The 43,938-nt window shown below is 55.4% G+C and carries 34 protein-coding genes and 1 tRNA gene; 8 read left to right on the top strand and 27 right to left on the bottom strand.

The features are described 5' to 3' along the window. Nucleotides 1-138: 138 nt before the first annotated feature. Nucleotides 139-1,233 (top strand): PaaI family thioesterase, encoded by a 1,095-nt coding sequence (locus tag B4U49_RS12700; RefSeq protein WP_078084974.1) that lies wholly within the window; start codon nt 139-141, stop codon nt 1,231-1,233. Here B4U49_RS12700 and B4U49_RS12695 read toward each other — a convergent pair. The 11 genes from B4U49_RS12695 to B4U49_RS19165 all read right to left on the bottom strand — a co-directional run bounded on the left by B4U49_RS12695 (nt 1,230) and on the right by B4U49_RS19165 (nt 10,030). Continuing rightward, nucleotides 1,230-1,835, bottom strand: a complete 606-nt coding sequence (locus B4U49_RS12695; protein ID WP_275078285.1) for an IMPACT family protein — start codon at nt 1,833-1,835, stop codon at nt 1,230-1,232. The genes B4U49_RS12700 and B4U49_RS12695 overlap by 4 nt on opposite strands. Continuing rightward, nucleotides 1,798-2,379: a DsbE family thiol:disulfide interchange protein gene (locus B4U49_RS12690; RefSeq protein WP_078084973.1), complete on the bottom strand. Its 582-nt coding sequence runs from the start codon at nt 2,377-2,379 to the stop codon at nt 1,798-1,800. The genes B4U49_RS12695 and B4U49_RS12690 overlap by 38 nt, the downstream gene beginning before the upstream one ends. 52 nt (nt 2,380-2,431) lie before the next feature. After that, complete coding sequence (locus tag B4U49_RS12685) at nt 2,432-4,435, bottom strand: heme lyase CcmF/NrfE family subunit (RefSeq protein WP_078084972.1); 2,004 nt, start codon at nt 4,433-4,435, stop codon at nt 2,432-2,434. Then, nucleotides 4,432-4,881: a cytochrome c maturation protein CcmE gene (gene ccmE / locus B4U49_RS12680; protein WP_078084971.1), complete on the bottom strand. Its 450-nt coding sequence runs from the start codon at nt 4,879-4,881 to the stop codon at nt 4,432-4,434. The genes B4U49_RS12685 and ccmE overlap by 4 nt, the downstream gene beginning before the upstream one ends. A gap of 52 nt (nt 4,882-4,933) precedes the next feature. Beyond that, the gene (ccmD, locus tag B4U49_RS12675; RefSeq protein ID WP_078084970.1) at nt 4,934-5,167 is read right to left on the bottom strand and encodes a heme exporter protein CcmD; all 234 of its coding nucleotides are present in this window, start codon (nt 5,165-5,167) and stop codon (nt 4,934-4,936) included. A gap of 10 nt (nt 5,168-5,177) precedes the next feature. Next, nucleotides 5,178-5,927 carry a heme ABC transporter permease gene (locus B4U49_RS12670; RefSeq protein WP_078084969.1) on the bottom strand — a complete coding sequence of 250 codons (750 nt, stop codon included), beginning with the start codon at nt 5,925-5,927 and terminating at the stop codon, nt 5,178-5,180. A 68-nt stretch (nt 5,928-5,995) separates the two neighbouring features. Then, nucleotides 5,996-6,745 carry a heme exporter protein CcmB gene (ccmB, locus tag B4U49_RS12665; RefSeq protein ID WP_239692613.1) on the bottom strand — a complete coding sequence of 250 codons (750 nt, stop codon included), beginning with the start codon at nt 6,743-6,745 and terminating at the stop codon, nt 5,996-5,998. Next, entirely contained in the window at nt 6,735-7,424 is a 690-nt protein-coding gene (gene ccmA / locus B4U49_RS12660; protein ID WP_078084968.1) for a cytochrome c biogenesis heme-transporting ATPase CcmA, read from the bottom strand. Before ccmA ends, ccmB begins: the two co-directional genes overlap by 11 nt. Nucleotides 7,425-7,457: 33 nt before the next feature. Continuing rightward, complete coding sequence (locus B4U49_RS12655; protein ID WP_078084967.1) at nt 7,458-9,239, bottom strand: ATP-binding SpoIIE family protein phosphatase; 1,782 nt, start codon at nt 9,237-9,239, stop codon at nt 7,458-7,460. A gap of 14 nt (nt 9,240-9,253) precedes the next feature. Further along, entirely contained in the window at nt 9,254-9,598 is a 345-nt protein-coding gene (locus B4U49_RS12650; protein WP_078084966.1) for an STAS domain-containing protein, read from the bottom strand. 258 nt (nt 9,599-9,856) lie between these two features. After that, the gene (locus B4U49_RS19165; protein WP_193432845.1) at nt 9,857-10,030 is read right to left on the bottom strand and encodes a PA3496 family putative envelope integrity protein; all 174 of its coding nucleotides are present in this window, start codon (nt 10,028-10,030) and stop codon (nt 9,857-9,859) included. 554 nt (nt 10,031-10,584) lie between these two features. Here B4U49_RS19165 and B4U49_RS12640 point away from each other — a divergent pair. The 4 genes from B4U49_RS12640 to B4U49_RS12620 all read left to right on the top strand — a co-directional run bounded on the left by B4U49_RS12640 (nt 10,585) and on the right by B4U49_RS12620 (nt 20,354). Beyond that, nucleotides 10,585-10,660 (top strand) — tRNA-Arg (locus B4U49_RS12640). Between the two features lie 253 nt (nt 10,661-10,913). Further along, nucleotides 10,914-12,161, top strand: a complete 1,248-nt coding sequence (locus tag B4U49_RS12635) for a tyrosine-type recombinase/integrase (protein ID WP_078084964.1) — start codon at nt 10,914-10,916, stop codon at nt 12,159-12,161. Nucleotides 12,162-12,845: 684 nt separating this feature from the next. Continuing rightward, on the top strand, nt 12,846-15,311 hold the full coding sequence (locus tag B4U49_RS12630) for a DUF3987 domain-containing protein (RefSeq protein WP_143735652.1): 2,466 nt from the start codon (nt 12,846-12,848) through the stop codon (nt 15,309-15,311). Between the two features lie 735 nt (nt 15,312-16,046). Continuing rightward, nucleotides 16,047-20,354 carry an NACHT domain-containing protein gene (locus tag B4U49_RS12620; protein ID WP_078084961.1) on the top strand — a complete coding sequence of 1,436 codons (4,308 nt, stop codon included), beginning with the start codon at nt 16,047-16,049 and terminating at the stop codon, nt 20,352-20,354. A 171-nt stretch (nt 20,355-20,525) separates the two neighbouring features. Here the strand turns inward: B4U49_RS12620 and B4U49_RS12615 are convergent, their stop codons facing one another. Further along, nucleotides 20,526-21,557 (bottom strand): isoaspartyl peptidase/L-asparaginase family protein, encoded by a 1,032-nt coding sequence (locus tag B4U49_RS12615; RefSeq protein ID WP_078084960.1) that lies wholly within the window; start codon nt 21,555-21,557, stop codon nt 20,526-20,528. A gap of 75 nt (nt 21,558-21,632) precedes the next feature. Then, nucleotides 21,633-22,529: a LysR family transcriptional regulator gene (locus B4U49_RS12610; protein WP_143735651.1), complete on the bottom strand. Its 897-nt coding sequence runs from the start codon at nt 22,527-22,529 to the stop codon at nt 21,633-21,635. 206 nt (nt 22,530-22,735) lie between these two features. On the opposite strand from B4U49_RS12610, the gene B4U49_RS12605 reads away from it, so the two are divergent. Then, the gene (locus B4U49_RS12605; protein ID WP_078084958.1) at nt 22,736-23,959 is read left to right on the top strand and encodes an acyl-CoA dehydrogenase family protein; all 1,224 of its coding nucleotides are present in this window, start codon (nt 22,736-22,738) and stop codon (nt 23,957-23,959) included. Between the two features lie 13 nt (nt 23,960-23,972). After that, complete coding sequence (locus B4U49_RS12600) at nt 23,973-25,022, top strand: phosphotransferase (protein WP_078084957.1); 1,050 nt, start codon at nt 23,973-23,975, stop codon at nt 25,020-25,022. A 98-nt stretch (nt 25,023-25,120) separates the two neighbouring features. Here the strand turns inward: B4U49_RS12600 and B4U49_RS12595 are convergent, their stop codons facing one another. From B4U49_RS12595 to B4U49_RS12565, 7 genes are read right to left on the bottom strand one after another with little or no spacing between them, the layout of a single operon-like run. Beyond that, a complete protein-coding gene (locus B4U49_RS12595; protein ID WP_193432844.1) occupies nt 25,121-25,900 on the bottom strand; it encodes an SDR family NAD(P)-dependent oxidoreductase in 780 nt (259 codons plus the stop codon). 44 nt (nt 25,901-25,944) lie between these two features. After that, nucleotides 25,945-26,736, bottom strand: coding sequence for an enoyl-CoA hydratase/isomerase family protein (locus tag B4U49_RS12590; protein WP_078084956.1), 792 nt, complete (start codon nt 26,734-26,736; stop codon nt 25,945-25,947). Between the two features lie 12 nt (nt 26,737-26,748). Further along, the gene (locus B4U49_RS12585) at nt 26,749-27,930 is read right to left on the bottom strand and encodes a CaiB/BaiF CoA transferase family protein (protein ID WP_078084955.1); all 1,182 of its coding nucleotides are present in this window, start codon (nt 27,928-27,930) and stop codon (nt 26,749-26,751) included. Nucleotides 27,931-27,942: 12 nt separating this feature from the next. Further along, complete coding sequence (locus tag B4U49_RS12580) at nt 27,943-28,713, bottom strand: SDR family NAD(P)-dependent oxidoreductase (RefSeq protein ID WP_078084954.1); 771 nt, start codon at nt 28,711-28,713, stop codon at nt 27,943-27,945. A 12-nt stretch (nt 28,714-28,725) separates the two neighbouring features. After that, nucleotides 28,726-29,898: an acyl-CoA dehydrogenase family protein gene (locus tag B4U49_RS12575; RefSeq protein ID WP_078084953.1), complete on the bottom strand. Its 1,173-nt coding sequence runs from the start codon at nt 29,896-29,898 to the stop codon at nt 28,726-28,728. A 10-nt stretch (nt 29,899-29,908) separates the two neighbouring features. Further along, the gene (locus B4U49_RS12570) at nt 29,909-32,062 is read right to left on the bottom strand and encodes a 3-hydroxyacyl-CoA dehydrogenase NAD-binding domain-containing protein (protein ID WP_078084952.1); all 2,154 of its coding nucleotides are present in this window, start codon (nt 32,060-32,062) and stop codon (nt 29,909-29,911) included. A gap of 58 nt (nt 32,063-32,120) precedes the next feature. Next, nucleotides 32,121-33,329: an acetyl-CoA C-acetyltransferase gene (locus tag B4U49_RS12565; RefSeq protein ID WP_078084951.1), complete on the bottom strand. Its 1,209-nt coding sequence runs from the start codon at nt 33,327-33,329 to the stop codon at nt 32,121-32,123. A 243-nt stretch (nt 33,330-33,572) separates the two neighbouring features. Here B4U49_RS12565 and B4U49_RS12560 point away from each other — a divergent pair, with 243 nt between their 5' ends. Beyond that, a complete protein-coding gene (locus B4U49_RS12560; RefSeq protein ID WP_158078619.1) occupies nt 33,573-34,577 on the top strand; it encodes an AraC family transcriptional regulator in 1,005 nt (334 codons plus the stop codon). Between the two features lie 68 nt (nt 34,578-34,645). On the opposite strand, the gene roxA is transcribed toward B4U49_RS12560, so the two are convergent. From roxA to B4U49_RS12525, 7 genes are all read right to left on the bottom strand, one after another. Beyond that, nucleotides 34,646-36,685, bottom strand: a complete 2,040-nt coding sequence (gene roxA, locus B4U49_RS12555) for a rubber dioxygenase RoxA (RefSeq protein WP_078084949.1) — start codon at nt 36,683-36,685, stop codon at nt 34,646-34,648. A 267-nt stretch (nt 36,686-36,952) separates the two neighbouring features. Next, on the bottom strand, nt 36,953-37,423 hold the full coding sequence (locus B4U49_RS12550; protein WP_078084948.1) for a DUF4334 domain-containing protein: 471 nt from the start codon (nt 37,421-37,423) through the stop codon (nt 36,953-36,955). A gap of 9 nt (nt 37,424-37,432) precedes the next feature. Next, the gene (locus B4U49_RS12545) at nt 37,433-38,536 is read right to left on the bottom strand and encodes an NAD(P)-dependent alcohol dehydrogenase (RefSeq protein ID WP_078084947.1); all 1,104 of its coding nucleotides are present in this window, start codon (nt 38,534-38,536) and stop codon (nt 37,433-37,435) included. A gap of 48 nt (nt 38,537-38,584) precedes the next feature. Continuing rightward, nucleotides 38,585-40,279 (bottom strand): AMP-binding protein, encoded by a 1,695-nt coding sequence (locus tag B4U49_RS12540; RefSeq protein ID WP_078084946.1) that lies wholly within the window; start codon nt 40,277-40,279, stop codon nt 38,585-38,587. A 123-nt stretch (nt 40,280-40,402) separates the two neighbouring features. Further along, on the bottom strand, nt 40,403-41,545 hold the full coding sequence (locus tag B4U49_RS12535; RefSeq protein ID WP_078084945.1) for an acyl-CoA dehydrogenase family protein: 1,143 nt from the start codon (nt 41,543-41,545) through the stop codon (nt 40,403-40,405). A gap of 67 nt (nt 41,546-41,612) precedes the next feature. Continuing rightward, on the bottom strand, nt 41,613-42,836 hold the full coding sequence (locus B4U49_RS12530) for a phosphotransferase (protein WP_143735650.1): 1,224 nt from the start codon (nt 42,834-42,836) through the stop codon (nt 41,613-41,615). A 112-nt stretch (nt 42,837-42,948) separates the two neighbouring features. Further along, nucleotides 42,949-43,938 (bottom strand): TonB-dependent receptor (locus tag B4U49_RS12525; RefSeq protein WP_143735649.1); only part of this gene is annotated, 990 nt, incomplete at its 5' end.

The following is a 43,938-nucleotide window of genomic DNA, read 5'->3' as shown; positions in this document are numbered from 1 at the left end:
TTCGAGTCCCGTCCGGTCCGCCATATACAGAAAAGGCTCACACGAAAGTGTGGGCCTTTTTTGTTTCCGCCACTAACACCTTTCCCCAAGCGACCTTAGTATTTCTCCGGTATCTCTCCGATACACAGGGAGAAGTCGATGCCCAACATAACCGATGAACCCCACCGCGGCGCCATTGCCGATTTGAGAGCCCTGCAGCAGGAGGGACTGCTGACCTTCAAGCGCTATATTCGCGGCGATCTCCCGCTGCCACCCATCTGGCGACTGACGGGTTTGCGCCCCACAGAAGCCGGACTGGGTAAAGCGACCTTCTCCATGCCCATCTCACCCTGGCTAGCGGATGGCACCGGCATTTACTGGGGTGGCATCTATGCCCTGTTCGCGGACTCACCGTTGGCCTCCGCAATCTGGACCACACTGCCCGCATCCAAAATACTGACCACCTCTGAACTCAACATGTCGTTTCTGCGCCCGATCACGGAGCAGACCAGGAATATCATCGGTCACGCCACCACCGTGCACTCGGGAAGCCAGGTGGGACTATCTACCGTGCAGATCTCCGATCAGGACGGGCGCACACTGGCTTTTGGCAGCTCGCGCTGCCTCATCATGGACTTTCCCGTGGACCCCGGCACGGACTTTCCCGAACCGGATCTTGGCCCCACAACCCCGGAAGATCCCTATCTGCGCCCAGCGCCCTCTTCCAACTTCTGCAACCTGAATGAACTGGCCGGCTTGACGCCTATCGATCTACAGCGTGCCACCATTGAGGAGGGCCGCACCCATCCGGTGTGGCTGTTTACCGGGTACCGCGCGACCGCGATTGAAGATGGTTGCTGCAAAGCGACGCTGCCATCGTCGGCCTGGTTTTCCAACGGTAGCTTTTCCATTAACGGAGGACTGCTCGCATGGGCGGCGGACTTCACTATGGGAGGGGCGGTTTATTCGACACTTCCCGCCGGCGACCTGTTCGCCACCCTCGATATGCATATACGGTTTACCCACGCAGCGAATATAGACTCGGGACCGCTCACGCTGATCGCGCGAGTCCACCACCGCGGACGACAGCTGCGAGTGTCTTCATGTGTTGTCACCAATGCGGAGGGGAAACGCGTTGCCATGGCGACGGGTTCTGCACTGGTGATACCGGGAGGAGCGAGAATGCTCAGTGAAGGCATGAAGCCAGAGGAAATTATCGCCTGCGCGACAGCCAACCCCGGACAGATGCACTAGGTCGACTCAAGCTCCTCAAAGCGGATACCCTCCGCCTGTAACTGCGCCCTGAGCGTGGACCACTGATCCTGAGGCAACTGAACCGGTACGCTTACCTGGTGAGTGTACCCGGCATCGTCACAAACACCGCGACACTGGGCAACCAGAAAACGTACGCGGGATTCGTCCGCAAAATCGCACACAATCCGCACGGCTAACAACGGAATAAAGGTGGTTAACTCGGCGGACTGCAGTGCCGCACCTACCGCCCCGCGGTAGGCACGCATCAGCCCACCCACGCCGAGCTTGGTGCCACCGAAATAGCGCGTGACGATCGCCCCGACATTGCCCACGCCCTGCTTCAACAACAACTCAAGCATCGGACGCCCGGCACTGCCGCCGGGCTCACCGTCATCGTCGGACTGCATTGTCTGCGGGTTGGAGGGATTGCCGATCACCAGTGCCGTACAGTGGTGCGAGGCATCGGGATAGCGAGAACGGATTATTTCGAGTTCACGCAAAAAAGCCGCCTTATCGGTAACTGGCCCCAGCCAGCAGATAAAACGGCTCTTTTTCTCTTCCGTCTCAGTGACAACGGGCGAGCAGGGAATCTGATAACTCACCAGAAAATTCGTCCCATTCCTGATCCTGTAAACGCTCGTACAAGGGTTGCAGCTTGGTCTGCCACACCTTGTCGTCGACGACACCAACGTGCTTGCAGCGGATGGTTCCACCCGCGTCCACCAGGAATGTCTCCGGTGCACCGAACACGCCGAGATCCAGCGCCAGGCGCCCCTCTACATCCGATACGGAAAACAGATAGGGGTTGTGGAATTTCTCCAGCCACTTTTGCGCCGCCTCGTTATCGTCCTTCAGGTTGATACCGACAATGGGCACACCGCCCGCAGCCAGATCATTGAGATACGGATGCTCGACCCGGCAGGAAATGCACCAGGTGGCCCACACGTTCAACAGCAGCGGCTTGTTGGGCAGATCCTTCTTTTTGAGCTCGCGGTTGGATTCCACATCGAGCAGCGTGAACTCGGGCACCGGCTTGTTCACCAGCGCCGAAGGCATATCCTGCGGGTTCAAAGAGAGCCCACGCCAGAACAACAGCGCCAGCGCGGCAAAAATTATCAGCGGAAGAAACAGTTTTAACCTGGCCATTGGGCGTCGCTATCCTTTAATTCAGTCTGGCTTTTGGTGAAGCGGGCCGGAATCAGGTCACGGCCAGGGAGCCATCTGCAGAACCGTCAGCGGCCACCTTGGCTGTCCGCGCCGCTTTGATCTTGCGATAGCGCTTGTCCGCGACCGCAATGGCACCACCCAGCGCCATCAGCGCCGCGCCGAGCCAAATCCAGATCACAAACGCCTTGTACTGAAGGCGCACTGCCCAATCACCGCCCAGGTTATTTTTATCCATGGGGTCGCCCAGCGCCACGTACAGGTCGCGGAAAATGCCGCTATCAATGGCCGCTTCGGTCATGATGTTGCCCCCGGAGAGGTAGCTGCGCTTCTGGGGCAGCAACTCCGCAACCAGGCGGCCATTCTTGCGCACCATCAACACACCTTCAGAAGCTCGGTAATTCGGCCCCTGAACCTGACGCACCCCCTCAAAGGTAAATTCGTAACCGGAGAGCGCTGCACTCTGCCCCGGCGACATACGCAGGTCTTTCTCAACACTGTAAACGGTGGTCAGCGCCACACCGAGTATGGAAATGGCGAGACCAATATGCCCCAGATGCATGCCGTAGTAGCTGGCACGCTGACGCTTGAGGCCGGCCCAGAGAGTCTCTGCATTGCGCGACTTCACCCGCATATCCGCCACACTGGAGGCGATCACCCAGAGACCCGCAAAAACACCGAGCATCGCACCCCAGTGGAAGTCACCCGCCAGCAGGGTCACCAGCGGTGCCGCAAGCGCTGCCATCAACGCGGGCACACCCCAGGTCTTCGCCAGCTTGCCCATCTGGCTATCTTTCCAGTTGGCGTGGATACCGAGCCCCAGCAGCAGGCTCAGCACCAGCATCAGGGGCACAAAGAACATATTGAAGAAGGGCGGTCCCACACTGATCTTGCCCCAGCCCAACGCATCGGCGAGCAGCGGGTACAAGGTACCGGTAATCACTACCGCCATGATCAGAACCAGCACGATGTTGTTGCCAAGCAAGAAGGTTTCCCGGGAGCGCACTGAAAACACGCTGCCGGCACTCACTGCCGGTGCGCGCACTGCAAACAGCAACAGGGACGCACCCACCACTACCGCCAGGAACGCCAGGATAAACCCGCCGCGCAGGGGGTCGGTGGCGAAAGCATGCACAGAGGTCAATACGCCGGAACGCACCAGGAAAGTACCCAGCAGGCTGAGACCAAAGGCAAAAATAGAGAGCAGGATAGTCCAGCTGCGGAAAAGTCCGCGCTTCTCAGTCACCGCCAGGGAATGAAGCAGGGCCGTCCCCACCAGCCAGGGCATAAAGGAGGCGTTTTCTACCGGATCCCAGAACCACCAGCCACCCCAACCCAGCTCGTAGTAGGCCCACCAGCTTCCAAGGGCAATACCCAGGGTGAGAAAGGACCAGGCTATCGCCGTCCACGGCCGTGCCCAGCGCGCCCAGGCGCTGTCGAGGCGCCCTTCCAACAGTGCCGCAATGGCAAATGCAAAGGCCACCGAGAATCCCACATACCCCATATAAAGCAGCGGTGGGTGAATAATCATGCCCGGATCCTGCAATAGCGGGTTCAGGTCACTGCCGTCATTGGGCGGAAATGGCAGGATCCGATCAAAGGGGTTCGAGGTAAGCAGGATAAACAGGAAGAAGCCGATCAACAGCATGCCGAGCACCGACAACACCCGGGCTACCAGCACATCTGGCAGTTGCCGGCTGAACAGGGCAACCGCTGAAGTCCAACCCGCCAGCATCAACAACCACAGCAGGATTGAGCCCTCGTGACCACCCCACACTGCGGTGATCTTATAAATCATCGGCAGGATGCTGTTGGAGTTTTGCGCCACATAAGCCACCGTGAAATCGCTGTTAACGAACGCCACGGTCAGGCAGACAAAGGAAAGTGCGGTGAATGCCAGCACCCCCAGCGAAAGCGGGCGCGCGGTGTCCATCCACAGTACGCGACCGGTGTAGGTACCCAGCAGCGGTACAACCGACAGCACCACCGAGAGCAGCAGACCGACAATCAGGGCAAAGTGACCCAGCTCAGGACTCATATCTTGGTATCTCCATGGCATTTCGCCTTACCGCGCATGGACTCCGCAACTTCCGGCGGTGTGTAGGATTCATCGTGCTTGGCCAGCACCTGGTCTGCGCGCACGTAACCATCCTGCTGCAGCTTGCCAGTCACCACCGCAGCCTCACCCTCTGCAAACAGGTCCGGCAGAATCTTGTCGAACACTACCTCCAGCTCTGCTTCGCCATCGGTAAGCGCAAAGCGCACGTCGAGGGAATCGTTGTCGCGTACGATACTGCCCGGCACCACACAGCCACCGGCACGTATACGCTTTTCAAAAGGCACTTCACCGGCAGCAAAGGCGCTGGGCGCATAAAAGTAGTCCATATTGGAGCGCATCGCGTAGGCGACAAAACCCACGGCGGCACTGGAAAGTGCCACCAGAAGAACCACCAGAATCAGTCGTTGTTTACGGGCTGGGTGCATGATTGACCTGTTATAAATCGATTTTTAAAAACGGCTGCGGAGCCATTCAGGCTCAGGACGCGGTTGTAGGCTCTGGCTGTGGCTGGCGTTCTTCCGCCGTACGACGACGCGCCTCTTCCTGGCGCATCTGTCGACCGAAGTCCCGGCGCAGTTGACGTTGGCGCAGCAGCGGCTGTACCACTAGCGCCACCAACACAAGCAGCGCCACGACATAAGAAACCCAGACGTAAGGGCCGTGGCCATTCATGGCAATAAAACTGGCGAAACTGTCAAATTGGAATTGCATGGCAGCTCCCTCAAGCTCGGGCCGCGGGTGCGAACAGCTCGCGCACCCATTGGGTACGCCACTCGCGCTGCAGGATCAGGCTACGGGTGTGAAGCGTCAGCACCCAGGCATAAAAAAGGTAAAAACCGGCAATCATGGTGATCAGCGGGTAAAACATGCTGGGATCAATGGTGCTGGCTTCGGTGAGTTTCAGGGTCGCGGGCTGGTGCAATGTGAACCACCAGTCGACGGACTTGTAGATGATCGGAATATTGACCGTCCCCACCAACGCCAGTAATGCACTGGCCTTGTCGCCGGACTGCTCACGGCTAAAAGCACCAGACAGCGCCATAACACCCAGATACAGGAAGAACAGGATCAGCATGGATGTGATGCGGGCGTCCCACACCCAGTAGGTGCCCCAGGTTGGCTTTCCCCATATCGCGCCGGTAAACAGAGAAATGAAGGTAAGCGCCGCACCGATCGGCGCTGCTGCGCGCATCACCACGAACGAAAGTTTCATCTTCCAGATCAGGCCGATGGCACCACAGAAGGCCATGATGTAGTACCCGGCGAGCGCAAGGAATGCGGCGGGGACGTGAATATAGATAATGCGGTAACTGTTGCCCTGTTTGGCATCCTGCGGCGCAAACCCGAGCCCCCAGACGATGCCAACAGAAAGCAACAAAACACTGGCTGCACCCAGCCACGGCAGCCAGGCGCTGGTTTTCTGATAAAACCAGCGCGGCGATCCCAATCTGTGAAACCATTGCCAGGACAAAATAAGTACTCCTATGCCCTTCTGTTCCCCATTTCCCGTACCGCTATCGTGAAATGTACGTAGAAGGGTTAGTTTTCGAGACTGATGCGAATGGCGCCCGCAGCCGCCAGTGGCGCCAGCGCCGCGGCCGCCGCCAGAATTGCACCAAGAATTGCCATTTGCGGGCCGTAACTGTATCCGTCCAAGGCCGCCTGCACCGTTCCAGTGCCGAAGATTAACACGGGCACATAAAGCGGCATAATAATCAGCGCCAGCAACAGGCCCGGACGCCGCAGTGCCACGGTCAGGGCGGCACCCACTGCCCCGATCAAACTCAAGCTCGCGGTCCCTAGCGCCAGGGAGACGAACAGGGGCCAGTAGCCGGCTTCCCCCAGGTTTAACATCATCCCCAGCAGGGGCGACAGCAACGCCAGTGGCAAGCCGGTCACCAACCAGTGCACCAGCACCTTGGCCAGCACCGGGAAGTACAGAGGCTGGGGCTGCAGCGCCAGCTGCTCCAGGGAGCCATCTTCATAGTCACCGCGAAACAGGGACTCCTGGGAGAGGAGCGTTGCCAGCAATGCCATCACCCAGATCAAGCCGGCCGCCATGCGTGCAAGCATTTCAGGTTCCGGACCTATGCCAAGTGGCATCATGGCCAGCACGGTCACAAAAAACAGCAGCGGATTGACGATATCAGAGCGACGACGCACAGCGAGGGTCAGCTCGGTGCGAAACAGGGTGTAAAAGCCTGCGACACGCAGGGGGGCGGCTGCGCCTTCGGCCCCCAGATTACTCTCCCCGGCCCCGCTATATTGCTTCACCGATTCAGCCCGCATACATCCACTCCGCTGATACGTCCCGACAGGGCTGGAAGTCTGCCAGGTTGATCTTTGCAAGCGGCGCAATAGCTACCGGCTGGTGGGAAGTCAGCAAGACACAACCACCGCACTGCATATGCAGATTCATCTGGGCTTCCAGGCTGGCAACGCCGGCGACATCCAGGGCCGCGAGCGGCTCATCCAGAATCCACAACGGGGGCGCATCCGGCAAATACAGTCGCGCCAGCGCTACCCGGCGATTCTGACCGGCGGAAAGCTGCTGGCAGAGCACATCTTCAAACCCATACAGCCCAACCGCATCCAGTGCTGCAATCGCCGCAGAACCGGAAGCCCCGTACCAGGCCAGGTTTTCCAGGGGGGTAAGTCCACGCCGCACACCGGCGTTGTGACCAATATATAGAAGAGATGCGCGCAGGGAGGGAAGTGCCGCGGGGAACCGATTTCCACGCCAGAGGATATCGCCGGTAAAATCGGATGCCGTTCCGATAAGCGTGCGAATCAGTGTGCTCTTACCGGCGCCATTGGCCCCTTCTATCTGCAGCGCGGAGCCTCGTGCCAGCTCAAACCCCAGCCCCTCGAACAAAACGCGGCCGTCCCGCTCACAGGCGAGCTCCCGCGCACTCAGAGCGAGGTCAACAGATCCACTGTTTGCTGTTTGCGCAGGTCCAGATGCCATTGTGCACCGCGTTTGATGAAAAAGTAGCCGGCATTATACCGGTAGTGGCGTGTTTTGTATGGCATTGCGATGCGCTTCCGCTGTATCGTGATCTTTTTCCGCAACATCCCAGCGAATCACCGCCTCTACCCGGCTACTCCCCGGCAAGTAATTCACCTCGTCGCACACTGTATGTAATAGGTTGAGTCCCCGGCCCGCGTATACCCCCGTGGGTTCACGGACTTCCGGAAACCCGCTACCGCTATCTTCCACCACCAGTATCAATGTGCCCCCCTGCTTACCCTCACTACAGCTGAGCGAGATACTTACCCACCCCTCCTGCAGCCCACTGCGGCGCTCTGCCAACAGGTCGTAATAACGCACGAAGCCGTCATCGGTATTTTTGATGGAAGAATCCAGCCCCAGCACGCCGTGCTCCAGGGCATTGCGAAACAGCTCGCCGAGAGCAATCGCGAGATCTTCCTGAAAACGCGCAGCACCGGGCATCTGGGCCAGAACCCCGAGCAGGTGCGGCAGCGGATCTGCCTCGCGCAACTCCTCCTGGGTCACCTGCAGACGCATCGACCAGTTGCCGACCCGCCCGCCCCGACGATCTCCTGCCTGATCCGCCGCTGGACACCCGCTCCGGTTAAGAGAGTCGTCGGTCAGGTCCAGTTCCACCAGAGACAGGTCATCGTGCTGCTCTGCGGCATGGGCATTTACGGCCATCAGGATCTGGTCAAACGCCTGGGCGCTGTTGCCATCCGCACGCAACAATTCCATTAACCGGCATTCGCCAAAGTGCTCTCCCTTGCTATTGCGCGCCTCATGAATGCCGTCACTCCACAGGTACAAACGGTCCCCGGGAAGCACCCGTAAATTGACGATCGACGTATCCACCTGATCGGTGGGTAGCACGCCGAATGGCAGATGCCGGGATTCGAGCAGGAGCAGCTCACCACTGGTGCGTTTTAGGCAGGGGCTGGGCATCCCGGCGTTTAGGATGCGCAGATGATTGCGCCGAGGATCCAGTTCGAGCATGACCAGACAACAGAACATCTGCCGCGGCAGAATACCGTGCAGTTTGCGGTTCATTTCCCGCAGCACCCGACTCATGGAGAAGCCACGGGGCATCATGGAATAAAAGATGGATGTCAGGGGCACCGCACCAACGGCTGCTGCCAGGCCGTGGCCGGCAAAATCGCCCAGCATCAGCACCAGCTTGCCGTCCGGTGTGTAGGTGGCCGCGAGCAGGTCCCCATTCAGCACCGCCCGCGGTGAAAGGTGATAGCGAATTGCCGGGGTACCGTCCAGACAGCTTTCGTTGCCGAGATTGCCAAAGATTTCCCGTGCATTGGCCTGCTCCTGTAGGAAATCCGCATGGTGCCGCCGCAAGCGGTCACGCTGCGCCATCAATGAACGACTGAATTCGCAGAAACGCCGGATGGAGGCCAGCTTTAGCTGTACCAGGGGCGGGCTGTAAGGCTTGGTGAGGATATCGTCACAATCGGTGGGCGGTTCGACGGGCACCTGCGGAGCGGTCAAGTCGTGAACAAACAGGATGGGAACAGGCTCGATGCCACCACTTTGTCGCAACTGGCGGATATCGCCACTGGCAACCCGCGCCGCAGCAAGGGGACCAAAAATCACCAGATTGGGAAGAAACTCTTCATAGGTCTCCAGTGCAACGGCAATATCCGGCGCAACTTCGACGCCTACGTCGGTGGGCAATTTATTTCCGCCAGCAGCGGTATGCCGCCAGCCCTGGATCAGGTGCCTGAGCTCTGCCGCCTCGCTGGCATCGCTCTCGACAATCAGGACGCGAAAGGCAGCCATCAGCAACGTGCCCCTCAGCGTATGCTGAAAATCCGGTCAAAATTGGAGACGGATAGAATGTGGGACACGTGAGAATTGGCATTCATTAGTTCCACCTGCGGATGGACGCCCTCGCTCGCTACTTCCACACAGTAATCCCGCAGCAACAGCAACATTCCCAGCGCAGCGCTATCCAGATGATCGGTTTCGGAGAGATCTACGAGGAAGGTTCTGGGAGGCGGCGACACATTGCGATAGGCCCGCTGGAATTCCCGGTGCATATTGAAATCGAAATTGCCGGCCACGCGGATGATCAGTGCATCACCGCTTTCCGAGACTTCCGAGGTCACCCTGCTGTCATACCTGTCGGAAACTACCATCTGAAGGTCCCTTTTCCTTCCATTCCTGACGCCTGCACCCAATATACACCCCACCGGGTGGCGTGAAAACGGGTGCCGGACCATGTCGCCTGCCCGTTACGCCCACAAACGAAAAAAGGGTGCACAAGGCACCCTTTTCCCTTTGGGAGAGGACTACCCCGTTGCTAGAGACGCGATGCTCAGAACGGTCGGGCAGCTCACTGTATAAAACCGGACATACACCGGTATGCGCAAATTGGTCTGAAAATTCCTGCCAGCTTAAAAATCGTACTGGAAATCCATCAGCTCCCGTCTGAGACGCATCTCCTCCAGCTTGTCTTCGACCATCCGGCGGGCGTCCCTGGGATTGTGAGGGGTATACAGTAGATCCTCTTCCGACGAGGAATCGTTTTCATCAAAATCCATGTCATTTTCGATAACGTTGCCGCTCATAGAAAACTCCACAATCTCGATCTGCCAAGGCAGAAACACTTTGTCTGTTTTTGTTGTGCAATCGCAGATTAGCCAGCTCTGACTTTTCCGGTCAAGCATCTTTTTCACTGTGGAAACAAGTTTTTTCGCAAGGTTACACACGCCACAGCAACACGCCCCACCGGCGGGAAAAGTCTCTCCGCGACGGGTGGCGTCAGACGCAAAAATAGCGGCTATTTGTTACCAAATTGCGGCAGTTTTTCTCAAAATACCCCCGGGGAAAGACGGCCCTCAGCACCGCTCATTAATTACGCACAGAGGTAACCCGTCACAATCTGACGTTACCCTCGGTGACATTCATGATCAATAATGAGAAGTGGCTAGCAATTCTACCGACGCAAGCGACAAACGGAGAGGCCAGAGGGGAAGAAAATGAGACGAGTCATCAGGGGAAAAGATACTGGAAACCTGCCAGACAACATCGTCGTGGGCCCCAGCCTGCTCAGGAAAGGACACCCGCCGGTCCTCCCCCATGACAGGCGCGGCGACAGTCGCTAGAATGTGCGCCCTCACCGGCCCCCGTCGGTTAACAGGATAAACCACGGACCTCCTAAGTCCGGACTGGTGGTTCGAGTCCACCCGGGGGCGCCATATTCCCATCCGAGCATGCCCACAATCACCCACCAAGCCCCTGTTTTAAAAGAATTTTCTCCACTTTTGCTCACCAATTAGCCCAGACAAATCCAGCCTAATCCAGCACTTGGTGTTGGGGTTTTTATTGGGGTTATAATTCGGAGCCAGTATTTTTTGGGGCTTGCATAGGCCAAACCCCAACAGAATAGACACAGCGCCACCAACCATGGGTAAAGCAGCCTATTGCCACCCGCCCCTCCAGGAGTGCCCGATGCCCCTAACTGACACCAGGATCAAGGCCCTAAAGCCGAAGGCCAAGAAATACAAAATGGCCGACGAGAGGGGCTTATGGATCGCGGTATTCCCCAACGGCTCTAAGCGGTGGCTGTTCGTCTTCCGCCTGCACGGCAAACAGCGTGAAGCAGGCCTAGGTACATACCCTGCCATCAGCCTGAAACAAGCCCGGAGCTTCCGCGACGAAATGCGCAGCCAAGTAGCGGAAGGGGTAGACCCCGTTGCAGCAAGGAAAGCGAGCAAGGTCGCCCAAAAGGCAGCACTGGAAAATACCTTCGAAGCGATATTCCGCGAATGGTACAAGCGCGACATCGAAGGAAAGATGGCACCCAAAACCTGCCAAAAAATAAGCAACATTATGGGCAGCTACGTACTGCCCAGCCTCGGGAAAACCCCTATTGCAGAGATAGGCGTTGCTGAAGTCCATTACTGCTTGCGCGCCATTCAAGACAGGGGGCTTAAAGAAACTCCTTCTAAGGCGAAAAGCTACATAAGCAAAGTGTTTCGCTACGCTGCGCCAATGGGTTTAGTCGATAGCGACCCCACCGCCCTGCTCCGAGACGTCATCAAACGCGAAAAAGGTACTCATGCGGCTGCCATTACAGACCCCAAAAACGTTGGCCGCCTCATGCTGGCAATAGATGAGTATCAGGGTAAATCTCCGACAGTACCGGTTGCATTAAAACTGTCAGCTTTGTGGCTTATGAGGCCAGGAGAGATCCGAAAACTTGAGTGGTCGAGCGTTAACTGGGAGAAGAAGCGGCTGGAATTCACGGTCACCAAAACAGGAAAGAGCAAATCGCAGGCACAGAATGAAATGCTAGTGCCCCTCGCGAGGCAGGCGCTGACACTCTTGAAAGAGATACACTGCTTCACTGGCCATGGCCGCTACGTGTTCCCCAGTGCCCGCGGCATGGGCCGGCCGATGTCCGAAAACGCAGTCAGAGTAGCCCTTCGCACTTTGGGGTTTAGTAGTAATGAAATGAGCGCCCAAGGCTTCCGAGCTATGGGGCGGACTTTGCTCGATGAAGAGCTTCGCGAGCCCGTAGAGCTAATTGAAGCCGCCCTATCGCACACAGTAAAGGACCCGTTGGGACGGGCCTACAATCGAACCACCCATATCGAAGCACGGAGCAGCATGATGCAGCGGTGGGCGGACTATCTAGACCTACTCCGCGAAGATGCCTCTGGCGGAAATTTCATCGAAGCAAAATTTGGAACTTAGCCGGGGCCTACCGCCCCCCCGGAAGCCTCGCCAAGCGAAAACGTCCTCCTGCATGTACCCCTAACCATCCTTACCCCAAAGTGAATCGGATTAAGTCGGTCGCAACCCTCAAAACGGAAATCATTGCCTAAAATTTTTCACTCTTTATCGCCAAAAAATCCGTGCTTTTATCTTTTTTTACTGGCTAATCCAGTGGGGCTTTTATCGGCCTGCGCATTCCGTACCACTCTGTATAACTCTATCTACTTCTGTCGCTTTACAGCGCACTAGATCCAAAATCCCCTCCTTCGAATCGCCTTTTGGCATCACTTAACTGTTGCATATATTTTTCCCCTCAGTCCTAGCAACTCCAGAGAGGCACATAACAATGCCCAAAAGACCAGCCGAATATTTCCCTCACGATCCAGATGCATTTGTAAGAGCTTCAGACTGCGCCCGTTTTCTCAGTATTGGCTTAAGTACCTGGTGGGGGTGGGTGCAGCAAGGAAAGGTAGAGCGCCCTAAAAAGCTGGGGCCAAAAACTTCCGTCTGGAAGGCCGGCTACGTCCGCAGCCTCCAAGATAGCTTGCTCACAGATGCCTGCTAGCACTGCTCTTGAAAGGCACGCTATTCGACTTTGAGCGCCTCTTCGTAAACCACCAGCCCCGCCCCAGCCGGTATATGTAATACACAGAGTTAAAGATTGTGAACCCAGAACAGCCGACCCCCAAAAAAATGTCTAGCCTCGTGAGCAGTGCACTTGAGTACGCAGCACAGGGGTTCCCCGTTTTACCCCTCCACTCCATTAGCGAGGAAGGACACTGCACATGCACTGAAAATCCATGCCGCAACAAACCTGGCAAACACCCGCGCACAAAAAACGGGCTTCACAACGCAACAATCGACCCCGAGAAAATTAAGCGGTGGTGGAGCATGTGGCCCAACGCCAATATCGGACTGCTGCCCAATGCACTTGTCGTGGACGTAGATAACCAGGAAGCGTTCTCCAAGTTGCTAGAAAAACATGGCACAACTATGCCCCACTGCCCCACGGTAAGAACAGGCAAGGGCTTTCACCTATATTTCGCCAACCCCGAGGCAGGCAAAGTCAAAAGCACTGGCGGGATAGCTGGCTGCTTCGATGTGCGAGGCAATACAAGTTACGCAGTTGCACCCCCAAGCATGCATATCTCGGGCAAAGTGTACGAATGGTTAATACCGCTTACCGGCACACTCCCTCAGGCTCCACAGTGGCTGCTACGAGAAATTGCTGATCACAAGGCAAAAGGAGGAAAATTGCCTAACAACAATGCGCCCACCGTATCCAGCAACGGAATAGCACCAACGAGAACCTCCCGATATGGCCACGCCGCACTCGATAGTGCCTACCAACGAGTACGTGTAACTAAAGAAGGGAGCCGCAACAACAGCCTCAACGAAGAAGCCTACTGCATTGGTCAGTTAATCGGTGGTGGCGAGATTGATGAGTCAGAGGCTATGAACGTATTACGCGCTGCTGCAATATCCACCGGTTTAGATGACGACGAGGTTAACAGGACTCTAAAAAGCGCCTTTGCGGCTGGAATACAGAAACCTAGAACTGCAGAGGGTGATGCAAGCAGCTTCATACAAAGCGCTGCCCCGGAAATAGCAAAAGTAGCGACAATAGCGGTAGCAAAACCAGAGTGGCCGGACCCACAACCCATCGTGGGCATCCATAAAATCGAGCCGTATCCTGAGGATGCATTACCGCCAACGATACAGGCCGCCGTCAAGGAGGTGGCCAGCTTTACCCAGGCCCCGCTTCCTCTAGTAGCCTCAACAGCTCTCGGAGCAGTTTCTATCGCTACTCAACACTTATCTGACGTTAAGCGCGATGAAAAGCTAAAGGGGCCCACGAGCTTATTCCTACTGACTATTGCCGACTCAGGAGAGCGGAAGTCCACGTGCGAAGGGTACTTCACGAGGCCCATTGCTGAGTACGAAAAAGAGCAGGCAGAAGTAATGGCCTCCGAAATCAAGCGCCACAAATCTGAGCATGCGGCATGGGAGGCCAAACGGTCTGGACTGCTAGCAGCGATCAAGAAAGGAGCAGAGCAGGAACCTGAGTCAGTAATAAGAAAAAAAGAGGCCGAGCTGACAGAGCTGGAACTACGCGAACCGCATTCTCCAAAGGTACCTAAGCTGTTATTGGGTGATCACACTCCTGAAAGCCTTGGTAGAACACTGGCAAAGAAGTACCCATCTGGAGGAATTTCCAGTAGCGAAGGCGGGATCATTTTTGGCTCTCATGGTATGGGCAGCGAGAGCGTCATGCGTAATCTCGCTACGCTTAACGTCCTCTGGGATGGAGGCATGCTGGACGTAGGGCGCGTAGGCTCCGGCGATCTCACTATTGACGGAGTTCGGCTTACCGTATCACTACAGGTACAAAAAGAGACCCTGGAAACGTTCATTGAACGCGTAGGTGCATTGGCGCGCGGAAGTGGCTATTGGGCACGCTTTCTTTTCGCTTGGCCACAATCCACTCAGGGCACCAGACTTTACAAAGAACCGCCCAAGAATACACCTGCCCTAGAGGTATTCAGCCGGCGGGTTAGGGAGATTCTTGACAGCCCCGCACCACTTACAAGGAAAGGCACACTTGAACCGCCAGCACTATCTTTTACTCCTGAAGCAAAAGCCTTATGGGTGGAATTTTACAATGGCATAGAAAAGGAGCTTGGAGAAGGTGGCGGGCTGGAGAGTGTCAGAGATGCAGCTAGCAAGGCCGCAGACAACGCCGCTAGACTATCAGCACTTTTCCATATATTCGAGAATGGCGGCACCGGTGCGATCGGCATAGATTCGGTTAATGGGGCGTGCCGACTGGCTGCCTGGCACCTGAACGAAACCCTGAGGTTCTTTAACGAAGTGGATTTGCCACAGGTTCTCAAAGACGCAGCTACGCTGGAAAAGTGGGTAGTAGACAAGTGCAAAAAATACGGCGATCGGAAAATACCCAAAAATGAGGTTGCACAGAAAGGCCCCTATTCCATACGGAAGAAGGCAAAGCTAGACCCAGCTATCAGGGCGCTGGAGCTATTGGGCCGTTTCAAGCTAGAAAATGACGGTCGGAGAGACGTGCTCTGCATAAATCCGGCACTAATGAGCGCAACCGATGCTAGCTGAACTAATAGACGGAGAAGGCCATCCTTGGGATATTGCTACTGCTATTCCCGCAATTCACGCCATTACTGGACCGCGTATCCAGTGTAGAAATAGCAAGAATCGCGGCAATAGCTATAGCGACCCTCAGAATGGGAGGACTCCCCCATTCTCGAACTTAGAGCTAATCGAATACTGCGACGCCCTCGGTGCGCAGTTACTGCGAGATGATTGCCACTTCTTACTAAGTCACCTGCCCAGCTTTGTGCACACACGCCTCAAAGTCATGGATGACTACCTTGCAAGATGGAGGGTGGCGGCAAGTCGGGAGCTCGTGCAGCACAAGAAACAAAACGTCGGACGCTATGCCGCAAATAGATGGCTAAGAGAGCAAAGCCTTAAAACCCGCCCCCGGTGGGTAGGGGGAGGTTAATTCCTAGGTTTTTCCACCTATACCGCGCGGGAAGTCGAACCCACACGTCCGCAAGTTTGGAGCGGGGGGGTATAATTGGAATTACCACCCTGCCCTTACTCCTTCTTATATCCGGCGAACACCAGCGGTACTGGCATGAATCCAACGGCGCTGCTGCAGCTTCAAGCGGAGATTAATCTTATCTACGGGCGCCCCTATCAAATGGAAGCCTGTAAAATTCGCCTGTTAAAGCACAGAAGCGACACTTGATAGTTGCATGCCTTTGCAGCCAAACTGTCGGTCCTGCCCTAAAGGCACCCACAGCAGACTATCGACGGAACACGACAGTGAGAAGAGTCTTTCGCGACATACAGGAAGGCGAGCTTGAGCAGCAAGACCACTCCATATACCTGGAGTACTTTGGCCTCGAACGGGGCGATGATTGGTCCGAGCTACTGAAGTCAGATCGCATTTTAATCATTTCCGAGGCTGGGGCAGGTAAAACTCACGAATGTAAATCACAGCGGGATGCCTTGTGGGAGGCTGGCGAGCCAGCATTCATGCTGGAGCTTGCTAGCTTGGCCACGTCTAGTCCCCTCGGCCTTTTTAAGCCAAGAGAACGCCAGCGATTTGAAGCCTGGTGCAACTCAGGATCAGATATAGCGACCTTTTTTCTCGACTCCGTTGATGAGCTAAAGCTTACACAAGGTTCGTTCGCTACCGCACTTGGTAACTTTTCCTCACTGATTGAGGGAAATTTAGGTAGGTCTAAAATCGTTATTACATCACGGCCCACCCCAGTTGATCAACAATTGTTCAAAGAGTATCTCCCCGTCCCTGAGCCCACTGAAGACCTCGCAACTGACGAAGACTTTGCCAGAGTTGTCATGAAGGAAAGGACTCATGAAAGCGATACCGAAGCTCCACCAGCTTTTCGAGCTGTCCGAATGTTGCCTCTTAGTGACAAGCAAATTCGACAGATGGCTGAAATTCAGGGTGTGACTAACCCTGACGAAATGATCGAAGATATTGAAAGGCGAAACGCGGAGGAGTTTGCCCGGCGCCCCCAAGATCTAATAGAGCTTTGCGCCGACTGGAGGGAGCACCGCCGGATTCGAACCCACTATGAACAGGTGGAAAATAACGTTGCGACCAAGCTAAGGGCCAATACTGAACGAAGGGAAAGGGCCCCACTTTCTGCCGACCAAGCTAGGAACGGAGCCGAGCAGTTGGCACTCGCGGCCTTACTGACTCGCAAGCTGACTTTGCGACATAGTACGAAGGCGGATCAGGTAGTGGGACTTGAAGCAGCACTTGACCCAGTTCGCGTACTTACAAGCTGGAACGACGAAGAACGACAAACCCTGCTTGAGAGGTCGTTATTTGGATTCTCGTCCTACGGTCGTGTTCGCTTTCACCATAGATCGGTTATTGAATTTCTCGCAGCAGAAAGGATATCTGCCCTCCTCGATCGAGGCCTTCCCATAAAGAGTGCTAAACGGCTACTTTTTGCCACTACAGCTCAAGGCGACGACATAGTAAAACCTTCACTGCGAGAAGTAACCGCTTGGCTGGCACTAAAAAATGACATATTTTTTAACGAGCTGATTCGTCGTCAACCAAGCGTATTGTTGGAATATGGAGATCCTGAGTCGCTATCGCCTAAAAAGCGAGCTGCAGTACTAACAGCATACGTGCAGCGCTATGGCGTAGGCGGGTGGCGCGGGTTGCAAATTCCATCAATTCAGGTCCATCGCTTCGCGCTATCTGACGCTACAGACCTACCCGAAACCATTAACTCTCTCTGGGACCAAGGTATAGAAAACCCAGAAGTGAGAGAGCTTCTGCTCCAATTGATAGGTGTAGGAAAGCTTACCGCCTGCGCGGACATCGCGTATAACGCGGTAAATGATGGCAATGCCCTAATGAAGGAACGCATAATAGCCTTACGAGCATTAGTCGAAATTGACGACCCGCGCTTACCATCAATCGTTGTCGACCTATTGCAAAATAGCAATCCTTGGCCTAACCAGCTGGCTTCATGGGCGATAATTTTACTTTTCCCAAAATATTTAGGCGCGAAAGCACTCTGCCAAATACTTGATCGAATTAATCAGAAAAAGAACGCGATCGGTGGATTACGATGGGAGCTCCCCAAGCTAATAAATTCGCCCTTATTAACAATCAGCGATCTCGACGAGCTTAGGCTTAGATTTACCACACTAATTTGCGCGGGACTATGTTCAAAACACGACGGAACAAATATCACAACAAAGCGTGAGTTTTTAGTGCCGGCGCTATCTGCTACCTGCTTGCGCCTAATCAGTGAAGGCATTTCAAACTCTGCAGTCATCAAATCAGCTGTTATTTCGAGTCGACTCTTGTGCACGGCCTATTCCGATGATGAGCTACCCACAAACCTTAAACAGGCGCTTTGCAGTTTGAATTCTGCCGGCCGAAGGTCTGTTTTTGATGAGCACCTCTCCTTTATACAGCAGCTGCACGAATTAGAAGACCCGATACGTCGGTTTCGTACGGCATCCTTTTACGGGCCGCTGGAACTTAGCCCCGAGGAAGATACCGAGTGGGTGTTTAAGGCGCTCGCGGACAAACAGGGCTTATCTGACTACCGAGAAGTGATGCTCGAAGCCGCTTTATATCTGTGGGATTGCTCAGAAGAGCAGAAAGATCAAATTAGAGGACTCGTCAGTGACAACCCTGTACTCGCAGACACGCTAGAACGGAGGACAAAGCCAGCTCATCGAGATCCGCGTATTGTTAAATATGAAAAACAGGCGGAGAAAGCAGCCGAGCAGCGCCAAAAGAAAAAAGCAAAAACAAAAGGCAGCTGGATGTTGTTCTGGCGTGAGTTAGTTAATAATCCAGAGGCTGCTTTTTCCGACTCCCGAATGGAAAGCACTATCTGGAGTCTATGGAAAGCGATGGCGCGCTCGGGAGAAGAAAGTCGCGCGTCAGGCTGGAATAGGAGCTTTATCGAGTCTAATTTTGGCCGGGACACCGCAGACCTACTCCGGACAGCCTTAATGCGGGTCTGGCGCGGTGACCTTCCATCGATACGAAGCGAGCGAGAAGAATCCGAGAAAGAAACTACCTTAGTTAGTTGGGAACTTGGTGTAGCTGCGATAGCTGCGGAGGCAGAAGACCCACAGTGGGCAAAAAATTTAAGCCACGGCGAAGCTTGTCTTGCTGCACGTTATGCGCCGATTGCTCAAAACGGTCTCCCAGCCTGGCTTGGCGCACTTGCTGAACACCACCCTAAGGCTATAGATCAAATACTTGGAAATGGTCTCTCATGTGAGCTTAGCGAAGATATTAATGCAAACGCCCACCCTATGACCCTCCAGAATATTTCCTACTATCCGCCGTCGCTCGCTAAACTATTCGTTCCTAGGATTGAGGCATGGCTAAATGGGCCGCTTGAAGTTATTCGAAAGTTTAAAGATCAGCCGCCAGCGGCTTACCGGTTGTCCAAGGCTGTCAATATTGTACTGCGACATGGCAGTAAGAGTTCCCTGAAAAATCTTCGAGACATCGCACTTAGAGAGCTTAAATCAGCGGAGGAAGACTCTATTAGGGCCATATTCCTCTCCACGCTATTTACACTGGACCCCAAGGCAGGAGTGGACGAATTAGAGAATACCCTTTCGAGGCTCCCCATTGAAAAATGCGGAAAGGCAGTGTTTCTTTTTGCAACTTTGTTTGGGGATAGACATGACAATCTTGAAGTTCGACTAACCGACCTTGACATCGATCCTGAGCAGCTACTTCGCTTATTACGCCTTGGATATACGCACGTCCGCCGATCAGATGACGAAGTACACGAATCATCATATACACCAGGAACACGTGATTATGCTGAACGGGGACGAGATTTAATCCTGAAAGCCCTATTCGACTCTGGCAGCAATGCAGGGTGGAAAGCAAAACAAGCCATGATTGAAGACCCTTTGTTTGAACACTTTAAGGATCGTGTCGCGGCCATAGCTATCGAACGTTCTGCCCATGACTGCGATGCGAGAATTTTTATTGAAGAAGAAGTTCTGAAGCTGGAGCGAAACGGTGACATTCCACCCGCGACATCGGCCGACATGTATGCACTGATGATCGACAGATTGAGTGATCTTGACGACATTTTGCTTGAAGACTCTTCACCCCGAGCGGGATGGGCTTGTGTCGATGATGAAAACACTATGCGGCAACTTATCGCACATCAGTTAATCTCCAGTTCCCGCGCGGCTTACACCGTCGATCAAGAGGGCGTTACCGCTGATAGTAAAGAAACAGATATTCGGCTACGTTCCACTTCTGGCCCGCAGGCAGTTATTGAACTCAAGATAGGTGAGAAGAAGCGATCTATTACCGACCTCAAATTAGCCATAAAGGACCAACTTGTAACAAAGTACATGGCGCCAAGGCAAGCGCGTGCCGGCTGCCTGATGATAACTCTGGCAAATGACAAGGTTTGGCGACACCCGGAAACCAATAAACTAATCGATTTCCCTGCAGTTATTGAATTACTAAATAACGAAGCGGAACTGATTGAGGAGCAATGGGGAGGTGAAATTCGACTAACGGTCAAAGGACTAGACCTGCGGCCCCGCCTGCCGCCAGAAAGAAGTACGCCAACCCTATGAAAGCGAGCAAGGAACACAACCGAAAAACTCGACAATATTACGATGTCAAATTAACCGGGTGCTGGGCTTTTTGTTGGGTTTATTCCCATCAAACACTTCAAACATACCAAAATACGTAGCCTACAAGGCATTATTTGGCGCCACCCGGGGGCGCCATCCAGACCTACCGGATCAATCCTTGCCGAAGATCGCGACTTGCGCGGGCTGTCCTGCCACCCGGCTGGCGCGGTACATTCCCTTGGTATTGAAGGTCAGCGCGATATTGCCCTTGGCATCCAGCACGATCACACCGCCAGTACCGCCTACCGGCAACAATACGTCGTTGATGACTTCGTCCGCTGCCTTCGCCACAGACTTGGACTGGTAAGCAACGCGGGTACAGATATCGGCGGCCACGTTGTAACGGATAAAGTATTCCCCGTGTCCCGTGGCAGATACCGCACAGGAGCGGTTATCCGCAAAGGTACCGGCACCGATTACCGGGGAATCCCCGATACGGCCATAGCGTTTCGCGGTCATGCCACCGGTAGAGGTGCCCGCCGCCAGGTTGCCCTGTTTGTCCAGAGCCACGGCTCCTACCGTACCCATACGGAATGGTACCGGCAGGCTATCTACCGCCGCGCGATAGTCCTTGTCCTGCTTGTTCTCCTTATCCAGTTTTTCTTTCGCCCGCTCCAGTTGCTGGCGACGCTGCTCGGTATCAAACTGCTTGTTGTCCACCATGGGAACACCGCGACTACGCGCAAAAGCCTCTGCACCATCTCCAGCCAGCATCACGAAAGGGGAATCCTCCATCACCATACGCGCTAGGTTGATGGGGTTGGCAACCCGTTTTACCCCGGCAACCGCCCCCGCCTGCCGGTCGCGGCCATCCATGATCGAGGCATCCAGCTCGTGCGCACCCTCGTAGGTATAAACCGCCCCCTTGCCCGCGTTAAACAGGGGCGAGTCTTCGAGGATATTGATCGCTGCGACAACCGCATCCAGGCTCAGACCGCCTTTCTCCAGTACCGCATAGCCTGCGTCGATGGCCTCTTCCAGCTTGGCCCGGTAGGCGCGCTCCTTTTCCGGAGTCATCTTCGACTTTTCAATGGTGCCGGCACCACCGTGAATGGCGATGGCAAACTCGGCCGGTTCCGATGCCTGGGCACCCAACGAAAGCCACAGTAGGCAGGAGGTGATACAGAGAATGGTTCTTTTCATCGAGTCTTCCGCTATTCGTTGATGCGTTATGCCACCCAAAGTAACCCAGCCGGTCCTCGGCTGCCAGTCACCGGATCAGAGCACTGCGCGGGATACCGTTTCGATCATCTCCCGCATCCACTGACAGGCGGGATCGTCTGCGGCGTTGCGATGCCAGAACAGGTGCCAGCTGAGGGACTCCACCTCCAGGGGCAGCTCGGCGATCTCCAGAGGCAGGGTCTCCGCCAGTACCCGCGGCACCGTCCACAAAAGGTCTGTGCCCTCGGTAATCCGGGAAGCGACAAGGTAATTCTGTACCCGCATGGCGATATTGCGCCGCAGACCGGCATTGTGCAGGGCCATTTCCACCTGCCCCCTGCCCTTGCGGCGACTGGACACATGCAGGTGCTCGGCAGACAGGTAATCTTCCATCGACAGGTCGCCGCCACTCAGCGGGTGGCCAGGGCGCATGGCCACCACATAGGGCAGATCCGCAAGGTGCTTGTGACCCAACTCGCGCGCATTGAGCGCCGGCGCATCCAGTAACAGATCGATCATTCCCGCCTTCAACTCGGCCGTGGCCGCTTCGCGTTCGACGTAATAGCTGGTGATGCCGATCGCCGGGGCTACTTCGCGCACCGCCTCATGCAGGCGCGGCAGTAACAGCGACTCCGCAAGATCGTTCATCCCCAGACGAAATACCTTCTGGGAGCGGGCCGGATCGAACTGGGCATTGACGCCAACGCTGCGCCCCAGCAGGGACAGCGCCTCACGCACGTCGCGTACCACACTGTCCGCCACAGTGGTCGGGCTCATGCCCTCGCGGGTTTTAACGAACAGCTGATCGTCAAAGGTCTGGCGAAGGCGCGCGAGCGCGTTACTCACCGCGGGCTGGGTCAGGCTGAGCTGCTGTGCAACCCTGGTGACACTGCGTTCGCGGTAGAGCGCATCAAATACCACAAACAGGTTCAGATCGACCTTTTCCAGTCTCACAGTCAGGTCCTCGGGGTGGGGAATGATTACCAGCAAATTTCATGGCCGCACACCAACAGTAAACCGGTGTACGCAACCAACTTGCATCATTTAAATCAATTCCAATGCATAACATTAATAAATTGGGATGATTTAACTCATTTTTTTATAGTGCTGGAAACACCCTGTCAATGACAGAATTGAAACCCAATCGGCCGGAGAGGCGCATGTTCCGATTCAGCGATTTGTCCATGACCCTGCAGCACAAGTTGCACGCGTTTTTCGAAGCACATATCTATCCCAACGAAGATCCCTATAGCGAGCAGCTGGCCGCGGCGGAGAACCGCTTCGCACCACTTCCGCTGATGGACGAACTCAAACAGCGGGCGAAAGATGCGGGACTTTGGAACCTGTTCGTACCCAAATCCCACGCCGAATACAGCGAGTTCGGTGGGCTATCGAACCTGGACTATGCGCCGCTTGCCGAACAGATGGGGCGAGTTATCTGGTCACCGGAAGTCTTCAACTGCAACGCGCCAGACACGGGCAATATGGAAGTTTTCATGCGTTACGCCACGCCCGAACAACAGGCGCAGTGGCTTACGCCACTGCTCAATGGAGAAATTCGCTCGTCCTACGCCATGACCGAACCGCAAGTTGCGTCATCCGATGCCACCAACATCGAACTGCGCATTCAGCGCGAGGGCGACGAATGGGTGTTGAACGGTCGCAAGTGGTTTATTACCGGCGCACTTTACGAGCGCACCAAGATCCTGATCGTGATGGGCAAATCGGACCCTGAAAACCCGAACCGCCACAAGCAGCAGACCCAGGTACTGGTGCCCAAAGATACCCCGGGGATCACTCTGGTTCGCCCGCTCACCACGCTCGGTTATGACGACGCTCCCATTGGCCATGCGGAAATCCGTTTCGATAACGTGCGAGTTCCGCTGCAAAATGTACTGCTTGGGGAAGGACGCGGTTTTGAAATCGCCCAGGGGCGTCTCGGCCCGGGCAGAATCCACCACTGCATGCGCCTGATCGGCGCTGCCCAGCGCGCACTGGAAGAAACCTGCCAGCGCGTGGAGCAACGCAGCACCTTTGGTCGCAAACTGAGCCAGCACCAATCAGTGCGGGAAGACATAGCGCGAAGCTTCTCGGAGATCCAGATGGCGCGCCTGCTGGTGCTGGAAACCTGCCAGAAAATGGATGAAGTTGGCGCACGCGATGCGCGGGACATGATTGCCGCCAGCAAAATCAGTGTACCGAAAACCGTCCAGGAGATTCTCGATCGCTGCATGCAGATGCACGGCGCAGGGGGGCTCACCGAAGACTACTTTATGGCAGAAGCCTTCAACTATGCCCGTTGGTGCCGCCAGGCTGATGGCCCTGACCAGGTCCACCAGATGGCTCTCGGCAAACAACTTATCGACCTTTACAGCAAAGCATAAAGCGGAGCACACCATGGCGCACGCAAATGTATTTGGCTTTGACGAGCAAAATCTTGCGGAATACCTGCAACAAAATGTGGCCGGCTTCCGGGGCCCCCTTAGCGCAGAGAAATTTTCGGGAGGGCAATCCAATCCCACCTTCCTGATACGCGCGTCCAGCGGTAACTATGTCCTGCGTCGCAAGCCACCGGGCGATCTCCTCAAAAGCGCCCACGCTGTCGACCGGGAATACCGCGTCATTGCCGCCCTTGCCAACAGCGACGTTCCCGTGGTTCAGGTCTATCACCTGTGTGAAGACGAGAGCATCATCGGCAGTATGTTTTATCTGATGGAATATATCGAAGGACGTGTATTCTGGGATCCCGCTTTGCCGGGTCTGACCCCGGAACAACGGGATGCAATCTATACGGAAATGAATCGGGTACTCGCGGCACTCCATCGGGTAAATGTCAACGGCGCTGGACTCTCGGATTACGGTCCCCCCGGCAACTTCTACCAGCGACAAATCAATCGCTGGAGCCAACAGTACCGTGCCAGCGCCACTGACACCATCCCGGAAATGGACTACCTGATGGCGTGGCTACCGGAAAACCAACCGGAGAATGGCCCGCAAGATGAACAGGTTACCCTGGTGCACGGCGATTTCCGCCTGGACAATATGATCTTTCACCCTACGGAACCACGGGTGCTCGCCCTGGTGGACTGGGAACTGTCCACCCTCGGTCATCCGCTATTCGATCTCGCGTACCAGTGCATGCAACTGCGCATGCCGCACGACAGCGTACTGTCCGGGCTCGGCGGTATTAACCGGGCAGAAACCGGTATCCCCAGCGAAGAACAGTATGTGAAGATGTATTGCGACAGAATGGGGCTGAAGGAAATCCCGGAATGGAATTTCTACCTGGCGTTCTGCTTCTTTCGGTTCGCGGCAATTTTGCAGGGAGTCAAAAAACGCGCCCTGGAGGGTAATGCCTCCAGTGAGAAGGCGTTGAAAATGGGTGAGCTGGTGGAACCGCTCGCACGGATGGGGGTAGCCCAGGCAAAAGATGCCGTCGCAAACTAGTCAAGATCTTCTCCTCCCGCACAATAAAAAGGGATGCCAACCGGCATCCCTTTTTGTTGTTCGTTTAAGCTAAAGCGCGGTTACCATTCAATGTCTGCTTACACGGGACTCAGCAGGCTGCCCCCATCCACCGGCAGTTCAATCCCGTTGATAAAACTGCCCGCATCACTGGCAAGTAACAGCAGCGGTCCAGCCAGTTCCCGATACTCGCCCAGCCGCTGCGGCACCAACCGACGGATATACTCCTGTCCCCGCTCGGTCGCGAATTCGGAGGCATTGATATCCGATGCAAAATATCCAGGGCACAAGGTGTTCACCCGTACCCCGTGTCGTCCCAGCTCCAGGGCCATATTGCGCGTGAGCTGCGCCACCGCAACTTTCGACACGTTATAATCTGCCTTCATGATCCCGGTGCACAGACTATAGATGGAACCGGTATTGATGATACAGCCGTTCTTCTGTACTCGCATACGGATGGCTGCCTGCCGAGCCACACGCCAAGCGCCCTGTAGATTCACATTCAGCAGGCCGCTCCACACCGACTCTTCCTGTTCGACGAATTTCTGTGGCTGAGTACTGATACCGGCGTTGTTCACCAGAATATCCAGGTGATCGACCATATGATCCAGGGCAGAAAACGCCGCTTGCACACTTTCGCCATCGGTTACATCCATCGCCAGTGCACGGGCCCGCCCGCCTCTATCCACGATTGATGCCGCCAGGTCTTCCAGTCGCTCAACGCGACGCGCCGCCAGAATAACTTCCGCCCCTGCATCGGCCAGAACCTCGGAAAAATAGGCACCAAGCCCACTGGATGCACCGGAAACCAGTGCAGTTTTTCCGTGTAGTGAAAACAGATCCGAAACCATTTCCGACATGGTCCACTCCCTAATTCATTAGTTATCCGCCGAGGCCTAGCTGTTTAACGACCTTCAAACTCCGGCTGACGCTTCTCGAAAAATGCACTAGCGCCTTCGCGAAAATCGCGGCTGCGATACAGGAGATTCTGAATTTCCGCCTCAAGTGCCATTACCGATTCCATGTCATAGGCCTGCGCCTCGCGCAAGATCTGCTTCGAATATTGCAGGGTAAGTGGCGCGGCCTCTGCGACTTTACCTGCGAAAGCGGTAGCCTGCTTCAGCAATTCTTCCGCCGGCACAACTCTATTTGCCAACCCCAGCTCGAGGCAGCGCGCCGCATCAAGCTTCTGCGATAAAGCAATTATTTCAAAAGCCCGCTTGCTACCGAGCTGCTCCAAAAGGAACTTGTGGTTACCACCATCGGGAATCAGGCTGATGGCACCGAAAGCTGAAAACAAATAGGCATCCTCTGCCATTACCGTCAAATCACAGGCCATCGCCAGCGAGGATCCAACACCTGCAGCGGCGCCGTTAACAGCACAGACAAACGGCTTGGGTGAGTTGCGAATAGCGAGGATTAAAGGGTTGTATTCTTTATTGAGAACCTCGGTGACAAAGCCATTCCGATCACTACCGGGAAGTCGTTCGGTAAGATCTGCACCGGCACAAAAACCATCACCAGACGCCGCCACTACTACCGCGCGGATCCGATCATCCGCACCGGCTTTTTCCACGGCCTGGCGCAGCTCGAGACGCAACTTCTGATTGAGCGAATTACGTACCTGTGGCCGGTTCAGGGTGATAGTGGCGACGCGGCCTTCCACGCTGTAAAGCAGGGTTTCAAATAATTCCACAGCGACTAGCTCCTAGTTTGATTCCAGTTCCTGGGCCGATTCCGGCGCGCCGGCGCAAGCGACAGTGCCCTGCTGTTCGAGTTTTTCGATATCTTCTCCACGCAATCCCAGACCGGCAAGCAGGGAGCGGGTGTCGGCTCCTGGTTGTCGGCGACCGTGCAGTACGCTTGAAGGCGTGCGACTGAAACGGGGCGCCGGTGCCGGTTGCAGGTAACCATCTACCGGGAGATAGCTATCGCGGGCACTGTTGTGAGGATGGTGAGGCGCCTCGTCGGCACTGAGGACCGGGGACACGCAAGCATCACTGTCTTCCAGCAGCGCACACCATTCGTCTCGGGTCTTCTGGCGGAACGCCTCTGACAATTCGTGCTTCAGTGCCTGCCACTGACTAGGATCGCTCTGCGCGGAAGCATTAAACAGGGTTTTATCCAGCCCCATTAACTCCACAAAGCGGGAAAAGAAATGCGGTTCGATGGCTCCCAGTGCAAGGTACTTCCCATCGCCGGTTTCATAGGTATCGTAAAAGAAGGCAGCGCCATCCAGCAGATTGCTCTCGCGCTCACCCAGGTTCCACAGGCCTACCGCATTGAAGCTGTGACACATCCACATCAGGTTCGCCACGCCATCCACCATTGCCGCATCGACGACCTGCCCCTTGCCCGAGCGCCCGGTTTCCAGCAGCGCACCGAGAATCCCCATCACCAGGAACAGGGTACCGCCACCGAAGTCGCCGACGAGGTTAAGGGGAACGACGGGTTTCTCACCGCTGCGACCGATCGCGTGCAGGGCACCAGTCAGGGAAATGTAATTGATATCGTGACCGGCATTTTTGGCTAATGGCCCGTCCTGGCCCCAACCGGTCATGCGACCGTAAATGAGTTCGGGATTGATACCGTGGCATTCCTCCGGACCGATACCAAGCTTCTCCATCACACCGGGGCGGAATCCCTCGATCAGTACATCCGCGGTGGCCACCAGCTTGAGGAAAAGCGAACGCCCGTCGTCACTTTTCAGATCGAGGACGATGGATTTTTTGCCGCGACGACTCATGTCTTTCGCATACATAGGGTCATTTTCCAGGCCGCGATCCACGCAGATCACTTCTGCCCCCATGTCCGCCAACAGCATGCCGGCCATGGGGCACGGCCCCATACCTGCCAGCTCTATCACACGAAAACCACTCAATACACCCATGATCGCCTCCAGTTAACGGGGTTGCATGCGGATGCCGGCATCCATGCGGATACATTCGCCATTGATATAATCGTTTTCCACGATATGGGCTGCCAGCGAGGCGATCTCACTGGTCTTGCCCAGACGCTGGGGGAATACCGTGGAGGCTTCAAGAGACTTGTAGTAAGACTCTTCTACCGTCTCAAACAGCGGGGTGTGAATAAGCCCGGGCACAATGGTATTTACACGGATTCCGTAGCTGGCGAGCTCACGCGCCATCGGCAAGGTCATCCCCACCACAGCCCCCTTGGTCGCGCTGTAGGCCACCTGGCCTATCTGGCCCTCATAGGCCGCCACCGACGCGGTATTGATGATCACTCCCCGCACACCGTCCTCATTGACTGGTTCATTGGCAGCCATCCGCTCCGCTGCCAGTCGCGCCATATTGAAGGTACCCACCTGATTCACCATCACCACTTTCATGTACACATCCAGTGGATGCGGGCCATTCTTGCCAAAGGTCTTGCACGCAGAGCCGATACCCGCGTAATTATTGATGATGTGCAGCGCACCGAAGGTTTCAATTACCCGGGTGATTCCGGCCGCAGCAGACTCTTCATCTGCCACGTTGACCTTGCAGAAAATTGCGCGTACTCCAAGCTCTTCGGCCAGTGCCAGGCCATTCTTCTCATCCAGATCAAAGATCGCCACATTGGCACCGTCTGCGATATAGCGTTCAACAGTGGCCTTGCCGAGACCTGAAGCGCCGCCGGTTACGATCGCTGTTTTTCCCTTGATATCCATGTTTCCTCTCCGCTAAATTCGGTCGATAAATTTTTCGTAATCGTCACGCAGGAAGTCCCGACTGATCAGGAGTTTCATCACCTCCGAGGTTCCGGCATAGATGCGGGTAATGCGCGCATCGGTGTACATCCGCGAAATGGGGTACTCATCCATATACCCGGAGCCGCCGTGCAACTGCACCCCCTCATCCACTACCCGGCACAGGAGTTCACTGGTTACCAGTTTTGCCTTGGCCGCGTCGATTGCGGTCAAAGTACCCTGGTTCACGGCGGCGACACACTGATCGATAAACACCTGCTGCATATCCAGCTCCGCACGTAATTCAGCAAGATTGAACTGGGTATTCTGAAAGTCGGCCAGCGTGCGGCCGAACATTTTGCGCTCGCGCACAAAATCCAGTGTCACATCGAATGCTTTCTGTGCCGCAGCAATAAACTCCGCTGCGGCAATCAGTCGCTCCTCAGCGAGCGCTTCCATCAGATAGGAAAAACCTTTTGCTGGATCACCGAGGACATTTCCCTCGGGGATACGCACATTGTTGAAAAACAACTCCGCGGTATCCTGGGCTTTCTTGCCCATTTTCTTCAGGTTACGGCCGCGCTCGAACCCTTCCATGCCACGCTCTACCAGGAAAAGACCTATCTGGCGCGGGTTGTTCACCGGATCTGTCTTCGCGGCAACAATAATGAGGTCTGCATTGATGCCATTGGAGATAAAGGTCTTGCTGCCGTTCAGCAGGAAGTGATCCCCCTGGTCGATGGCTGTCGCGCGCATCCCTGCAAGGTCGCTGCCGGCATCTGGCTCCGTCATCGCGATGGCGAGAATGGTATCCCCGCTGACGCACCCGGGAAGGAAACGCTGCAACTGCTCCGGGGAACCAAACCGCGTCAGGTAAGGGCCGACCAGACGGCTGTGCAGGGTGGTGTACCAGTCCCCGGTCAGGGCGTACTGGTTTTCCTCGATAATGATCTGTTCAAAACGAAAATCATCATCTCCAAGACCTCCGTAGGCTTCATCCGGCCATACCATCAGAAACCCCATTTCACCTGCCTTGCGGAACGCCTGGCGATCGACGATACCCGCCTGTCGCCAGCCTTCCATATAGGGCACGATTTCCGCTTGCAGGAACTTCCGGTAGGCATCCCGGAACATCACCTGCTCTTCGGTGAAATCTCTTTTCAGCATCAGCCCACCCTCACTTGAAGGTTTCACCCCTGGCGAGGGTGTCCGCCACAATGGCTGGAGGCAGGAATCGATCGCCGTATTGCGCCGCTAGCATATTGGCGCGGTCAATAAAGCGTTGCAGGCTGTAGGTGTTCACAAACTGGATGAAGCCACCGGTCCACATAGGAGCGCCGATTCCCAGCAGGGAGCCAACATTGCCGTCGGCGACACTGGGCAGTACGCCTTCCTGTAGACATTTCAGGCTTTCGATAACCTGACGGAAGAGCAACCGGTCTTTGATATCGTCGTCGGGAAGATTTACGTCGTCGCGGAAATACAACTCGTAAAGTTTTGGCCAAACCTCCTTGCTGCCGTCTTCCGCATATTCGTAGTAACCACCACCGTGATAACGTCCGCCGCGACCGAACTCGGAAATCATCCGCTCACAGACTTCGATATTGCAGCTGTTATCCCCCTTACTGCCGAGCACACCCATTTCCCGATGGGTTTCTGCAGCCTTGCGTGTGAGCTCCTGGCTGACTTCGTCCTGAATCGTCAGCGGTCCTACGGGCATACCGACCTGCTTGCCCATGGCATCGATCAGTACCGGGTCGAGCCCCTCAACCAGCAGGCGTGCGCCTTCATCGAGGAAAGTACTGAATACTCGCGAGGTGAAGAAACCGAGAGAGTCATTTACCACGATAGGCGTTTTACGGATCTGCTGGGCATAGTCGAATGCTTTGGCAAGTGTCTCATCGCTGGTCTGCTGGCCACAGATAATTTCAACCAGCGGCATCTTGTCGACCGGCGAGAAGAAATGGATACCGATAAAGTTTTCCGGCTTCTTGCTGACTTCTGCCAGCTGGGTAATCGGCAGAGTTGATGTGTTTGAACCGAATACCCCGCCTTCAGCCAGAAAGAGTTCCGCTTCCCGGGTTACTTTGGCCTTGAGCTCAATATTTTCGAACACCGCCTCCACAATCAAGTCACATCCCTTCAGGTCTTCATAGCGATCGGTAGGGTGGATAAGGCCTAGCAGCTGCTGCTTTTCTTCCTCGGTACCACGGCTCTTCTGTATCCGCTTGTCCATCAGCTTTTCGGAATAGGCCTTGCCTTTTTCCGCCGCTTCAATGCTGATGTCTTTCAACACCACCTCGATACCCACGCGAGCACTGGCGTAGGCGATGCCCTGCCCCATCATGCCGGCGCCCAGAATGCCGACCTTGCGTACCGAAGACTTCTCAATGCCTTTCGGGCGACTCGCGCCACTCTTCACACTGTTCATCTGGAAGAAGCCGGTGGTGATCATATTCACCGCCTGGGGCGTGGTAATCAGGTATGCCAACGCGCGTGACTCGTAACGCAGTGCAGTATCAATATCGACAGTGACTGCTTGTGCAGCAACGTCCAGAATTTTTTCTGGCGCCGGCAACAGGCCGCGGGTCTTCTTGAATAGCATCGCCGGGGCACTGGAAAGAATAGTGTTAACCTTGGGGCTCCAGATATCACCGCCCGGCACCTTATGGCCTTTCTTGTCCCAGGGCTGCAGCGCTGAATCGGGGTTTTCCGCGATCCACTTTTTCGCTGCGCTGACCAGATCCTCGGTTACTTCAATCAGCTGATCCACGAGACCCGCAGCGTGTGCGTCACGGGCCTTCATGTGCTTACCTTCCAGCAAGATCGGCAGTGCTTTTTCCAGACCCAGCATATGGATACTGCGCACCACACCACCGCCCCCAGGCAACAGTCCCAGGGTGACTTCTGGCAGGCCGATGGAGACCTTGGGAGAGTTCCATGCAATGCGGTGATTACACGCCAGACAGATCTCGAGACCGCCGCCCAGGGCAGCACCATTAATTACTGCGACTACCGGCACCGGAAGTTTTTCAAGGCGACGCAGGGGTGCTTTGACACCCGACTCGATCATCTCGAACTGCTCTGGCTCACCACCCGGTGCAACACTGGAAAGCGCCTTCAGGTCACCGCCGGCGAAAAACGTATTTTTCCCTGAGGCAAATACCACACCGGCAAGTCCGGTTTCTTTTTCCAGACGGTCGAGCGTTTCCGCCATTGCCGCCCGGTACTGTTCATTCATCGCATTAACCGGACCATCCATATCCATGGTAATGGTCACGATACCCTTGCCGTCTTTTTCGTAAATGAATCCGCTATATTTCTCAGCCATTATTCTAGCCCTGTTCTGAATACCTGTTGTTCACTTGGTGGTTCGCGCTAAATGCGCGTTATACCCGCTCAATGATGGTGGCAATCCCCTGGCCGCCACCGACACACAGCGCTACCAGACCGCGCTTCAAATTACGGCGCTCGAGTTCATCGAGCATGGTGCCGACTAACATGGCACCGGTAGCACCCAGTGGGTGCCCCATCGCGATTGCGCCGCCGTTTACGTTGGTAATTTCGTGGGAGATATCCAGGTCTTTCATAAAACGCAGCGCCACGGCCGCAAATGCTTCATTGATTTCAAACAGATCGATGTCTGCAGTGGTCATACCCGCTTTTGCCAGCGCTTTCTTTGCCGCCGGACCGGGTCCGACCAGCATGATGGTGGGGTCGGTTGCCAGTACAGCCGTTGCCACGATGCGTCCGCGCGGGGTAAGACCAAGGTCTTTACCGACTTTTTCACTACCGATCAGTACTGCAGAAGCGCCGTCTACGATGCCCGAGGAGTTACCCGGGGTGTGTACATGATTGATGGCCGGCAGATGGGGATACTTGCGCAGCATCAGATCATCAAACCCGATACTCCCCATGGGTGCGAAGGAGGCCTTGAGTTGACCGAGGACTTCCAGCGTGGTGTTTGGTTTGATGAACTCATCTTTGGCGAGCACGGTCATGCCGTTCAGGTCTTTCACCGGGACTACGGAGCGATCGAAATATCCTTCGCTCTGCGCTTTTGCGGCACGCTGTTGCGATGCAAGAGCGTATTGATCGACCGCTTCGCGGTCCCAACCTTCGATGGTAGCGATGGTATCGGCACCGATGCCCTGGGGAACTGCGCCGTCGTGCACATTCACTTCAGGATCGTTCAACCAGGCACCGCCGGCGACCCCCATAGGTACGCGGGACATGGACTCGACACCGCCGGCGACCACAAGTTCTTCCCAGCCAGAGGCAATTTTCATTGCGGCAATATTGACCGCTTCAAGGCCAGACGCACAGAAACGATCCAGCTGTACGCCAGCAACACTTTCGTCCCAATCTGCAAACTGCACGATGGTTTTTGCAATATCACCACCCTGCTCCCCTACCGGAGAAACGCAACCCATCACCACGTCATCAACCTGAGTGGTGTCGAGGTCGAAGCGGGATTGAAGCTCCCGCAGCAATCCTGCGCCCAGAGCTACGGGTTTCACCTCGTGCAGTGAGCCATCTTTCTTGCCCTTACCGCGGGGGGTACGGATCGCGTCGTAGATATAAGCGGTATGAGTCATCGCTGATTCCCGTTGTTTTGAAAGTTGTTCTAAAAGTTGATCTGGAACTACATCCCAAACTGCTATTAAAAGGCGCCTGCCGACTTTCCAAGGGTACTGAGCGCGGAAGCCGACACACACCAAATTATCAACCTTTTATGCATTATGGAGCGCCGAAACCACCTCCAACAAGAACATCCAAACCCATAAATTGACATTTTGTTCCCACCGGTGAGAATGGAGGTCTATCAAAGGGGGGATATCATGCAGGACTTCTCGATACCGGTTTCATTTCTACACGCGGTGTTACGCTACGCCCCAGATCACGGACTCAACGTGGAAAAGCTACTGCAGCGATGTGCCGTGCCACCGAAAATCTTGCAGGACGAATCCGCCCGCGTCAGTGCGCGTCAGTACGCCGATCTACAGACGCTCGCGATGCGGGAAATGGGGGACGAAATGCTGGGCTATACACGCACAACAATGAAACTCGGCACCGGCGCAGCGCTTTCTCACTGGATGCTCCACACACGCAATCTCGGTCAGGCGCTCAAACGCTATTGCCATTTTTACGCGATGATTGAACGGGGTTTGCGGCCACAGATGTTCCTCGACGGCGACAGCGCAATCCTGCGCTTTTCCCTATGGGAGGGACAAACACAACCGGAGCCTTACGTTTTCGAAATGGTGATGTTCGGGCTGCACCGATTTGCTTCCTGGCTGACCCGCCACAACCTGAGAATTAATCAGGTTAATCTCAACTACGCCGCCCCGGCACATGCCCGGGAATATCGCGCAATATTCCTCGGAGCCCCCGTCACCTTTGCTGCTGGCCATTGCGAACTGCACTTCAACCGGGATCTGCTGCAAAAGCCCGTGCGCCAGACCCAGGAAACCCTGGAGCTTTTCCTGCGCAACCCGCAACGTAACCTGCTACTCAGCAATTACAACCTGCAAAGCTGGATCGGCCGCACCCGTTCACTGCTGCGCCAGAATATGATCGAAATGCCTACCCTGGTGGAAGTTGCCAGCGCACTGGGCACCAGCCCCAAGCAGCTGCGTAAACAGCTCAGTGACGAGGGTATTGGCTATAGCGAGCTCAAAGAACAACTGCGGCGCGATGTCGCCATGCAACATCTGGCCAACCCGGAGATGTCAGTAGAACAGGTTGCGTTTCTTACCGGTTTTGCGGAATCGGGCACCTTTATCCGAGCATTCCGTAAGTGGACCGATTTCACGCCCCACGCGTACCGCAAGAAATACTACTAAAGCCATAAAAAAGGCCGCGCTGAGTGCCGCGGCCAAGATCCACAATAACGACTATCGGTGCAAGGAGATTAAAGCGTTTTCATATACTCAATCAGTGCATAACGCTCTTCATCAGTAAGGGACTTGGTAAATTCGTGCCCCTGGTTGCCCATACTGTACAGGTAACTGTTGAAGATCATCCGCGACTTGATTTGTTTATCGGTAATCGGTGGCGGTGTCTGATAAGCCAGAGAGTTGAATTCCGCCACTTTATTAGCGACGTTGGCAAACAGAATATCCGGTGTCGCCATATCATTGGTACACGGCAGGAACGGTGACGTCAGCAGGTTATTGCTGCACTCCAGCGCTTCGTGCTTCCAACCCATTTTTTCCCAATCGAACGCCGCGAATGACATATCCAGACCGCGGTTCTTGCCAAAGTCACCCGGCTCGGTCTGATAACGCTTCCAGATTCTTACCCGAGACGACGGCTTCAGGACGCCCCACATATCCGGCACACTGCCGTTGTGGAAGTACGGAGCGCCGCCCCACACACCGTACAACGGTGGTGCGATGTAGCCGAATGGATCAATCCACTCATTGGGTCCCAGCGGTGAGAACACTGGTCCCTCACCGCGGTCATACTGAGAACGCGGAACGCGATTCAGCTCACTGACAATCAGACTGTCTACGAATCCGGTGTGGTCGGGGCTGAGATCGTTATATGCGAAGAAAGAGGTATTCCACGCACGACGCTTTCTCTCATCTTCCATCAGCAGGGCACGCTGAGGATCGGTGCCAATGGTTTCAAGTGGAGTAATCACACCAGAAACACCTTTCAGGCGTGGATCCGGCAGATAGTTGGTGTCTGCAGCGTGACGGGGTGAATAAACACCGTGGCAGCTGGCACAGGAACCGTTACCCGGGGTCTTGGGAATATCCGCGTTGGCACCATCGGCCCACAAATCCCGCTCGTGGAAAATTACCGCTCCCTGCTCCGCCAGATCGACATCAATCTGACCGGGATATGTGGGGGGAGACATGGAGATCAGGAAATTATCAATGTCCTCGAACTCTGGTGTCAGCGCGCGACGCTCTTCCGCATTGCGAGTCAGGTTTGCCATACCGAACGCAGCTTCCGACCGGACATTGTCGGAAGTCAGTGCGCCATCCCAGAACTGACGAGTCTTGAATGCCCGGTGATACCAGTGTGGCGCCTTGCTCTGACCACCCGCATGACTTGGAAAGTACTCCAGCAGGCTCGGTGCAAGCATCATGGTGTCCATATCGAACAACGCGGGTAGATAGTCGATGATACCGATGGCATCGGTATTCCCGCGGTTTACACTCCAGGGGATAGGAGCCAGCTGCAACGGCTCGGTAAAGACATTGGCGCGGAACAGGTCGGACTGGATCAGGCCGGCATCGATACTGCCATTTGCGCGCCCCCAGTGGAAATAGGACTCGCCGTCATCACCGATTTTGGAATCGTGACAACCGGAACAGGACGAGGCAATCATCCCGGTGTACTGGCCGTTTTCATCCTTTACCTGGACCAGGCCGAGAGGGAGCTGGCCACTACCGCCATTGGTCCACTTGGGGTTTTCCCAGGGATACGGGTAGGGATTGTTAAACGGCGCCTTGGTCAGGCCATAACGCTTCCGCACCTGCTCATCGAAGTCCGAGGGGCGCAGCAGATAACCCCAGATTTTATACAGCTTGTAATATGCGGTGGACGTACTGAAAAACTGGAAATAGTCACGACTTTCCAGGTTGTACTTACCCCGCTCGACACTCGCGCGAAACTCGCCACAGGTCGTCGGGTTGGGGGGTAACTTTTGCGGATCCTGAATAAAAGGCTCCGGCGGATTATGCAAGTCCACCCAGAATGCATTGAACTGTACCGCAGAGTCGGGATTATTCACGCCCGGCACGACCAGCGTACGCGGATCCAGCGGAATCGGCGTGCTATCTGGCTGCCCTGCACAGCCCGCGGAAAGTGGGGAACGGACCGTTTGCTGATCCAGAAGTGGTAATTCTTCGTTAGCGCTGACACCGGCCGAAGCCAGTGCCGAAAGCGCCAATAAAACTGCAGGCAAGCCTTTGCCCTTCGCTTTCAAACGAACCATCGGAGTATCTCCAAAAGTTATTATGTTTATGCTTTTGGATGCATCAAATGCAGCATCTCACCATCGTGACCCAAGATAGTTAAATGCCGCTTGCGTGGCCTCGTCTGAATGGATGATTTTTATAGGACTGACGCAGAACCGCGCGAAACAGTTGGCAAATAAAATGAGAATTGGATGAATCAGAACACGCTATATAAGCTCGTTCCCGGATGACTCAAATAAATTCGGCGTAAAGAAATAGAGAGGGTTCAACAGCCGGATTGGCAATTATCCATGTATGCGTTCTAGATAGAACACCAGAGGGCGTCCGTCGCCTTTCTGGTCCATGATACCAACCACCAGGTCCTCGGAGACTTTCCTGAAGTGATCGAATACCGGGCTTTTATCGTAGATCATGGTCGCTGTTGCCACACCGCGAAATACGACCTCACGCAGCGACGCAGTACCCAGAACATCATTGACTACCCGTTTTCCCGATTTATCCAGGCTGATGATGGGGTTCACGTCATCTGCACTGGAAAACCGTTTTCCGTTCCAGGCCATGGCATGAAGCTGCTTATCAACCGGGTGATTCTGGCTCAGGATACCGCCGGTCCAGTCTCCGAGCATGCGCACCGCGGGCATTGCCGGCAAGCTATCGAAAAACGCGAACAGTTGATAATCCTCAGGATTACCATCCTTCAAGTGCGAGAAACGCTTCACCAACAGGCTATCCTGAACGGGAATTGCAGTTTCCATTACTTACTCCTAGTTTTCTCCTGACGGCATAACAAGCACCGGTTTGATCACTGCACTGCTGGACAGGTCTGCCAGCGCCTGATTGATTTCAATCAGCGGATAGGTTTGGACAATTTTTTCGAGCGGAAGCAGGCCCGCGCGAAAGTATTCGATCATCTCGGGGATAAATTCGCGGGGATTCGCATCGCCTTCCACCGTACCGCGCAGGCGCCGTCCACCAAACACCAGCTCACGCGGATCGATCGCCAGTTTTCTACCGGCGGGACTGAGTCCGGCGCAAATCACCTGACCCTGCTGTGCCAGGGCGTGGAAAGCGGCTTCGATCACCGGAATGGCCCCGGTACAATCGATCGCACCATTCAATGACCCAAATTTTTTCAGCGCGCTTCCGAGATCCACATTCCCACTGACAATGCTCGCGGTAGCACCCAGCGCCATTGCAAGATCAGTGCGATCCCGCCTCAGGTCTACCGCTACGATTTCCCGACAGCCAGCAATCCGGGCCGCCATAACCGCCGCCAACCCGACCGTGCCGCAGCCAAAGACGGCGATTCGGTCACTGCTGCCCGGCTGCAGCACATTCAAAACCGAGGACATACCGGTTTGCACACCACAGGCAAGCGGCGCCATTAAAGCTGCCGGCAGATCGGGATCAAGGCGGACGAGATTGTGAACGTGGGCGACGGTATGTGATGCAAAGGAAGACTGCGCGAAAAAATGACTCGAAATAGCGCTACTTCCCAATGTCATCGGTGCCGAGCCATCCAGGCGACGGCCTGAGAAATTCATTGCCAGCGCAGAGTCACAGTATGCCGGGGAAGCCCCGCGACAGGACCGACACCTCCCGCAGGCCCCGAAACTCATCACTACCCGATCGCCAATCCCCAGATGGGTTGCGCCGTCCCCCAGCGCTTCGACTATGCCCACCCCTTCGTGCCCCAGCACCGCCGGTAGCGGGGTCCCCAGCTGGCCGACCATCGCGAGAAGATCGGTGTGGCAGATACCACAGGCCTCAAGTCGTATCTGTACCTCTGACGGTCCGGGCGCGGACAGTTCACACGTCTCGACATCTACAATGGCACCGGGCCGTGCAACTGCCGCCTGTATTTTCATATGTTCGCTACCATGATCAATTCAACACGGGTATACAGACAGCTCGGATCAACCTTCCCAAATGATTTTCTGGTTCCGGTCACGCCATTTTTCCGCGAACTGGAGATAGCGCGCTTCGATCTCATTGCGCTTCAGTTTCATCGTCGGTGTCAGTAGACCACTCTCGATCGTCCAGGGCTCTTTGACGATAACCACATAGTTGAGACGTTCGTGGTCTTCGAGCTGCTGATTGATCTCATCCAGGTGTTCAGAGAATTCCCGCTCAAAACGGGTCTTGTCCTCAGCACTCGATGGATCGAGCAGGCCCGGTGAGAGCACCGCCAAGGCAAACGGCTGCGGTTGCCCTGGGCCGGTTGCGCAAATGACTTCGATTCCTGGGTGTGCACCGAGCATGTTTTCGATCGGTACCGGGGCAATATATTTTCCCTTACTGGTTTTGAAGAGATCCTTGGTGCGACCGGTAATCCGCAGACGTCCCTTTTCGTCGAGTTCTCCGCGGTCACCGGTGCGGAAAAATCCGTCTTCGGTCAGGTTGGCTGCGGTTTCCTCTGGCATTTTGTAGTAGCCCATCATCTGGCCGGGGCTCTTTACCAGGACTTCGCCATTGCTATCAATCCGGCACTGCACCCCGTCTAGCGGGGTACCCACGTATCCCGGGCGGACTTCGCCCGAGCGCGCGGCGTGGGAGGCGGCACAGTTTTCCGTCATACCAAATACTTCGAGCAGCTCAAGGCCGAGCTTCCGATACCAGCTGATGATTTCTGCAGAGAGAGGCGCCGCTCCAGTCAGCCCGACCTTGACGCTATCCAGACCCAGCTCTTGCAAGATTTTCTTTTTGACCTTTTTCCCAAGGAAGGGAATGGCAAATAGGATACGCTGCTTGGACGGCGGAATTTTCGCATTGACCGCCTGGTAAAACTTGGTCCACAGGCGCGGAACCGAGAAAAAGCGTGTCGGGCGGGCGCGCTTGAGGTCCGCGGGGAAGGTTTCCAGCGACTCGTTGAAAAACAGCTGAAAACCAAATATCAGTGAGGGGATCTCAACCGCTACCCGCTCGGCCACATGGGCCAGGGGCAAATAGGAAAGCATGCGGTCATCATTGGACGGCTGCCACAAATTCACCGAGCAACCAGCTGGCGCGGTCATGGAAGAAAAATTATGCATCACGCCTTTCGGCTTACCGGTGGTACCCGAGGTATAGATAATGGTCGCCAGCGCATCGCGGCCACGCAGCACGATATCCTGAAGCGGCTCGAAAGATTGCTGAATCTGCGCCCAGTCCACGCTATTCTCTTCGCGAACCGCGGGTGCCTGGGGCAAGGTGAGCAATGGCAGATCTTGCGGCAGAACCGGAGCCAGTTCATTCCAGCTGTCGGTGATGCCATCTAGGCGGCCAACCACCAGTAGCTTCGCCTCACAGTGCTCCAGTACATACGCGCAGGCATCGGCACCCAGTGTGGGATACAACGGCACCGGTACATGTCCAGCCATCCAGATCGCCAGATCTGCGATAATCCAGTGCGCGCTGTTTTTCCCTATCAGGGCGATATTGCTGCCCTCTGGAAGATCCAGGGATTTCAGATACGCGGCTCCCCGCCGGGCTTGATCAACGGTGTCGCCCCAGGTAAAGGACTCCACGCTGCCGTCTTTGAGCGGCTGGGTGAGGTAAGTCTCTGCGGGCCTCTCCTTCTCCCAACGCAGTACATATTCCAGCGGTTCGGCGAACTCGTATATCTGGCTCATTGCGCTCCACTTCCTCTCAGTTTTTATGTTTATTTGCAGTCCAAGCTACTTTCGGGCCACGGGGCTGTCAATTAGCCCTTGCGCTTAATCAAACACTAACAGTGACCGGTAACGAGGTGCCCGTCACAAAGAACGGGCTATCAGCTCCTTCATGATCTCGTTGGTGCCGCCGTAAATACGACCAGCGCGGGAATCAATGTACGCCTTGGCGATCGGGTACTCGAGCATATAGCCGTAACCGCCGTGCAGCTGAACCCCTTCGTCCACCACCCGGCACAGCAACTCAGAGGTCCAGAGCTTGGCAGCTGCAGCTGCCTCCGGCGCCAGTTTGTTCTCCAGGACTTCCTCGATACAGCGGTCAACAAATACCTGCCCGATTTCAATTTCGGTTTTCATTTCCGCAAGCTTGAAGCGGGTGTTCTGATAATTTGCCACCGGCTGCCCAAATACTTTGCGGTCCCGGGTATAATCCAGTGTGTGCTGCAGGGCTGCCCGCGCACCGCTCACGGAAAGAATCGCAATAATCAGGCGCTCCCAGGATAACTCCCGCATCAATTGCACAAAGCCCTGCCCCTCAACCTCACCCAACAGGTTCGACTGGGGAACACGTACATTTTCAAAATAAAGTTCACAGGTATCCTGTGCCTTCATACCCACTTTCTTCAGCGGCTTCGCCTTGCTGAATCCCGCGCGATCGGCCTCCACCAGGATCAGGGAAGTATCTTTGGCTCCGTCACCGCTGTTGCCAGTTTTCGCCACCACGACCACGATATCGGCCAGGTAACCGTTGGTGATAAAAATTTTGGAACCGTTGATGACATAGTCGTCACCATCTTTTTCTGCACGGGTGGTAATCGCCTGCAGGTCAGAACCGGTGCCCGGCTCACTCATTGCCACAGCACCGACTGCCTCGCCCGATGCCATTCGCGGCAACCACTGCTTTTTCTGCGCTTCGGTGCCGAAGTTATAGATGTAATTGGCAACAATATCGGAATGTACGGTAAAGCCGGGACCGGTTGCGCCGGCGTAGCTCTGCTCTTCCATCAAAATGGCACTGTATACACGATCACCACCGATACCACCATATTCTTCGGGAATGGTCATACACAGCAGTCCCAGTTCCCCGGCGCGATACCAGAGCTCCCGATCGACATGCTGCTGCTCTTCCCAACGCTCGTGATGAGGGGTTACTTCCGCTTCCAGGAAACGCTTCACCATGCGGCGAAATTCTTCGTGCTCTGGTTGAAACAGTGTTCTCGGGATCATGCTGGCTCCTTACTGCGCTGTATTACCGCGCTGCGTTACTTCATTCTATTTAGTGCGTGAGCGCGTTTCACGCGATCACATTGCGCCGTTTTTCCATCAGACCCATGCCGTCCCAATCGACAATGGCCATGCAATTACGGCGAATTTTCTTCATCAGCTCCCCATTCTGGGCAACAGAATCCTTCAGGAAACCGCTGGCACAGATATTGAAGATCAGTGGGGCAAAAAGGTGGAAGCGATAGTCTTCACTGGCTTCCCGCAGTGAATACTGCGTACCGCTCTGCTCGAAAACTTTGCAGTAGCGCTGTAGCAGGACGGGTTCGGAATTGTTGCGCGCGACATAGGATAGATCGTTGGATAGCAGGCAGGCGACATCGAACATCGGGTTGCGCACACCGACCAGCTTCCAACCCCACAGGCTCGCGCGACAATTGCCGCCCTCACGCTGCAACAGCACATTTTCCAATCGCGCATCCCCGTGAGTGAGCGTGAGCATATGCCGCTCGTAGCGATGCCAATCCGCCACGTCGTCAGAAAATGCTTCAATGAGTTCAAAATACTCAGGCCCCATCCAACCCGAATAGGCGTCCCGAAGGGCATCAACACCGCGCCGATAGTGATGAGCGATCAAACGCGCATACTCCCGCTGACGCAATTGCCACGGGGGCGCGGATGCGGGTGAGGTGCGCACAAAACATCCATGCAGCTGCGCCAACTCCTGCAATACCGCCTCGTGCTCCGACAAGTGTTCATCGGGGCTTTCCCTGCATTCAAAGCGCTGCCCACCGCAATCTTCCAGCAATAGGTTGAAGTGCTTTTTTCCCGCAGCGGCAAAAAGCAGCCCGGGAATCCGGCAGGCGTAGTGATTGGTAAGCTCCTGATAGGCCGAAGCCTCCCTCACCAGTGACTGACGCACGAACTCCGCCCATTCGGGACCGGGCAGCGGACGCGAAAATTTCGCCAGGATACTGGCCGGCGCGGGCGACTGATCACCTGCTGCATCGGACTCGACGCTGGCCTGATATTTCAGGTGCAGACGAACCAGCACATCAAAGTCGGTCAGCATCACGGGCTCGCTACTGAAAGATTCAATCGCAGGCCAATGGGAATTTTTCAGCTGCAGTGCATCGGTAAGCCAGGCCACTGTAATTAACTCGGTAGACGCTAGCGCGCCAACATGCCGCCCCGAGTGCGCCGCGTGCGCGGGGGAAGGAAACAGAATATCGCTCTTGGCGACGCCTTCCCTTCCCGCCTGAGCACCGAGGCCGGCTGTTATTGCTATCTGACTCATGAAAATACCCACATCTGTTTCGCATCTGATCTTCTACAGCACTTACATGCATCCTCGGAAAAGCCCCATGTTTCCGGATCCGCGACGGGTCACCCCGTCGCGAAGAGGAAAGTCAGAAGGAACCCCGCAATGTCACACCGTAAGTTCTGGGGGCAGATACATAACCATTGGCATCATTGCCCTGCAGCGGTGAATTGAAGTGCTGGGTCACGTAGCGCTCGTCAGTACAGTTCTGACACCAGGCCGCCAGGGTCCAGCCGGCAGTTTCCGAACGCACCCCCACGTTAGCTGCGAGCTCTCCCTGGTTACCACGCATGTGGTCATTGGAAGTGTTGGTATACAGCTCGGTGGAGTAATTCAGGCCGACACGACCGAACAGGCTAAAGTCGCTGGAAACGGGTTGATCCATGCCCAGCGCAAGGTTGGCGGCCCATTCCGGCGCGTGTGCAAAGTTGCGGTCAGCGAGGGCGCCAAGGACGGGATCGTCACCGAACTTCGCATCCGCTATGTGGGTTACATCAAAATTGAGAGAGAAGGCATCGCTCAGCAGGAACTGGTTTTCCAGTTCCAGGCCGTAGACAGTCGCTTCCGGCGCGTTGTCGATGGTGAACTGAGTACCGATAAACTGCGCAATCTGCAGGTCTTCGATGTCGTTGTAGAACAGCGCCAGGTTGGAGCGAGCGCGACCAGCAAGATACTCACTCTTCAGGCCCAGCTCATAGCCATCGACAAATTCGGATCTGTAGGTGGGATCCAGCGGTACCGCACCGGGCACTTCAGCCGGGTTATTTACCAACGTACCCGCGGCAGTATTATCGATATTGACGCCGCCGGATTTGTAACCGCGACTGTATGACGCGTACACCATCATGTCATCAGAAACCTGATACCGTGCGGCGAGACTGCCACTGATCGCACTGTCTTCGAAGGAATCAGCGTATTCGGGACCGGGCTGCACACCCAGCAGGCGGAATACCGCCGTCGGCGCAGGAGAGAAGTAGTTGCGCACCATCGCGCCCTCTTTCTCATCCACGGAATAGCGCGCGCCTACGGTCAGGCCGAGACGCTCGCTAAGGTCGAGGTTCCAGTGGGTAAAGGCCGC

This window comes from Microbulbifer mangrovi (genome assembly GCF_002009015.1).
Taxonomy (GTDB): Bacteria; Pseudomonadota; Gammaproteobacteria; order Pseudomonadales; family Cellvibrionaceae; genus Microbulbifer; species Microbulbifer mangrovi.
Note: the sequence above shows the minus strand (reverse complement) of the source record. Positions and strands in the feature narration are given on the sequence as shown.

Coding starts and splice junctions, on each gene's coding strand:
- B4U49_RS12535 (WP_078084945.1), bottom strand. CDS start 41,545: ATGATCCCGAGAACACTGTTTCAACCAGAGCACGAAGAATTTCGCCGC.
- B4U49_RS19165 (WP_193432845.1), bottom strand. CDS start 10,030: ATGAGCGGCAACGTTATCGAAAATGACATGGATTTTGATGAAAACGAT.
- B4U49_RS12635 (WP_078084964.1), top strand. CDS start 10,914: ATGCCCCTAACTGACACCAGGATCAAGGCCCTAAAGCCGAAGGCCAAG.
- B4U49_RS12615 (WP_078084960.1), bottom strand. CDS start 21,557: ATGAAAAGAACCATTCTCTGTATCACCTCCTGCCTACTGTGGCTTTCG.
- ccmE (WP_078084971.1), bottom strand. CDS start 4,881: ATGCACCCAGCCCGTAAACAACGACTGATTCTGGTGGTTCTTCTGGTG.
- B4U49_RS12565 (WP_078084951.1), bottom strand. CDS start 33,329: ATGACTCATACCGCTTATATCTACGACGCGATCCGTACCCCCCGCGGT.
- B4U49_RS12550 (WP_078084948.1), bottom strand. CDS start 37,423: ATGGAAACTGCAATTCCCGTTCAGGATAGCCTGTTGGTGAAGCGTTTC.
- B4U49_RS12580 (WP_078084954.1), bottom strand. CDS start 28,713: ATGGATATCAAGGGAAAAACAGCGATCGTAACCGGCGGCGCTTCAGGT.
- roxA (WP_078084949.1), bottom strand. CDS start 36,685: ATGGTTCGTTTGAAAGCGAAGGGCAAAGGCTTGCCTGCAGTTTTATTG.
- B4U49_RS12650 (WP_078084966.1), bottom strand. CDS start 9,598: ATGGTAGTTTCCGACAGGTATGACAGCAGGGTGACCTCGGAAGTCTCG.
- B4U49_RS12700 (WP_078084974.1), top strand. CDS start 139: ATGCCCAACATAACCGATGAACCCCACCGCGGCGCCATTGCCGATTTG.
- B4U49_RS12545 (WP_078084947.1), bottom strand. CDS start 38,536: ATGAAAATACAGGCGGCAGTTGCACGGCCCGGTGCCATTGTAGATGTC.
- B4U49_RS12570 (WP_078084952.1), bottom strand. CDS start 32,062: ATGGCTGAGAAATATAGCGGATTCATTTACGAAAAAGACGGCAAGGGT.
- B4U49_RS12560 (WP_158078619.1), top strand. CDS start 33,573: ATGCAGGACTTCTCGATACCGGTTTCATTTCTACACGCGGTGTTACGC.
- B4U49_RS12600 (WP_078084957.1), top strand. CDS start 23,973: ATGGCGCACGCAAATGTATTTGGCTTTGACGAGCAAAATCTTGCGGAA.
- ccmD (WP_078084970.1), bottom strand. CDS start 5,167: ATGCAATTCCAATTTGACAGTTTCGCCAGTTTTATTGCCATGAATGGC.
- ccmB (WP_239692613.1), bottom strand. CDS start 6,745: ATGCGGGCTGAATCGGTGAAGCAATATAGCGGGGCCGGGGAGAGTAAT.
- B4U49_RS12585 (WP_078084955.1), bottom strand. CDS start 27,930: ATGGGTGTATTGAGTGGTTTTCGTGTGATAGAGCTGGCAGGTATGGGG.
- B4U49_RS12575 (WP_078084953.1), bottom strand. CDS start 29,898: ATGCTGAAAAGAGATTTCACCGAAGAGCAGGTGATGTTCCGGGATGCC.
- B4U49_RS12685 (WP_078084972.1), bottom strand. CDS start 4,435: ATGAGTCCTGAGCTGGGTCACTTTGCCCTGATTGTCGGTCTGCTGCTC.
- B4U49_RS12655 (WP_078084967.1), bottom strand. CDS start 9,239: ATGGCTGCCTTTCGCGTCCTGATTGTCGAGAGCGATGCCAGCGAGGCG.
- ccmA (WP_078084968.1), bottom strand. CDS start 7,424: ATGGCATCTGGACCTGCGCAAACAGCAAACAGTGGATCTGTTGACCTC.
- B4U49_RS12530 (WP_143735650.1), bottom strand. CDS start 42,836: ATGAGTCAGATAGCAATAACAGCCGGCCTCGGTGCTCAGGCGGGAAGG.
- B4U49_RS12595 (WP_193432844.1), bottom strand. CDS start 25,900: ATGTCGGAAATGGTTTCGGATCTGTTTTCACTACACGGAAAAACTGCA.
- B4U49_RS12540 (WP_078084946.1), bottom strand. CDS start 40,279: ATGAGCCAGATATACGAGTTCGCCGAACCGCTGGAATATGTACTGCGT.
- B4U49_RS12690 (WP_078084973.1), bottom strand. CDS start 2,379: ATGGCCAGGTTAAAACTGTTTCTTCCGCTGATAATTTTTGCCGCGCTG.
- B4U49_RS12605 (WP_078084958.1), top strand. CDS start 22,736: ATGTTCCGATTCAGCGATTTGTCCATGACCCTGCAGCACAAGTTGCAC.